The sequence below is a fragment of the Stenotrophomonas chelatiphaga genome, from assembly GCF_032054965.1.
GTDB classification, from domain to species: Bacteria; Pseudomonadota; Gammaproteobacteria; order Xanthomonadales; family Xanthomonadaceae; genus Stenotrophomonas; species Stenotrophomonas chelatiphaga.
This window is the reverse complement of sequence record NZ_DAMBRS010000009.1, coordinates 50,272-96,018: the sequence shown is the minus strand read 5'-3', so window position 1 is coordinate 96,018 and position 45,747 is coordinate 50,272. Positions and strand designations below refer to the sequence as shown.

Genomic DNA, 45,747 nt, shown 5'->3' with positions numbered 1-45,747 from the left:
CCGTTGCCGTTGCCGTTGCCGTTGCCGTTGCCGTTGCCGTTGCCGTTGCCGTTGCCGTTGCTTTCGCCTCTGCCTGCGCGGCACGCGCATCCAATCCCCATAACGAAAAAAGCGACCCCGTTTCCGGAGTCGCTTGTTCGTCTTGGTAGCGGGGGCAGGATTTGAACCTGCGACCTTCGGGTTATGAGCCCGACGAGCTGCCAGACTGCTCCACCCCGCATCAGAAGTGGTTGAATTGCTGCCTCTCGGGGGAGGCCTCTTGCAACGATGTTCTGGCAGAACCGCTGCAGTCACAACTCAGGAAACGAATATTACACTAATTGCGCAGCTTTGTATCGTTTTTCAGGAAATATGTGCAAATGCCTGCTGGCACCACACCATGATCGGGTTCCACGCCAGGCCCAGCGCCAGCAGCGCCAGCGCATTCACGCCCAGCACCACACCCAGCACGCGGTCGTTGTTGCGCGGCAGAGGCTCGCCCACCGGCTCATCGAAGTACATGACCTTGATCACGCGCAGGTAGTAGAACGCGCCGATCACCGCGCACAGCACGCCCAGGATCGCCAGCCACAGCATGCCGCCGTTGACCGCCGCGCCCAGCACGGCCAGCTTGGTCCAGAAGCCCAGGAACGGCGGAATGCCCGCCATCGACGCCATGATGCACAGGATCAGCGCCGCCATCCACGGATTACGCGCGTTCAGGCCCTTGTAGTCGTTGATGTTCTCGGCTTCGAAGCCATTGCGCGACATCGCGATGATCGCGCCGAAGCCGGCGGTCGACATGATCGCGTAGCTCAGCGCGTAGAACAGCGCAGCCGAATAGCCCTGCTGACCACCACCGGCGATGCCCATCAGCAGGAAGCCGATGTGCGAAACCGTGGAGAAGGCCAGCATGCGCTTCAGGTTGTGCTGGGCGATCGCCATCAGGTTGCCGATCACCAGCGACAGCGCGGCCAGGCCACCGATCAGGATCTTCCACTCATCTGACAGCGGACCCACGCCGACTTCCAGCAGGCGGTAGGCCATGCCGAACGCGGCCAGCTTCGGGGCCGAGCTGATGAACAGCGCAACCGGTGCCGGTGCGCCCTGGTACACGTCCGGCAGCCACATGTGGAACGGGGCAGCACCGAGTTTGAAGGCCACGCCGGCAATCATGAACACCGCGCCGGTCAGCAGCAGCATGCGCTCTTCCGACTGCGGGATGGCCGCGTTGATCACGTCCAGGTGCAGCGAACCGGTCGCGCCGTAGATCAGCGACATGCCATACAGCAGCAGGCCGGAGGCCAGCGAACCCAGCACGATGTACTTCATTGCCGCTTCCGACGCCAGGCCGTTGTCACGGTTGCTGGCGACCAGGGCGTAGGAGCACAGCGCCAGCAGTTCCAGGCCCAGGTAGACCATCAGCAGGCTGCCGGCGGACACCAGGATCATCATGCCGGCGGTGGCGAACAGCACCAGCACCGGGATCTCGCCCTGGAACAGGTCGCGTTCGCGCAGGTAGCTCCAGCCGTACACCAGGCTCAGCCCGCTGCACAGCACGATCACCACCTTCATCACGTCGGCAGCGGTGTCACGCACGAACATGCCGTGGAAGACCTCCCCCTGCCCGCCCGTGCCGGTGGCCAGCATGACCAGCACCACCGCCAGCGCGGCGAGCGAGAACAGATGGGTGATCAGCTTGTTCTGCTTGCTGACGAACAGATCGAGGATCATCAGGGCGAAGGCGCTCGCGACCAGCACCAGCTCGGGAGCGAGCGGGGGCAGGTCAGCAGCGGTCAGTGGCAGCAACGGCGAGGTGGTCATTATCAAATCCTGGAATCAGTTCGCTCGGCAGGCCGATCAGAGCAATTTGCTGGAAGCAATCTGCATCGCCAGCTTGGCGATCGACGGCTCCATCAGGTCGGTCAGCGGCTTGGGGTAGATGCCCAGGGCCAGTACGCCAATGGCGAACACGCCCAGCACCAGCCACTCGCGGCCGTTGATGTCCTTCAGTTCGGCGACGTGGGCATTGGCCACTTCACCGAAGAAGATGCGCTTGTACAGCCACAGCGTGTAGGCGGCGCCGATGATCAGGGTGGTGGCAGCGCCCAGTGCGATCCACGGATTACGCTGGAAGGCGGCCATGATGACCATGAACTCGCCTGCGAAACCGGAGGTACCCGGCAGGCCGGCGTTGGCCATGAAGAACAGCATCGCGAAGGTGGCGAACCACGGCATCACGTTGACCACGCCGCCGTAATCGGCGATGCGGCGGCTGTGCATGCGGTCGTACAGCACGCCCACGCAGGAGAACATCGCACCGGACACGAAGCCGTGCGAGATCATCTGCACCATCGCACCCTGCAGGCCCAGGCGGGCGGCGTCGGCATTGCCGGCCTCACGCACCAGCCACAGGGCAATGAAGGTACCCAGGGTGACGAAGCCCATGTGTGCGATCGACGAATAGGCGATCAGCTTCTTCATGTCGTCCTGCACCAGCGCGACCAGGCCGACGTAGATCACCGCGATCAGCGACAGCGCGATCACCAGCCATGCCCATTCCTGCGACGCGTCCGGGACGATCGGCAGGTTGAAGCGCAGGAAGCCGTAGCCACCGATCTTCAGGGCGATGGCGGCCAGGATCACCGAACCGGCGGTCGGGGCTTCCACGTGGGCGTCCGGCAGCCAGGTGTGCACCGGGAACATCGGCACCTTGACCGCGAAGGCGATCAGGAAGGCGAAGAAGATCCAGGTCTGCTCGGTGGCGGTCAGCTGCAGCGCGTACAGGTCGGCCAGCTGGAAGCTGCCGCCCTTCAGGTACAGGTAGACCAGGGCCACCAGCATCAGCACCGAGCCGAGGAAGGTGTACAGGAAGAACTTCAGCGCGGCGTAGATGCGGCGCGGGCCGCCCCAGACACCGATGATCAGGAACATCGGGATCAGCATCGCTTCGAAGAACACGTAGAACAGCATCGCGTCGGTGGCAGCGAAGATGCCGACGGTGACGCCTTCCAGGATCAGGAAGGCCGCCACGTACTGGTTCACGCGCTTGTCGATGGCGCTCCAGGCGCCGATAAGCGCGAGCACGCTGACCAGCGTGGTCAGGGCGATCAGCGCGATGGCGATGCCGTCCACGCCCAGGTTGTAACCGATGTCGTAGGCCGGGATCCAGGCGCGGGTTTCGACGAACTGCAGCGCGTCGATGCCCGGGTCGTAACCGGTGAGCAGCGGGATGCTCAGGGCGAAGGTCAGCAGCGCGACACCCAGCGACGCCCAGCGGGCGGTCTGCGCATCACGGATGGCAAGGACCAGGGCGCCACCGATGATCGGCAGCCAGATGAGGACACTAAGTAGGGGCCAGTTCGACACGTTTTCTTATTCCGTACAGGTCATCAACGCAGGTAATGCATCAGCAGGCCCAGAAGGGCAATCAGGCCGATGATCATCGCGAAGGCGTAGTGATAGAGGAAACCGGATTGGGTACGACGCAGCACATTGGCTGCCACGTCCGCCCCACGTGCGACCAGGTTGACGGTGCCGTCGACGATGTTCGTGTCGAGCCAGCGTGCCACCCTGCCCAGCTTGACGCTGCCGCCGGCGAAGCCGTCGATCCACAGCTTGTCCATGCCGTACTTGTTTTCCAGCACCGAAACGACCGGCGCGAAGGTCCTGCGTGCGCGGCCCGACAGGTCCGGCTTCCACAGGTAGAAGATCACCGCGAGCAGGAAGCCGGCCACGGTCAGGAAGAACGGCGGCAGGGTCATGCCGTGCAGCGCGAACTGCACCGGACCATGGAAGTGCTCGCTCAGGAAGCCCACGGTGTTCTTGGCCGGATCGTAGAAGTCCACGATGCCGGTGAAGAAGTTGGTGGCCTGGCCCTTGACGCCTTCATGCGCGTGATGACCTGCCCAGTCGGTGCCATGCAGCATCGGACCGATGCTGAAGAAACCGATGATGATCGACGGGATCGCCAGCAGGATCAGCGGCAGCGTCACCACCCACGGAGTTTCATGCGGCTCGTGCGGACCATGGCCGTGGCCGTGGTCGTCGTGGCCGGCATGCGCATCGGCATGGTGCGCATCGGCGGCATGGGCATGGTCGTCATGCGCATGCGCATCGTGGCCATGGCCGTGGTCGTCATGCGCCACGTCACGGAAGCGTTCCTTGCCGTGGAAGGTCATGAACAGCAGGCGGAAGCTGTAGAAGCTGGTCACCAGCACGCCACCGAGCACGGCCCAGTAGGCATAGGTCGCGACCCAGCTGCTGGACATGTGCGCGTGGATCTCGGCCGCCTCGATGATGGTGTCCTTCGAGTAGAAGCCGGAGAAGAACGGGGTGCCGACCAGGGCCAGCGTACCGATCCACATGGTGATGAAGGTGATCGGCATGTACTTGCGCAGGCCGCCCATCTTGCGCATGTCCTGCTCGTGGTGCATGGCGATGATCACCGAGCCCGCGCCGAGGAACAGCAGCGCCTTGAAGAAGGCGTGGGTCATCAGGTGGAACACCGCGGCCGAATACGCCGAGACGCCCAGCGCGACGGTCATGTAGCCCAGCTGGGACAGCGTGGAGTACGCGACGACGCGCTTGATGTCGTTCTGCACGATACCGATCAGGCCGGTGAAGAACGCGGTGGTGGCACCGATGAACAGCACGAAGTTCAGCGCGGTCGGCGACAGCTCGAACAGCGGCGACATGCGGGTCACCATGAAGATGCCGGCGGTGACCATGGTCGCGGCGTGGATCAGCGCCGAGATCGGGGTCGGGCCTTCCATCGAGTCCGGCAGCCAGACGTGCAGCGGCACCTGGGCGGACTTGCCCATCGCACCGATGAACAGGCAGATGCAGATCACCGTGGCGCTGGCCCAGACCACCGGCTGTTCCAGCACGCCGATGTGCAGGCCGAACAGGTTGATCGAACCGGACCACACCTGGATGGCGCCGTTGGCCAGTTCCGGGTCCATGATCTTCGCGAACACGGTGGCGTAGTCCAGGGTGCCGAACACCCACAACACGCCGCCGATACCGAGCAGGAAGCCGAAGTCACCGACACGGTTGACCAGGAAGGCCTTCATGTTGGCGAAGATCGCGGTCGGGCGCTTGAACCAGAAACCGATCAGCAGGTAGGACACCAGGCCCACCGCTTCCCAGCCGAAGAACAGCTGCAGGAAGTTGTTGCTCATCACCAGCGTGAGCATGGAGAAGGTGAACAGCGAGATGTAGCTGAAGAAGCGCTGGTAACCCGGGTCTTCTTCCATGTAACCGATGGTGTAGACGTGCACCAGCAGCGACACGAAGGTCACCACCACCATCATCATCGCGGTCAGTTTGTCGACCATGAAGCCGACGTGCGCCGAGTACTGGCCCACTTCGAAGAAGGTGTACAGGTTTTCGTTGAACGGCTGCGCGCCGCCCCACAGCAGCTGGTAGAACGTGTACATCGACAGGGCGCAGCTGACTGCCACGCCGAGGATGGTGATGGTCTGCGCGCCGAGGCGCCCGACCTGACGACCGAACAGGCCGGCGATGATGCTGCCGAACAGCGGTGCAAGCACCACTGCGATCAACAGACTCTTGGCGAGTGTGATTTCCATCTGTTAATCAGCCCTTCAACGAATCGACTTCGCCGACATTGATCGTTCGACGTGTACGGAACAGGGTCACCAGGATCGCCAGGCCGATGGCGGCCTCGGCAGCGGCGACGGTCAGGATGAAGAACACGAACAGCTGTCCGGCCGTGTCACCCAGTTCGCGCGAGAACCCGACGAAATTGATGTTCACCGACAGCAGCATCAGTTCGATGGACATCAGCAGGACGATGACGTTCTTCCGGTTGAGGAAGATACCGGCCAGGCTGATGCAGAACAGCACCGCGCCCAGCGCCAGGATGTGGCCCAACGTGATCATGGCTTGGTCTCCTCGCCGGCGGCCGGCACATCGACGGCGGCCTTGGTGTTGCTGTGCACGAACGGCTGTTCGGCGTTCATCTTGACCACCGTCAGGCGGTCACGCGACTTGACCATGGTCTGCTCGCCCGGGTTCTGCGTCTTCAGGCCGGTACGGTGACGCAGGGTCAGCATGACTGCAGCGACCACCGCGACGGTCAGGATGACCGCGGCGAATTCGAACGGCAGCAGGTATTCGGTGAACAGGCTGCGCGCCAGCCAGGTGATGTTGGAGGTGTCGGCAGCCAGCGCGGCGGCGTTGTCGGCCGGGAACGGGTTGACCGCCCTGCCCCGCACGCCGATCAGGGTGACGATCTGCACCAGCATCACCACCGCGACCACCAGCCCGACCGGCAGGTAACGCACCCAGCCTTCGCGCAGGTTGTCGGTGTCGATGTCCAGCATCATCACCACGAACAGGAACAGCACCATCACCGCGCCGACATACACCAGCACCAGGGCCACGCCGAGGAACTCAGCGCCGACCAGGATCCAGATGCAGGCCACGGAGAAGAAGGTCAGCACCAGGCAGAGCACGGCGTTGACCGGGCTGCGCGCACTGATCACCGCCGCGGCCGAAACACCGGCTGCGATGGCGAAAACCCAGAAAGCGATATTTACCCAATCCATGTCTCGACCTCAGCGGTAAGCGGCGTCGGCGGCACGGCGCTCGGCGATTTCGGTTTCAAGCCGATCACCCAGGGCCAGCAGCTGCGGCTTGGTAACGATGTTTTCGCCACGATTCTCGAAGTGGTACTCGAGGATGTGGGTCTCGACGATCGAGTCCACCGGGCAGCTTTCTTCGCAGAAGCCACAGAAGATGCACTTGAACAGATCGATGTCGTAACGCGTGGTGCGGCGGGTGCCGTCCTCGCGCTTGGCCGAATCGATGGTGATGGCCAGTGCCGGGCAGACCGCCTCGCACAGCTTGCAGGCGATGCAGCGCTCTTCACCGTTGGGGTAACGGCGCAGGGCGTGCAGGCCGCGGAAGCGCGGGGACTGCGGGAACTTTTCCATCGGGTACATCATGGTGTACTTCGGCTTGAAGCTGTACTTCAGCGTCAGCCACAGACCGGCCAACAGCTCCAGCAGCAACAGGCTCTTGAAGTAATGGGTAATCCTGTTCATTACGTTAGACACCCTTTTGAATCACGCCGAAGAACACCATCACGGCGGTAACCGCGATCCAGAAGATGGTGAGCGGGATGAAGACCTTCCAGCCCAGTCGCATGATCTGGTCATAGCGGAAGCGCGGGAAGCTGGCACGGAACCAGATGTAGGCGCTGGCGAAGAAGAAGACCTTGACGAACAGCCACGGCCAGCCACCGTTCCAGATCCAGTCGATGAACGGCGAGATCTCGCCCGGATTCACCCAGCCCTGGATCGGGCTCAACCAGCCACCGAGGAAGAAGATCGAGATCAGGAAGCTGATCAGGATCATGTTCGCGTATTCGGCCAGGAAGAACAGCGCGAAGGCACCGCCGGAGTATTCCACCATGTGGCCGGCGACGATTTCCGATTCGCCTTCCACCACGTCGAACGGCGCGCGGTTGGTTTCGGCCACGCCGGACACCCAGTACACGACGAACAGCGGGAACAGCGGCAGCAGGAACCAGTCGAAGAAGCCGGAGTTGCCCGCCTGCGCCATCACGATGCCGGTCAGGTTCAGGCTGCCCGAGGCGATCATCACACCGACCAGGGCAAAGCCCATCGCGATTTCGTAGCTGATCATCTGCGCCGAGGCGCGCATCGCACCCAGGAAGGCGTACTTCGAGTTGGATGCCCAGCCGGCCAGGATGATGCCGTACACACCCAGCGAGGTCATCGCCAGCAGGTACAACAGGCCGGCATTGGCGTTGGACAGCACCAGCTGGGCGTCGAAGGGCACCACCGACCAGGCCGCGAAGGCCGGTGCCAGGGTGATCAACGGCGCCAGCAGGAACAGCACCTTGTGTGCGTTGGCCGGCTGCAGTACTTCCTTGAACAGCAGCTTGAAGACGTCGGCGAAGGCCTGGAAGATGCCCATGCCCACGTACATCGGGCCGTGGCGCACGTGCATCCAGCCGATCAGCTTGCGCTCCCAGACCACGTAGAAGGCCACCGAGATGATCACCGGCATGGTGATCACCAGGATCTTCAGGATGATCCACAGCAGGGCGCCGATTTCACCAAGGCCAAGCAGCCACTGGTGCAGCGGGTCCACTGCGTTCAACAGCAATTCGTTCATGCAGCCACCACCGTTACGCGTGCGGCGCCCAGCGGTGCGGTTGCACCGTGGCCCGATTCAATCCAGACCGAACCCGCGGCGACGCGGGCGTCGACCACCACCGGCAGCGTGGCGCGACCGGCGTCGGTGCCGACCTTGGCCATCTGGCCTTCCTGCAGCTGCAGGCGGGCGGCGTCTTCGGCATTGAGCACGATGCGCGGGGCCGTGTTGAGCGGATGCGACTGCAGCGCCGGTGCACGGCGGACCACCGCGTCGGTGCGGTAGATCGCAGCGGTCGAAGCCACTTCCAGGCCTTCGCTGGCAACGGCAGCGGCCGCCGAGGCAGCAACGGTCACGCTCACCGGCGCCAGACTGGCGCGCAGGCCGGCCAGGTCGGTGAACTCGAAACCGGCCAGCGCCATTTCACCACCCAGGGCACGCAGCACGCGCCAGCCCTCGCGGGCCTCACCCGGCAGCTTGCCGCCGGCACGGGCCGACTGCGAGCGACCATCGAGATTGGTCAGCGTGGCATCGATTTCCGGCAGCGCGCCGATCGGCAGGATCACGTCGGCGACATCGCGGGTCGATGCGCAGGCGAACTGGCTGAAGGCCACCACCTGGGCACCGGCCAGCGCCTTGCGGGCGGCGGGGGCGTCGGCGAAATCCAGGCCCGGCTCCAGGCCGTAGACCACGTAGGCCTGGCGCGGCTGGGCCAGCATGCCGGCCACGTCCTTGCCGGCCGGCAGCACGCCGGCGCGGGTCAGGCCGATGGCATTGGCGCCCTGCGGAATGCGGCACAGCTTGGCACCGGTTGCAGCGGCGAAGTCACGCGCAGCGGCGCGGATCGCGGCGGCCTGCGGGTGGTTTTCGGCGATGCCACCGACGATCAGCACGGTGTTGCGACCGCCCTGCACCGCCGAACGCAGGTCTGCGTTTTCCAGCGCGCCGGCGAAGGTCGACGGAGCGACGATCTGCTTGCTGGCGATGCTGAAGGCGAAGTCGAAGTCGACCGGGTTGACCACGTGGATCTTCGCGCCGTTGCTGGTCTGCGCCTTGCGCAGGCGGGCATGCAGCAGCGGAAGTTCATGGCGGATGTTGCTGCCCAGCACCACGATCTGGTCGGCGCCTTCGATTTCGGCCAGCGGCAGCCCGAACACTTCGGCGGTCGCCGCGTCGGAGAAGTCGCGGTTGTTGATGCGGTGGTCGATGTGGGTCGAACCCAGGCCCGACGCCAGGCGGGCCAGCAGTGCGCCCTCCTCGTTCGAGGTCGACGGGTGCACCAGCACGCCCAGCGCGTCGCCCTGGTTGGCCTTGAGGATGTCGGCGGCAGCGGCCAGGCCTTCGGCCCAGCTCACTTCCTTCCACTCGCCATTGACCTTGCGCAGCGGCTTGACCGCACGGTCTTCGCTGTACAGGCCCTGGTGCGAGTAGCGGTCACGATCGGACAGCCAGCATTCGTTGACCAGCTCGTTGTCGCGCGGCACGGTGCGCAGCACTTCGCCGCGACGCACGTGCAGGAACAGGTTCGAGCCCATCGCATCGTGGTAACCCAGCGATTCGCGCGCGGTCAGTTCCCACGGACGGGCGCGGAACTGGAACACCTTGTTGGTCAGCGCGCCGACCGGGCAGACATCGACCACGTTGCCGGACAGTTCGGTGGTCAACGGCTTGCCGTCGTAGGTACCGATCTGCAGGTTCTCGCCGCGGTACATGCCACCCAGTTCATAGGTACCGGCCACGTCGGCGGTGAAGCGGACACAGCGGGTGCACTGGATGCAGCGGGTCATTTCGGTGGCCACCAGCGGCCCCATGTCCTCGTCCACCACCACGCGCTTGCGCTCGTTGAAGCGGCTGACCGAACGGCCATAGCCGAGCGACACGTCCTGCAGTTCGCACTCGCCGCCCTGGTCGCAGACCGGGCAGTCCAGCGGATGGTTGATGAGCAGGAACTCCATCACCGAACGCTGGAACTTGAGTGCCTTTTCGCTGCGGGTGGCGACCTTCATGCCATCCATCACCGGGGTCGCGCAGGCAGGCGCCGGCTTCGGCGACTTCTCCACGTCCACCAGGCACATGCGGCAGTTGGCGGCGATCGGCAGCTTCTCGTGGTAGCAGAAGCGCGGGATCGGGATGCCGGCCTTGTCGGCGGCCTGGATGATCATCGAGCCCTTCGGCACGACCAGCGACTGGCCGTCGATTTCGACGGTGACGTGGTCCGGTGGCACGTTGGGACTTACGGGTTGCGCGCTCATGCGGCAGCAGCCTCCACCTTCTTGCCGTCAACCATCGAATGACCGTTGACGATGTAGTACTCGAATTCGTCCCAGAACTGGCGCAGGAACCCCTGGATGGGCCATGCCGCCGCTTCACCGAACGCACAGATGGTGTGGCCTTCGATCTGGCCGGCCACGGCCTTCAACTGGTGCAGGTCTTCCATCGTGGCCTTGCCGGCGACGATGCGCTCCAGCACCCGGTGCATCCAGCCGGTACCTTCACGGCACGGCGTGCACTGGCCACAGGATTCCTTGTGGAAGAACTGGCTGATGCGGCAGGCGAACTTGACGCAGCACACGCTGTCGTCCAGCACCACGATGGCGCCCGACCCCAGCCCGGTGCCCAGGGCACGCAGGGTGTCGTAGTCCATCTGCAGGCCCTTCAGCTCTTCGGCCTTCAGCACCGGCATCGACACGCCGCCCGGGACGGCGCCCTTCAGCGTGCGGCCCGGCTTCAGGCCACCGGCCATTTCCAGCAGCTCATCGAAGGTGGTTCCCAGCGGCACTTCGAAGTTGCCGCCCTGCTGCACGCAGCCGGACACCGAGAAGATCTTCGGACCGCCGTTCTTGGTCAGCGACAGGCCCTGGAACCATTCCGGTCCATTGCGGATGATCGCCGGCACCGAGGCATAGGTCTCGGTGTTGTTGATGGTGCTGGGCTTGCCGTACAGACCGAAGTTCGCCGGGAACGGCGGCTTGTAGCGCGGCTGGCCCTTCTTGCCTTCCAGCGATTCCATCAGCGCGGTTTCTTCGCCGCAGATGTAGGCGCCGGCGCCCAGCGCACCGTAGATGTCGATGTCCACGCCGCTGCCGAGGATGTCCTTGCCCAGCCAGCCGTTGGCGTACGCGTCGGCCAGGGCCTGTTCGAAATTCTCGAACGGCTCGTGGTGGAACTCGCCGCGCAGGTAGTTGTAGCCCACGGTGCTGCCGGTGGCGTAGCAGGCGATCGCCATGCCTTCCACCACCGAATGCGGGTTGTAACGCAGGATGTCGCGGTCCTTGCAGGTGCCCGGCTCGGATTCATCCGAATTGCACAGGATGTACTTCTGCATCGTGCCCTTGGGCATGAAGGACCACTTCAGGCCGGTCGGGAAACCGGCGCCGCCACGGCCGCGCAGGTTGGACTGCTTGACCATCTCGATGACCTGCTCCGGCGAGATCTTCTCTTCGAGGATCTTGCGCAGGGCGGCGTAGCCACCGGTCTTGAGGTAGCTTTCATACGACCACGGAGTGTCGTAATGCAGGGTGGTGTAGACCACCTGGTGCGGCAACGGTGCGGGACCGACCGGACCACTGGGTGCGTGATGATGTGCCATGGCTTACTCCAACCCGTCCAGCAGCTCGTCGACTTTCTCGACGGTCAGGCGCTCGTGGTAATGGCCGTTGATGACCATCATCGGTGCACCGGCGCAACCGGCCAGGCACTCTTCTTCGCGCTTGAGGTAGATACGACCGTCCGCGGTGGACTGGCCGGTGCGGCAACCGAGCTTCTTCTCGGCGTGCGCGACCAGGTCTTCGGCACCGTTCAACCAGCAGCTGATGTTGGTGCAGAACGCCACGTTGTGGCGGCCGACCTTTTCCAGCTCGAACATCGAGTAGAAGCTGGCGACCTCGTAGGCCCACACCGGCGGCAGGTCCAGGTACTTGGCCACGCCGGCGATCAGCTCGTCGGTCAGCCAGCCTGCGTTCTGTTCCTGCGCAGCGTGCAGGCCCTGCAGCACGGCCGAGCGCTTGCGGTCCGGCGGGAACTTGGACAGCCAGTGATCGATGTGAGCACGGGTCTTGTCGCTCAGCACCACCATCGGATCGACGTCGCGCGCCGCCTCGAAATTACCTGTCGCCTTCATCGGCCGACCTCAGCGAAATGCATGTCTTGGAATTCCATATGCTGCGGCGCCGGCTTGCGCCGGCTGCCTGCAGGAAAGAGGGTCAGGTCGGCCGGATTCACCGGTCGACCTCGCCGAACACCAGGTCGTAGGTACCGATCATCGCCACCACGTCGGCCAGCATGTGGCCGCGCACGATCGAATCGATCGAGGACAGGTGGGCGAAGCCCGGCGCACGCAGGTGCACGCGGAACGGCTTGTTGGCACCGTCGGACATCAGGTAGCAGCCAAACTCACCCTTCGGCGCTTCGACGGCGGCGTAGGTTTCACCGGCCGGCACGCAGTAGCCTTCACTGAACAGCTTGAAGTGGTGGATCAGCGCTTCCATGTCGTCCTTCATCGCCTCGCGGCTCGGCGGCGCGACCTTGAAGTTGTTGACGATCACCGGGCCCGGGTTGGCCTTCAGCCACGCCACGCACTGCTTGATGATGCGGTTGGACTCGCGCATTTCGGCCACGCGGCACAGGTAGCGGTCGTAGCAGTCGCCTTCCTTGCCCAGCGGGATGTCGAAATCGACCGCATCGTACTTGGCGTACGGGCGCTTCTTGCGCAGGTCCCAGGCAACGCCGGAGCCGCGCAGCATCACGCCGGTCATGCCCCACTGGTGGGCCAGTTCCGGCGTCACCACGCCGATGCCGACGGTACGCTGCTTCCAGATGCGGTTGTCGGTGAGCAGGGTTTCGTACTCGTCGACGCGACCGGGGAATTCGTTGGTGAAATTCTCGATGAAATCGAGCAGCGAGCCTTCGCGCGATGCATTCAGCTGCTTGAGGGCATTGCCCTTGTGCCAGCGCGATTCCTTGTACTTCGGCATGTGGTCCGGCAGGTCGCGGTAGACGCCGCCCGGACGGTAGTACGCCGCGTGCATGCGAGCGCCGGACACTGCCTCGTAGCAGTCCATCAGCTCTTCGCGTTCACGGAAGGCGTACAGCATCACCGCCATCGCGCCCAGGTCGAGCGCGTTGGAACCCAGCCACATCAGGTGGTTCAGGATGCGGGTGATTTCGTCGAACATGGTGCGGATGTACTGCGCACGCTCCGGCGCTTCGATCCCCATCAGGGTCTCGATGGCGCGCACGTAAGCGTGCTCGTTGCACATCATCGACACGTAATCCAGGCGGTCCATGTAACCGATGGACTGGTTGAACGGCTTGGACTCGGCGAGCTTTTCGGTACCACGGTGCAGCAGGCCGACATGCGGGTCGGCACGCATGATGGTTTCGCCGTCCATTTCCAGGATCAGGCGCAGCACACCGTGCGCGGCCGGATGCTGCGGGCCGAAATTCATCGTGTAGTTGCGGATTTCCTGCCGGCTTTCGGCGGCATTGCTGGCGAAGGCGGAATGCGCCTGTTCGACCGGCTTGATCACTTCAGCACTCACTTCATTGCCTCCTGCGAACGCTCACCGGCTGCGGTCTGCAGGCGGGCGTCGTCACGGATCACGCGCGGCACGCCGACGCGCGGCTCCACCGAGGTGACCGGCTCATAGACCACGCGCTTCTTCTCTTCGTCGTAACGCACTTCGACGTTGCCGATCAGCGGGAAGTCCTTGCGGAACGGGTGGCCGACGAATCCGTAGTCGGTCAGGATGCGGCGCAGGTCCGGGTGGCCTTCGAAGATCACGCCGAACAGATCGAACGCTTCGCGCTCGAACCAGTTCAGGCCCGGCCACACGTCGGTCAGCGAACGCACGACCGGCAGGCCTTCGTTCGGGGCGAAACAGCGCAGGTGCAGCATCAGGTTGTGCTGGTAGGAACGCAGCTGCGCGACCACAGCGAAACGCTGGGTCGGCATGTGCTGCGGCTGGGCGCCACCGGCATCTTCTTCGCTGGGGAACTCGCCCCACGCGAAGCGGCCGGCGCCTTTGCCTTCGACACCGCGGCTGAAGCCCTGCGAGGACACGTCAGCAGTGTCCCATTCGTCAGAGCCGTAACCGAGATAATCGACGCCGCACAGGTCGACGGATTGCTCGAAACCGAATTCGTCACGCAACGCGAGCGCGGTGGCGTGCCAATCGGAGGCAGGCACTTCCAGCGTCACTTCGCCGCGGGGTTCGACCACGATGACCTTGCCGCTGGTGAAGCGGGCGGAAAGTCGGTCGATGAAGGATGCTTGCTCTGCCATGGGGGCTTGGCGCGCTCTTGTAGTGTGGAAGGGTCAGCGGGCGATGGTCTGCGTACGCCAGATCTTCTTCTGCAGCTGCAGGATCCCGTACACCAGCGCTTCGGCGGTCGGCGGGCAGCCCGGGACATAGATGTCCACCGGCACCACGCGGTCGCAACCGCGGACGACCGAATAGGAATAATGGTAGTAGCCGCCACCGTTGGCGCAGCTGCCCATCGAGATGACCCACTTCGGGTCCGGCATCTGGTCGTAGACCTTGCGCAGCGCCGGGGCCATCTTGTTGACCAGCGTACCGGCCACGATCATCACGTCGGACTGGCGCGGCGACGGACGGAACACCACGCCGTAACGGTCCAGGTCCAGGCGCGCGGCACCGGCATGCATCATTTCAACGGCACAGCAGGCCAGGCCGAAGGTCATCGGCCACATCGAACCGGTACGGGCCCAGTTCAACAGGGCATCGACGCTGGTGGTGACATAACCCTTGTCCAGCAGCGGATTATCGCCAGCCGGTCGCAGGATGTCGTCAACCCGCCCTTCCGGGCTCGGGTTGTTCATCAGGCCGTCGAGAGTTTGGATCACTCCCATTCCAGCGCTCCCTTCTTCCAGACGTAAATGAAGCCGAGGAACAGCATGCCCACGAACAGGCCCATGGTGACCAGCGAACGCGCGCCGAGCTCCATGAAGACCTGGGTCCAGGGCACGATGAAGATGATTTCCAGATCGAAGACGATGAACTGGATCGCGATCAGGTAATAGCGCACGTCGAACTTCATGCGTGCGTCTTCAAAAGCCTCGAAGCCGCATTCGTACGGCGAGAGCTTCTGCAGATCGGGACGGCGTGGGCCGAGGAATCGTCCAATCAGCATCAGCGTGATGCCGATACCGGTAGCGACGATCAGAAACAGCAGAGACGGCAAATATTCGGCCAGCACAGCGATTCTCTCTTGCCTCTGCCGCCGCGCCTGCAGGCGCTTTGGCATGGGGGAGTGGACGGGACAACGCTACCCGGCGCAGAGCGCGCCGGACGTACCCGCTTTACTTACTAAATGGTGCCCAAGAGGGGACTCGAACCCCTACGACCTAAGTCGCTACCACCTCAAGGTAGTGCGTCTACCAATTCCGCCACCTGGGCTTACGATCACGCTGGACTATCTATCCAGTGCGCGGCGTATTGTAACCGTCTTCAGTCTTTCTGGGAGCCTTCCGGCTGCTTTTCTTCACCAGAATTTGAAGATTCCGCCTGAGCCGGCACAGTCGCGGCCGGAACCGGCTGCTGGGCAGGCTGCTGGACCGGCACCGGGTCTGCCGCCGGCACGCTGGCCGGACGCTCACCCGCTGGAGCCACCGGCACGCTGGCGGCTGGTGCGGCCATCAGGCCGAGGTCCTGCTGCGCGGCCGGGCGGCTGCCATGGCCGGCGTACCAGGCCATGAACAGGCTGATGCCGAAGAACACCACGGCCAGCCACTTGGTGGACTTGGACATGAAGTTGGACGCACCGCGCGCGCCGAACACGGTGCCCGAGGCGCCGGCACCAAAGCCCGAACCCGCGGCGGCACCCGAACCACGCTGCATCAGGATCAGCGCGATCATGGCCACAGCGACCAGCACGTAAACGACATTGAGGATCAACATCAGCATCTGGAATCCGTCCTCGGACTACTTCTTCATCAGGTTGCGGCCGCCGCCTGGGCGATGGCCAGAAAATCGGCGGCCACCAACGAGGCGCCGCCTACCAGCCCGCCATCGACGTCGGGCTGTGCGAACAGCTCGGCGGCATTGTCGGGCTTCACGCTGCCACCGTAAAGGATGGTCAGGGAATCGGCGATTCTAGCATCCACCTTGGCCACTTCGCCACGGATGAAGGCATGCACCTGCTGCGCCTGCTCCTTGCTGGCGGTGCGGCCGGTGCCAATGGCCCAGACCGGTTCGTAGGCCACCACGGCGTTTTCAAAGCCCTGCCCGCCCACCAAGGCCAGCACCGGGGCCAGCTGGCTGGCGATCACCGCCTCGGTCTGGCCGGCTTCGCGCTGGTCCAGGGTTTCGCCCACGCACAGCACCGGCACCAGGCCGGCGTGCAGCGCGGCGGCGAACTTGCGCGCGACCAGCTCGCTGCTTTCGTGGTGGTACTGGCGGCGTTCGGAATGCCCGACCAGGCCATAACGGGCCCCCACTTCATGCAGCATGCTGGCCGAGACTTCGCCGGTGTAGGCGCCCTTCTCGTTGCTGCTGACGTCCTGGGCGCCGAAGGAAACGGCGGTATCGGCGAAATCATCGGCGAGCTCGCCGAGGTACGGCAGCGGCGGCAGGATCACCAGCTCGACCCCCTGCTCCGGTGCGCCATTGGCGATGTCGGTGACCAGGGTGGTGGCGAACTCACGGGTTCCGTGCAGTTTCCAGTTTCCGGCGACGATCTTGCGGCGCATGGGCGATGGCTCCGTTTCGTATCAGCCGAACATGATAACGAATGAAATTATCCGCCGTTGGGCCGTAATCGGTTACATCGGGGATATGGGTCGTCGAACGGGTGATACCCCCTCGCGGCTGGCTGCTTGCACGCTGCTGCTGGGGGTGGGCCGGGCGGGGAGGCCATGCGGGGCACGCGCAAGTACGTCCATGTAGCTCTTCGCGGCTCCTGCCGCTCAAGGCCCCGCACAGCCTCCCCGCCCGACCCCCTGACAGGTTCCGAGGGCCGCCAGCCGCGTAAAAAATGAAAAAAAGCGGTAGCGCCGACCCATGGTCGGCGGAATCCATCAGACCCCATTCCCCCAACATCCGCCGACCATGGGTCGGCGCTACCGAAGATTCCATGGCCACCGCCGACCTGTCGAAGGTGGGGCGGGGTGGGTTGGCGGGGGCGTAGAGCGCCATGGATGGCGCGAATCGAGGCCCGCAGGAGCGGCTCTTGCCGTCCCCCGCCAACCCACCCCGCCCCGCCAACCCAACAGCCCTGCAGCTTTTGACGTTGCCGTTGCCCTTGCCCTTGCTTCGAAGCAAGGCCGCAGGCCGGACACCCTTTACTTCAGTTTGATCTCGCGCAGGCGCTCTTCGAGGAAGCCATGGGCGGTGATCGGCTCCGGGTACCGGCTCGGGTTTTCCGAGGTGATGCACGAGGGCAGCACGTCGATCAGGTAATCCGGGTTCGGATGCAGGAAGAACGGCACCGAATAGCGCGGCTGGCGTGCCAGCTCGCCCGGCGGATTGACCACGCGGTGGATGGTCGAGGGATACACATGGTTGGTCAGGCGCTGCAGCATGTCGCCGATGTTGACCACGATGGTGTCCGCATCCGAAGTGAACGGCACCCACTTTCCATCATGCGACTGCACTTCCAGACCCGCCGCACTGGCACCGACCAGCAGCGTGATGAAGTTGATGTCGCCATGCGCGCCCGCACGCACGTTCGGAATGTCGTCGGTGGTGATCGGCGGGTAATGGATCGGACGCAGGATCGAATTGCCGTTGTTGGTCTTGTCGGCGAAGAAATCCTCCGGCAGGCCGATGTGCAGCGCCAATGCCGACAGCACGCGCGAACCCAGGTGGTCCAACGCCTGGTACAACGCGTAACCGCGCTCACGGAACTCCGGCACTTCGCTCGGCCACAGGTTCGGCGCCATCACCTCGCGGTACTTGGAATCATCGGGAATCTCGCGCCCGATGTGCCAGAACTCCTTCAGGTCGAAATGGCTGGAGCCCTTCGCCGTTTCCACGCCGAACTGGGTATAGCCACGTGCACCGCCGCTGCCCGCCACGTGGTAGCGGCGCTTGACCTCTTCGGGAAGCGCGAAGAACGCCTTGAAGACGTCGTAGGCCGCGTCGATGTCGGCCTGCGGAATGCCATGGTTGCGGATGCCGGCGAAGCCCCACTGGCGGTAGGCGGCGCCCAGCTCGGCCACGAAGGCCTCGCGGTCGCTGTCGAAGCGGGTGATGTCGAGGGTGGGGATCTGGCTCACAACGTGTCCTGGGGTGTCGAATGAACGGTGCTGGCCGCTCACCGGCCAGGATGAACATTGTGACAGATAGCGACATGGCTGCCAGCGGCAGGCTGACACAAACCGATACAATGCGCGCCCTTTGCCGCAGCTTCGTGCTGCCGCCCCATTCCTTATTGCACGATGCCCCGACCCGACATGGATGCCACCGCTGCCTCCCCTGCCCTCGCCCGCCGTTGGCACCGTCTGGCCTGGGCCAGCCTGTTCACCGTACTCAGCGCGGTCATCGCGATCCTGGTGTCCGGCAGCAACATTCCGTGGTCGAACAATCCCGGCGGGACCCTGGGCCGCGCCTATCTGGCGGTTGCGGTGCCGGGCCACTTCCTGGCCTTCGGCACGCTGGTGATGCTGCCGGCGCTGGCGATCGGCCTGTGGCCGCGCCGGCCACGCGCCATGATCATGACCGCCGTGGCCTGCCAGGGCCTGTGGCTGTGCCTGCTGCTGGTGGATGCCAAGGTCTTTGCGCTGTATCGCTTCCACCTCAATGCGATGGTGCTGAACATGGTGTTCGGCGGCGCCATGCAGGACCAGGTCAGCCTGTCCTGGAGCAACTGGCTGCAGATCGCCGGCGTGGTCGCCGCGGTGTTCGCCGCGCAGGCGCTGCTGGCCTGGGGCTGCTGGCGGCTGCTGCCGCCGCGTCCGCGTCGCGCATGGGTGCTGGCGGGATGGACGACAGCGGCCGTGCTGATGGCTGCGGGCCAGATCGCCACGGCCTACTACGATGCACGCGGCGAGCGCGCGGTGGTCAGCCAGTGGGCCTACCTGCCGTGGGCACAGCCGATCACCGCCAAGCGGCAGATGCGTGCCATGGGCGTGCCGGTGGCCGACCGCGCCGCCCCGCTGACCGATCCGAAACTCAGTGAACTGGCCTACCCGAGCGCCCCGCTGCGCTGCCAGAGCCACCAGCGACCGAACGTGCTGGTGGTGGTGCTGGAGTCGCTGCGCGCCGATGCACTGGATCCGCGCACGATGCCCGGCACCTGGGCGCTGGCGCAGCGCTCGCAGGTGTACGACCACCACTACAGCACCGGCAACGCCACCCGCTTCGGCCTGTTCGGACTGCTGTACGGGCTGCCCGGCGGCTACTGGCAGCCGATGCTGGCCGAGCAGCGCGGTTCGGTCCTGTTCGACGTGCTCAAGCAGCAGGGCTACGCGCTTTACCTGCATGGCAGCGCGCCGCTGTACAGCCCGGAGTTCGACCGCACCGCGTTCGCCGACGTGCGCGAACTGCTGCAGACGGCGCCTGCCGCGCTGAGCGTGGCCGAACGGGATCGCCACGTGGTCGACACGCTGCGCGCGGAGATCAGCTCGACCCCTGCCGGTACGCCGTGGTTCGGCTTTGCCTTCCTCGACGCCACCCACGCTCCGTACCACCTGCCCGAAGGCTACCCGGCGCTGGATACGCCGATGGCCGCGGACATCGACTTCCTGGCGCTGGACCAGGACCACGATGCCACCCCGGAGCGCAATCGCTACCGCACCGCCGTCCACTACGCGGACAGCCTGGTCAGCCAGTTGCTGCAGTCACTGCACGAAGCCGGCGTGGAGGACAACACCATCGTGCTGGTCACGGGCGACCACGCCGAGGAATTCAACGACCTCGGGCTCAACTACTGGGGCCACAACGGCAACTTCTCCGACCACCAGCTGCAGGTGCCGTTCGTGCTGCACTGGCCGGCGATGGCCGCCTCGCGCCAGGCGCGGACCAGTTCGCACGAAGACTGGGTGCCCACGCTGATGCGGCATGGCCTGGGCTGCGAAAACCCGCTGGAAGACTTCAGTACCGGCCAGGACCTGCTGGCTCCGGCACCGCTGGCCCCGCGTTCGCTGCTGGTGGAAAGCTGGTCGCAGCGCGGCATCCGCCAGGGTCCGGACACCTATGTATTCGACAAGTTCGGCAACAGCACGGCACTGGGGCCTGACTACCTGCCGCTGCCCGTGCAACAGCCGGACACCGCCGGCCTGCGCGAAGCCTGGGACGAGCTGACCCGCTTCCGCCGGCACTGACACACATTCTGCGCACGTCCGCAGGCGCCACCGTCGACCGGCGGCGCCGCGGAACGGGATCAGGCCGCTGCGGCGGCCTTCACTGCATCGGACAGGCGATCCAGCGTTTCCTGCATCAGCGTGGCCTCGTCGGCCTCCACGGTCACCCGCACCACCGGCTCGGTGCCGGACGGGCGCAGGAACGCGCGGCCGCGGCCGGCCACCGCCTGCTGGGCCTGCACGAGCGCCTGCTGCACGCTCGCGGCCTGCACGGTGGCCTTGGCCGACACGTTGCCGAGCCGCACATTGACCGTCTTCTGCGGCACCCGGGACAGCGGCTGCAGGGCCTCGCGCAGGCTCTGCCCGCTGCGGCGCAGTTCAACCAGCACCTGCAGCGCACTGACAATGGCATCGCCGGTAGTGGCGCGATCCAGGCACAGCAGATGGCCGGACGCTTCACCGCCGAGCACGCCGCCGCCTTCCACCAGCGCCTGGTGCACGTAGCGGTCGCCGACGTTGCTGCGCACGAACGGAATCTGCAGTTTTTCCAGCGCCTGCTCCAGGCCGAAGTTGGTCATCAGCGTTCCGACCACGGGGCCGCGCAGGCGGCCATTGGCCTGCCAGGCGCGGGCCAGGATGAACAGCAGGTCATCGCCGTCCACCGGGTTGCCCTGGTCGTCGGCCATCAGCACCCGGTCGCCGTCACCGTCGAAGGCGATGCCCAGGTCGGCACCGGTCTCGCGCACCTTGGCGGCGAGGTTGTCGATGTGGGTCGAGCCGACGCCGGCGTTGATGTTGACGCCGTCCGGCGCCGCGCCGATGGCGATCACGTCCGCCCCCAGTTCGCGGAACAGCAGCGGTGCGATGTGGTACGTGGCGCCATGCGCGCAATCCAGCACCAGCCGCATGCCGCGCAGGTCGAAGTTGCGCGGCACGCTGGCCTTGCAGAACTCGATGTAGCGACCGATCGCCTCGCGCGCGCGCATCGCCTTGCCCAGCTTTTCCGATTCGGCAGTGGTGAACGGCTCGTCGATGCCCGCTTCCAGCGCCAGTTCGGTGGCATCGTCCAGCTTCTCGCCTTGGGCGGAAAAGAACTTGATGCCGTTGTCGTAGTGCGGGTTGTGCGAGGCGCTGATCACGATGCCGGCGTCCGCGCCCAGCGTACGGGTCAGGAACGCGACCGCCGGCGTAGGCATCGGGCCGAGCAGCTGCACGTCGACCCCTGCGGCGACCAGCCCGGCCTCCAGCGCGGCTTCGAACATGTAGCCGGAAATGCGCGTGTCCTTGCCGATCACCACGATCGGGCGGCGGCCTGCCGCGGCCTGCTGGGCAACCAGCACGCGGCCGAATGCATTGCCCAGCCGCAGCACGAAATCAGCCGAGATCACGCCCTGGCCGACCCGCCCGCGGATGCCGTCGGTACCGAAATACCTGCGTGCACCCATCAGAGCACCTCCGGTGCAGGTTCGCGACGCATCATCGCCAACAGGTCCGAGAGCCGGTCACGCAGTTCGCGACGGTCACAGATCTGGTCGATGGCGCCGTGTTCGAGCAGGAACTCCGAGCGCTGGAAGCCTTCCGGCAGCTTCTCGCGCACGGTCTGTTCGATCACGCGGGGACCGGCGAAGCCGATCAGCGCCTGCGGCTCGGCGATGTTGATGTCACCGAGCATCGCGAACGATGCCGACACGCCACCGGTAGTGGGATGGGTCAGCACCGAAATGTACGGCAGCCCGGCGGCACGCAGCTTGCCCAGCGCCGCGGAGGTCTTGGCCATCTGCATCAGCGAGAACAGGCCTTCCTGCATGCGCGCCCCGCCGCTGGCGGAGAAGCAGACATAGGGTGCACCGATTTCCAGCGCGGTTTCCGCAGCCAGCGCGAAGCGCTCGCCGACCACCGAGCCCATCGAGCCACCCATGAAGGCGAAGTCGAACGACGACGCCACCAGAGGACGGCCCTTGAGCAGGCCGCGCATGGCGATCAGCGCGTCGTACTCGCCGGTGTTCTTCTGCGCGATCTTGATACGCTCGGCGTACTTCTTCTGGTCCTTGAACTTCAGCAGGTCGTTCGGACCCAGCCGCGCGGCGATCTCGGTCATGCTGTCGGCGTCGAACAGCGAAGCCAGCCGCGCACGCGCGCGGATCGCCATGTGGTGCCCGCAGTTGGGGCAGACTTCCAGGTTCTTTTCCAGCTCCGGGCCGTAGAGCGCGCTGCCGCAGCTGCTGCACTTCTCCCACAGGCCTTCGGGGACGCTGCGCTTCTTGTTGGGGACGTTGTCGGTGCGGATGCCCGACGGCATCAACTTGCTGAGCCAACTCATGCGGGTTGCTACTTCCGTTCAGGGCGGCCCGAAGGCCGCAAAGGCCGACAGTCTAGCTCAGCCCCTCCCCACCCGTGCACCCCCACAAAACCGTGCCCCAGCGTACGTTTGCAGCGAAGCCGCCGGCCATGGCGGGTGTGCCGGTCGTCCTGACCCGCACCCTGCGGGCCGTCGCAAGCTCGGCGCTACCGAGGTCACCATGAACCTGTCGAAGGTGGGGCGGGGTGGGTTGGCGGGGGCGTTGAGCGCCATGGATGGCGCGAAACGAGGCCCGCAGGAGCGGCTCTTGCCGTCCCCCGCCAACCCACCCCGCCCCGCCAGCCAACAGACCCGCCAGCCAGCAAACCAACAGCCCAACAGCCGCCTCAGGCATCCAGCGCCTGCCGCAGCGGCGCCAGGAACGCCCCGGCCGCCTGCACGGCATCCTCCAGCGTGGTCGCCTGCGCCAGCACCGACACCAACGCACTGCCCACCACCACGCCATCCGCCTGGCGCGCCATCGCCGCCGCACTGGCAGCATCCTTGATCCCGAACCCGGCCACCACCGGCACGCTGGCGCGAGCCCGCAGCGCCTGCAGCCGTGCACCCGCCGCATCATGGTCGAGCAGGTCCGACGCACCGGTCACGCCGGCGAAACTCACGTAGTACAGATAGCCGCGCGCCAGGCCCAGCAACGTATCGGCACGCGCATCGCTGGTGGTCGGAGAGGCCAGCAGCACCAGCGCCAGGCCCGCCGCATCGAAGGCCTCGTTGGCCTCGTGCGCTTCTTCCGGCGGCAGGTCCACCAGCAGGATCCCGTCCACCCCGGCCGCCACCGCTTCGGTGGCGAACCGCGCATAACCGTGGATTTCCACCGGATTCAGATAACCCATCAGGACCACCGGCGTATCGCTGTCGCGACTGCGGAATTCCGCGACCGCCTGCAGCACGTAACGCAGCCCTGCCCCGCGCGCCAGCGCACGTTCGGAACTGCGCTGGATGGTGGGGCCATCGGCCATCGGATCGGAAAACGGCACGCCCAGTTCCAGCACGTCGGCGCCGGCCTCGACCAGCGCATGCATCACCGGCACGGTCGCCTCCAGCGACGGATCACCGGCGGTGATGAAGGGGATCAGCGCCTTGCGCTGCGCATCACGCAGTCGCTGGAAACGGGCATCAAGTCGGGATACAGGCATTTCAGGCACGTCCTTCAATCAATACAGTGGCGGCAGACATCACAGGATCAGGCCTTCGCGCGCAGCGATGGTGTGCACGTCCTTGTCACCGCGGCCGGACAGGTTGCACAGCACCAGCTGGTCGCGCGGGCGCTCACGGGCCAGCTTGATCGCCTGCGCCAGCGCGTGGCTGGACTCCAGCGCGGCCAGGATGCCCTCGGTGCGCGACAGCAGGTGGAAGGCCTGCAGGGCCTCCTCGTCGGTGATGCCCAGGTAGGTCGCGCGGCCACTGTCGGCCAGGAACGCGTGCTCCGGCCCGACGCCCGGATAATCCAGGCCGGCGGACACCGAATGCGTTTCGATGATCTGGCCATCGTCGTCGCACAGCACATAGGTGCGGTTGCCGTGCAGCACGCCCGGGCGGCCTGCCGCGATGGAGGCGGCATGGCGGCCGGTCTCGATGCCATCACCGGCCGCTTCGGCGCCGAAGATCTGCACCTCACGGTCGTTCAGGAACGCATGGAACAGGCCGATGGCATTGCTGCCACCGCCCACGCAGGCGGTGATCGCATCGGGCAGGCGGCCATACTCAAGCAGCATCTGTTCGCGTGCTTCACGGCCGACGATGGCATTGAAATCACGCACCATGCGCGGATACGGATCCGGGCCGGCCACGGTGCCGATGATGTAGAAGGTGTCCTGCACGTTGGTGACCCAGTCGCGCATCGCTTCGTTGAGGGCATCCTTCAGCGTGGCCGAACCGGAGGTCACCGGCACCACCGTGGCGCCCAGCAGTTTCATCCGGTAGACGTTGATCTTCTGCCGTTCGATGTCGGTGGCGCCCATGTACACCACGCATTCCAGGCCCAGCCGTGCGGCCACCGTCGCGCTGGCCACGCCATGCTGGCCGGCGCCGGTTTCGGCAATGATGCGCTTCTTGCCCATGCGCGAGGCCAACAGCGCCTGGCCGATGGTGTTGTTGATCTTGTGCGCGCCGGTGTGGTTCAGGTCTTCCCGCTTGAGCAGGATCTGCGCGCCGCCGACGTGGTCGCTGAGCCGCCGCGCATGGTAGATCGGGCTCGGACGACCCACGTAATGGGCCAGATCGTGGTCGTATTCGGCGATGAAGGCCGGATCCTTGCGGGCCTGGTCGTAGGCCGCGGCGAGCTCCTGCAGCGGCCCGACCAGGGTCTCGGCGACGAAGCTGCCGCCGTAGCGCCCGAAGTGCCCCTTGGCATCGGGATAAGCATGGAAGTCAGGAATCGGGGGGAGCGACATGAGGGCAACCGGGTCGAACTGGTGGACCGCCACTCTAGCGCACGGGTTATTACGGGAATATCGATATTTCTGCCACATCATGTCAGTATTTCTCACATGACAACGCGCCCGCTGCCGCCCCTCAATGCCCTGCGCGCCTTCGAAGCAACGGCCCGGCTCGGCGGCGTGGGGCGTGCGGCGCAGGCACTGCATGTCACCCATGGCGCGATCAGCCGGCAGATCAAGCTGCTCGAGGCCGATCTCGGCCTGGCGCTGTTCGAGCGCGACGGGCGCGGCCTGCGCCTGACCGCCAGCGGCCAGACCCTGCAGGCCGCCTGCAAGGACGCCTTTGAACGCCTGCACGCCGCAGTGGACCAGCTGCATCGCCCGGCCCTGCGCGATGCGCTGGTGCTGGGCTGCAGCAGCAGCGTGCTGGCACGCTGGATGATCCCGCGCCTGCCGCGGCTGCAGTCCGCCCTGCCCGCGCTCAGCGTGCACTGGTCGGCGCTGGATGGCAGCTTCAGCGACGCGCAGGCCCGGCTGGATGCCGTGCTGCTGCTGGCGGAACCGCCGTGGCCGAGCGGCTGGCAGGTGATCGAACTGGCACCGGAGCGGGTCGGCGCGGTGCTCTCGCCACAGCATCCGGCGGCGGCCCGCCTGCAGGGTCGGCCGGCGTCCGCCTTGCTGCCGGAGGAACTGCTGCATACCACCTCGCGGCCGCAGGCATGGCCGGCCTGGGCGGCTGCGCATGCGCTGGACGCGCGCGCGCTACGGCCGGGCCAGGGCTTCGAACACCTGTATTACCTGCTGGAAGCGGCCGTGGCAGGGCTCGGGGTCGCGATCGCGCCGGAACCGCTGGTCGCCGATGACATCGCCGGCGGGCGACTGATCGCACCCTGGGGATTCACCGCCACCGCCGGGGCGTGGGTGCTGGCGCGGCATGCAGCGCGTGCGGATCCGCGTGTCGATGCGCTGGTGGCCTGGCTGAAGGCCGAACTTGCCGATCAATGAGCCGGCAACAGGCGTAGCTGCTCAGTCGAGGGTGGCGCAGTCCGCGCGGCGGACCTCTTCGACGAACTTGCGCATCAGGTAACCGTCCTTGATGCCCGGCCCGGACTCGATTCCGCTGGACACATCCACGCCCCACGGCAGGGTCGCCACGGCCGCATCGAAGATGTTTTCCGGGGTCAGCCCGCCTGCCAGCAGGAACGGTCGGTGCAGGCCGCTGGGAATCCGCGTCCAGTCGAAGGCAACGCCGGTCCCGCCGCCGCCGCCCGGCGCGTGGCTGTCGAACAGGAAGCCGGCCGCACTGGGGTAACGCAGTTGCAGGGTGCGCGCATTGACCTCTTCGCGGCCGCCCATCGCAATGGCCTTCAGGTAAGGCATGTTGAAGCCGCGGCAGAAACCCTCGTCTTCATCGCCATGGAACTGCAGCAGCGTCGGACGCACGGTGCGCAGCACTTCGCGCACTTCCTCGCGCGTGTTGTCACGGAACAGGGCCACTACATCGACCATCGGCGCGATCGCCTGGCGCATCGCGCGTGCTTCGGCCGGCGCCACGCGGCGCTTGCTCTCGCGGGCGAAGATGAAGCCCACCGCATCCACGCCGAGCTCGCCGGCCAGGCGGACATCGCCGGCCCGGGTCATGCCACAGAACTTGATGCGGGTACGGTAATAGGAGCGGCTCATAGAGTGACCTCGGCAGGCAGTTGCCAGTTGTCGGGGTACAACGGGCCCAGGAACACCAGCCCCTGAGGAGGTGCAGTGGGCCCGGCGACAGTACGGTCCCGGCCGGCCAGCAGCTCGCCGATCCACTCGACCGGACGCTCCCCGCTGCCGACCAGGATCAGCGAACCCACGATATTGCGAACCATGTGATGAAGGAATGCATTGGCGCGCACCGACACTTCGATCACGTCCTCGTTGCGCAGCACGCTGACCGACTGCATGTCGCGCCGCGCGTGCAGCGCTTCGCACTGGATGCTGCGGAAGGCACTGAAATCATTCTCGCCCAGCAGTGCCTGTCCGGCCTGGTGCATCAAGCTGGCATCCAGCGGGCGCCGTTCCCAGCTCAGCGTCTGCCGCTGCAGCGCCGGGCGTATCGAACGGTTCAACAGGCGATAGCGGTAGCGCCGCGCGCGTGCGGAAAAGCGCGCATGAAAATCATCGGCGACCGGCATGCACCAGCGCACCGCGATCGACCTCGGCAGTCGCGCAGTGGTGCCCAGGGTCCAGCCGCGCGGATCCCGCACGGCGTCGGTGTCGAAATGCACGACCTGGCACTGGCCGTGAACGCCTGCGTCGGTACGGCCCGCGCAGACCACGCGCACCGGCGAATCAGCAACCGACGACAGCGCCTTTTCCAGGCTGGCCTGCACGCTCGGGCCGGCTTCGCCCAGGTTCTGCCAGCCCTTGTAATCGCTGCCGTCGTACTCAACGCCCAAGGCGTAACGCATGCTGCTACCTCTGAATCTGTGAAAAGACGCCAACCCGGCCGCCGGTGCCGGCGTCAGCCGGCTGGATCGCGCTCGGACCAGACCGCCAGCGCGTTGCCACCGGGCTCGCGGAAGTGGAACCGGCTGCCTCCCGGAAACGAAAACACCGGCTTGAGCAGCTCGCCGCCCGCGGCGAGGATCGCATCGATCACCGGCTGCAGCTGGTCGGCATACAACACCACCAGGGGCGCGCCTGCGGTGTCGGTTGCCACTGGCGCGGCACGATAGAAGCCGCCCTGCAGCCGCCCGTCATCGAAGGCGGTGTAATCCGGACCGTAATCCTGGAACTGCCAACCGAACACGGCCTGGAAGAACGCGCGACTCTGCGCCGGATCCTGCGAAGCGAATTCGATGTAGTCGATGCGATGGTCGCGTTGCATGCTCGATACTCCGTTCAGCGTAGGGCTCAGCCGAGGCGCGCCAACAGTTCGCGCGCCTGCGCCTGCAGATGCGGATCATCGCTGCGCGCCACCTCTTCCAGCAGCGAGCGCGCGGTCTGCGCATCGCCCAGGTCCAGGTACGCGATGGCCAGTTCAAGGCGGTCATGGCCACCGGCATGCGCGGACGTGGCAGCGGCCGCATCCGGCGCTTGCCCCGCTGCCTCTTCCGACAGTTCCGATGCCACCGGTACGTCGCTGGCGGGAAGCTCGAAGACGCCGCGGAAGGCGTCCTGCTGCTCGGCATGGCGGGCGTAGGCGGGCACCGGATCAACCACCGGTTCGGGTTCGGGTTCGGGTTCGAAGAACGGTTCCACGGCAGGCGGCGCCGCCGTCGAAACGCTTGCCGGGGGTTCCAGGTCGAAATGCACGGGCGTTCCGCCGGCAATGCCGGTCTCGGTGTCGGTGCGTGCATCCGGCAGCACGTCGATCACCGCGTCAGCGTCGGCGTCTGCCTCGGCCTGCTCCCGGGGATCGTGCTCCCAAGCCGCGCGCTCGGCCAGCACGTCCAGCCCGGCACCGGCCGGCACGGCGACCGACAGCGCGCTGTCGTCGTGGTCGTCGCGGCGCAGCGGCGGCAGGGGCGAAGGCTTGCGGCGACGCGACAGCCACCAGCCCACGGCCACCAGCAGCAGCAACGGCAGCACCAGCCAGAACCAGGGACCGCTGGACGCCTGCTGCGGGGCCTCTGCCAGGCGCGCCTGTGCGGCCGCGATCTCGGTGTCCTTCAGGCTGACCAGCGCCTGCTGCTGCGCCTTCAGCTTTTCCAGATCCGCGACGCGTTGCTTGAGTTCATCGATCTCGGCATCGCGCGTGGCGACGTCTTCCCTTGCCTGACGCAGTTGTTCGTTGCCGAGCATGTCACCCTCGTTGCCATCACCGGTGCCGGTGGTTGAGCCAGCCGTGGCGGCCGCAGCCGCCACCGCCGGAGCGATTTCAAGACGCGCGCCGGAACCGCGGGCCGCCGGTGCGGCGGCGGCTGGCGTGGCCGCTGCAACGCTGGAATCGGCTGCTGCAGGCTGCGGAAGGGTGCGCGACTGCCGCCACTGCGCGGCGTGCTCCCTCACCATCGCCGCCGCTTCGCTGCCATCGACGGCGGCCAGCGAGGCAGCATCGGGCACCCGCAGTACCGCCCCCTGCTTGAGCAGGTTGATGTTGCCGCGGATGAAGGCCTCTGGATTGGCCCGCAGCAGGGCGATCATCGCCCGTTCGCGGCTGATCTGTTGGCTGCCGGCGAGGGTCTGGGCGATCTGCGACAGGGTCTGCCCCGGTCGCACCGCGATATCACCGGAAGCCCCCGCGGCAACGGGAGCCGACGCGTGGGATGGCGCCGCGCTGGCGGTCCGCGTTGCAGGTGCAGCGTCCGCAGGCAACGTTGCGGGGGGCGTCTGCGCCGGCACGGCCTGCGGCTCACGGATGATCGCATTGGACAGTGCGCCGGCGGGCGCTTCGATCTCCGGCTCGCTCAGTGCAACCGCGCTGGTCGGTGCATCCATCAGCGCCGAATACTCACGCACCAGCCTGCCCTGGCCCCAGTCGGCCTCGATCAGGAAGGCCAGCGCAGGGGTTTCCACCGGCGAAGCCGAGGTGACGCGCACCACCGCCCGTCCCTGTGCGGTACGGGTGAGTTCGAACTGCAGTTCACTGACCAGGCCGGTCGGGCGCTGCAGGCCCACCCGCTCGAAGGTCACCGGCGAAGCCAGCCCGACCCGCAGGTTCTGCAGTTCGGACGGATCGGCGGAAATCACCGGAATTTCAGCGACCAGCGGCTGCCCGGGCCGGGACAGCACGCGGATGTCACCCAGCCCCAACGCCATCGCCGAGCTGCTGGCGAGCGCCAGCAGCAGGATGGAAAGATACTTGAGCGGTCGCATGACGCCGCGGGCCCCTTTGTTCATGGCGGCCAATATAACGGCTGGCCGCCACAAAGTGGGGGGTCGCGACCGGCACGCCCCCCTCCCTCCTCAGCGTGCTTCGGCAGCGACCAGCTCGGCCAACTGCACCGCATTGAGCGCTGCGCCCTTGCGGATGTTGTCCGACACGATCCACAGGTTCAGGCCGCGCGGGTGCGAAAGGTCTTCGCGGATACGGCCGACGTACACTGCATCGGTGCCCGACGCGTGGGTGACCGGGGTCGGGTAGCCGCCGGCTTCGTGACGATCCACCACTTCCACGCCCGGCGACTGCGAAAGCAGTTCACGCGCCTGCGCGGCAGTGACCTTGTCGCGGGTTTCGATCGCCACGGCTTCGGAGTGGCCATAGAACACCGGCACGCGCACCGCCGTGGGGTTCACCAGGATGCTGCTGTCGCCGAGGATCTTCTGGGTTTCCCAGACCAGCTTCATTTCTTCCTTGGTGAAGCCGTTGTCGAGGAAGTCGTCGATGTGCGGGATCAGGTTGAAGGCGATCTGCACCGGGAAGCGCTGCGGATCGATTTCCTGGAAGCTGAGCAGCTGGCCGGTCTGCTTGCCCAGCTCTTCCAGCGCCGAACGCCCGCCGCCGGACACCGACTGGTAGGTCGCCACGTTGATCCGCTCGATGCCGTAACGGCGATGCAGCGGCGCCAGTGCCACCAGCATCTGCATGGTGGAGCAGTTGGGGTTGGCGATGATGCCGCGCGGACGGTTGGCGACCTGGTCCGGATTGACCTCCGACACCACCAGCGGCACGTCGTCGTCGTAGCGGAAGGCCGACGAGTTGTCGATCACCACCGCACCGGCGGCAGCGAACTTCGGCGCATAGTCCTTGGACACGCTGCCACCGGCGGAGAACAACGCGATGTCCACGCCGGTCGGATCGAAGTCGGCGAGGTCCTTGATGATGTGCTTCTGGCCGTTGAATTCGACTTCGCCGCCGGCCGAGCGCGACGAGGCGAGCAGGGTCAGCGTGCCGACCGGGAAGTCACGCTCGGCCAGGATGGACAGCATGGTTTCGCCGACCGCACCGGTGGCGCCGACGACGGCGACATGGAAGGAACGTTGTTCGGTACTCATGGGGCATTCTCAAAAAAAGGAGGGGGATTCACGCAATGCGGCCGGGTTCGGGGAACCTCCTCGTGCAGGCGCGGAGGCTCCCTATCGTTTTTTGCTTCTATCGCCCGAAGCAGCGCGCGCGGCCAAGGCCGCGTCGGCATTGATCGCGCTTGGCATGCGCGTCGCTTCACCGGCCACGCCCAGCGCGGCCAGCAGGTTGTCCACCGCCAGCTGCACCATGGCCTTGCGGGTGCCCAGCGAGGCGCTGCCGATATGCGGGGTCAGCACCACGTTGCGCAGCGCCAGCAGCTCCGGACGGACCTGCGGCTCGCCTTCGTAGACATCCAGCCCGGCCGCCGCCAGCCGGCCGTGGGCCAGAGCATCGGCCAGCGCCAGCTCATCGACGATACCGCCGCGGGCGATGTTCACCAGCGTCGCGGTAGGCTTCATCTTCGCCAGCGCGGCCGCGTTGATCAGGTGGTGCGAGGCTGCCGTATACGGCAGCACCAGCACCAGGTGGTCACTCTGCGCCAGCAGGGCATCCAGCTCGGCATACTGCGCGCCGACCTCCGCTTCGGTCGCAGCCGGAAGCCGCGAGCGGTTGTGGTACAGCACGCGCATGCCGAAGCCGTGCGCACCGCGGCGGGCGATGCCCTGCCCGATGCGGCCCATGCCCAGGATGCCCAGCGTGCTGCCATGGATGTCCGCGCCCAGCATGGTCTGGAACGACCACTGGCCCCACTGGCCATCGCGCAGCCACCGTTCGGATTCGGTGATCCGGCGCGCGGCGGCCATCAACAGGGCAAAGCCCAGGTCTGCGGTGGTCTCGGTCAATACGTCCGGGGTGTTGCTGGCCAGGACGCCGGCCGCGCTCAGCGCATCGACATCCAGGTTGTTGTAGCCCACCCCGACATTGGCGATCACCTGCAGGCGATCGGCACCGGCCAGCTGGGCCGCGCCGATACGCTCGTTGAGGGTGATGATGGCCCCGTCGACGTCCCGCAGCCGTTCCGCCAGTTGCTCCTGCGTCCACGCGGTCACCGCGTCGGTGGTGATCAGCTCGACCTGCTCACGCAGCGGCTCGATCACCGCATCGATGAGCGGCTGGCTGACCCAGACGACGGGGCGCGCATCAGCCATCGATGTGGCCCGGGATGCGCGGGGTGATGCTGCCGACATCGCCACACTGCGCGCGATGGCGCAGCGCCTGGTCCATCAGCACCAGCGCCATCATCGCTTCTGCGATCGGCGCCGCGCGGATGCCCACGCAGGGGTCATGGCGGCCGGTGGTCACCACTTCGATCACATTGCCTTCGCTGTCCAGCGAAGCACCGGGCAGGCGCAGGCTGGACGTGGGCTTGAGCACGATCGACGCCGTCACCGGCTGCCCGGTTGAAATACCGCCCAGGATGCCGCCGGCATGGTTGCTGGCGAACCCCTGCGGGGTCAGCAGGTCGCGATGCTCGGTGCCCTTCTGCGCGGCACTGGCGAAGCCGTCGCCGATCTCCACGCCCTTCACCGCGTTGATGCTCATCAGCGCCGAGGCCAGTTCACCATCCAGCTTGCCGTAGATCGGTTCGCCCCAGCCCGGCGGCACGTTGTCGGCCACCACGTCCACGCGCGCGCCGACGGAATCACCGGATCTGCGCAGCGCATCCATGTAGGTTTCCAGCTCCGGCACCTGCGCGGCGTCGGGCCAGAAGAACGGATTGTCTTCCACCGCCGACCAGTCGAACGCACGCGGCGTGATCTCGCCCAGCTGCGACAGGTAACCGCGCACGGTCACCCCGAAGCGCTCGGCCAGCCACTTCTTGGCGACCACGCCGGCCGCCACGCGCATGGTGGTTTCGCGTGCCGACGAGCGGCCGCCGCCGCGCGGATCGCGGATGCCGTACTTGTGCCAGTAGCTGTAGTCGGCATGTCCCGGGCGGAACTGCTGGCCGATGTTGGCGTAGTCCTTGCTGCGCTGGTCGGTGTTGCGGATCAGCAGGGCGATCGGGGTGCCGGTGGTCAGCCCCTCGTACACGCCCGACAGGATCTCGACCTCATCGGCCTCGCGGCGCGCCGACGTATGCCGGCTCTTGCCGGTGGCGCGCCGCTGCAGGTCGTGGGCGAATTCGGCCGCATCCAGCGCCAGCCCCGGCGGGCAGCCGTCGATCACGCAGCCGATGGCCGGACCGTGCGACTCGCCGAAGGTGGTGACGGTGAACAGCTTGCCGAACGAATTGGAACTCACGGCCGCTGTGCCGCCAGTTCGGTGATGCGGGCACTGTGGGCGATCAGCTCACGGCATTCCACCGCGAAGATGCCCATCTGGCCGACCTTGAACTCGACCCAGGCGAAGTCCACTTCCGGCAGCAGCTTGACCAGGTGCTGTTCGGACTCGCCCACTTCACAGATCAGCAGGCCGTCTTCGCTGAGGTGCAGCGGCGCATCGCGCAGGATCTTCAACACCAGGTCCAGGCCATCGTCGCCCGCGCGCAGGCCCATTTCAGGCTCGTAGGAATACTCCTGCGGCAGCGCGTCGGTTTCGTCATTGGTGACGTACGGCGGGTTGGTGACGATCAGGTCGTAATGGCGCCCGGCCAGGCCGGTGAACAGGTCCGACTTCAGCAGGGTCACGTTGTGCGCCTGCAGGCGGTCCTTGTTCTCATGCGCCAGCGACAGCGCGTCATCGCTCAGGTCCACGCCGTCCACTTCCCAGTTCGGGTAGTAGTGGCCCATGGCGATGGCGATGCAGCCCGAACCGGTGCACAGGTCCAGCGCGCGGTCCACGTGGCGGCCAGCCAGCCACGGTTCGAACCCGGTTTCGATCAATTCGGCGATCGGCGAGCGCGGCACCAGCGCGCGGCTGTCGCTCTTGAAGCTCAGCCCGGCAAACCAGGCCTCGCCGGTCAGGTAGGCGGCCGGCACGCGTTCGTCGATGCGGCGCTGGAACAGTGCCAGCACGTCTTGCTTTTCAGACTGCAGCAGGCGCGCCTGCCCGTAGGCCGGACCGAGGTCGTGCGGCAGGTGCAGGCTGTGCAGCACCAGCTGGGTCGCTTCATCCAGCGCATTGTCGTAGCTGTGCCCGAAGGTCAGGCCCGCCGCGTTGAAACGGCTGGTGCCGTAGCGGATCAGGTCGATGATCGTGTGGAGTTCGGCGGCCGGTTCGGCGGTCATGGCGGTACGACGGGTAGATTGGCCCCCGATTATAGGGTCTGGCGCCTGCCTCGGCATCCGTTGCAGGGGAAACCGCCACCGCGCTGCCGTTATGATGGGGGCCGATCCCTCGGCAGCGCAGGCCCTCATGTTCAATCGCAACGTCGGCATCATCCTGCTGATCGCCCTGGCCGCGGGCCTGGGCCTGCTGGCCGCGCAGAAGGTATTCGCGCCGAAGGCACCCAGCGGCCAGCCCGCTACCGAAGCGATCACCTTCTATCCCCAGCCGCGACCCCTGCCGGACTTCAACCTGGCCCAGTCCGACGGCACCCGGCTCATTCCCGGCGAGCTGAAGGGCCACTGGACCCTGGTGTTCCTGGGCTTCACGTTCTGCCCGGATGTCTGCCCCACCACCCTGCTGGACCTGGCCCAGGCGCAGAAGCAATGGGAGGCGGTGCCTGAAACGCTGCGCCCACGCGTGTTGTTCGTGTCGGTCGACCCGGAGCGCGACAGCGCCACCCGGCTCGGCGAATACGTCCACGCCTTCCACAAGGACACCCTGGCCGCCACTGGCGACGTGCCGTCGCTGGAAAAATTCGCGACCTCGCTGGGCCTGGTGTTCCAGAAGGTGCCCGGCAAGACCTTCGACGAAAACCCCGAGGACTACACGATGGAACACTCGGCCACGCTGGCCGTGCTGGATGCCGAAGGCCGGCTGGCCGGCATCATCCGTCCCCCGTTCAATGCGCCGGCCATCGCCCGCGACCTGCAGAAGCTGACCGAGAAATCCGCCCCATGAGCTTGATGACCACCCTGAGCTACGCCCTGCCCCACCGACTGCTGTCTTCGATGGCGCGTGCGCTGGCGTACTCGGACAACCCGCGCGTAGCGCAGTGGTTGATCGACACCGTCACCGCGAAATTCGGCGTGAACCTTGGCGAAGCGGCCAATCCGGATCCGCGCAGCTACACGACGTTCAACCAGTTCTTCACCCGGGCGTTGAAACCCGGTGCGCGCGTGGCCGATGCCGATCCGCGTACCCTGGTGATGCCGGCGGACGGCCGCATCAGCCAGCTCGGCCGCATCGAAGGCGGCAGCATCTTCCAGGCCAAGGGACAGTCGTTCACCGCCGCCGAACTGCTGGGCAGTGTCGAAGATGCCACACCGTTCAACGAAGGCCTGTTCGCCACGGTGTATCTGTCACCGAAGGACTACCACCGCGTGCACATGCCGTGGACCGGCACCCTGCGCGAGACCGTGCACGTGCCCGGGCGGTTGTTCAGCGTGGGCCCGGCGGCGGTCAACAAGGTACCCGGCCTGTTCGCCCGCAACGAGCGGCTGGTCTGCCATTTCGACACCAGCTTCGGTCCGATGGTCAGCGTGATGGTCGGTGCGCTGCTGGTATCCGGCGTGGAGACGGTCTGGAGTGGCGAGGAGATCCCGCACTACGGTGACCGCATCACCCGCAAGGATTACCGTGGCCAGGGCATCACGCTGGAGCGCTTCGCCGAAATGGCGCGTTTCAACTATGGCTCCACGGTGATCGTGCTGCTGCCGCCGGGCGTGGCCGATTTCGCCCCGCACCTGGATGCCGAACACGCAGTGCAGCTGGGGCAGGCGCTGGCCACGCTGCGCTGATCGGCTGCCAGCGGCCGTTACGAATGCAGGGCAGATGCGGCAACACCGCATCCCACCGGCATCCCTCGGTAATACAGGGCGACGGGATAGAATGCGGTCATGACTGAATTCATCCCACCCGGCACGCTGTTCCACGCCCTCCCCTCCCCGTTCCCGTTCAAGCGCGGCGGCGCGCTGAGCGCTGGACGGGTGGCGTATGAAACCTGGGGCACGCTGGATGCCGATGCCGGCAATGCGATCCTGATCGTCACCGGGCTCTCGCCCGACGCGCACGCCGCGAGCAACGCCGCCAATCCGGCTACGGGCTGGTGGGAAGGCATGGTCGGACCGGGCAAGCCGATCGATACCGATCGCTGGTTCGTGATCTGCGTGAACTCACTGGGCAGCTGCAAGGGCTCCACCGGGCCGGCGAGCATCGACGCTGCCACCGGCAAGCCGTATCGCCTGAGCTTCCCCGAGCTATCGGTGGAAGACGGCGCACGCGCCTCTGTCGAGGTGGTGCGTGCGCTGGGCATCACGCAGCTGGCGTGCCTGATCGGCAACTCGATGGGCGGCATGACCGCGCTGGCCCTGCTGCTGCTGCACCCGGGCATCGCGCGCAGCCACATCAACATTTCCGGCAGTGCGCAGGCCCTGCCGTTCTCGATTGCCATCCGCTCGCTGCAGCGCGAAGCGATCCGGCTGGACCCGCAATGGAATGGCGGCCAGTACGACGATGCCAACTACCCGGAATCGGGGATGCGCATGGCACGCAAGCTCGGCGTGATCACCTACCGTTCGGCCTTGGAATGGGATGGTCGTTTCGGTCGCGTGCGGCTGGATTCGGACCAGGCCGATGACGATCCGTTCGGCCTGGAATTCCAGGTGGAAAGCTACCTGGAAGGCCACGCAAGACGCTTCGTGCGCTTCTTCGACCCCAACTGCTATCTGTATCTCAGCCGCTCGATGGACTGGTTCGACCTGGCCGAGCATGGCAATGGCGACGTAATGGCCGGACTGGCGACCATCAAGGTGGAAAAAGCCTTGGCCATCGGCGCCAATACGGACATCCTGTTCCCGGTACAGCAGCAGCAGCAGATCGCCGACGGCCTGCGCGCGGGCGGGGCCGAAGCGCACTTCATCGGCCTGGATTCCCCGCAGGGACACGATGCGTTCCTGGTTGATTTCGAGCGCTTCGGTCCTGCGGTACGCGGTTTTCTCGGCGAACTGTGAGTCGCCGCGCCACGCCACGCAAGCGCGCAAAGCCCGCGGCCGATGCACCCGCGCTGAGCCCGCGGACCGCGCTGGCGCTGCTGGTGGCCGGCATGCTGCTGGGCTGCACGGTGGCCGGCTGGCTGCCGGCGTGGTTGGCCAGCTGGCTGCTGCTGGTCAGCCTGTGGACCTTCGGCGCCTACTGGCGGGACAAGCGCGCCGCGATCCGCGCCCAGCCACGGGTATCCGAACGCAGGCTGCAGGTGCTGGCGCTGCTGGGGGGCTGGCCGGGTGCCCTGTTTGCCCAATCGCTGCTGCATCACAAGAACCGCAAGGTGAGTTTCCAGCAGGTGTTCTGGGTCTGCGCGGCGGCAAACGCAGCGTGCACCCTGGCACTGCTGCGCGCCTTTTCCGCTGCTGCCTGAAGCCGATCAGGGCACGATGTCCCCGGCTTCAGGTCATGGCATGCCGGCAAGCCGGTCCAGCGCCGCCCTCAGGTTGGGCAGGGGGCCGATGTGACCATTGTTGCCGACCTGCGGCGTGCCGGTTTCCACCAGCAGGCTGCGCATCTGCAACGGGGTGAGCGAGGTCCCGCGCGCCTTGGCGGCGCCGGACACCGCAGCGACCGCCGAAGCCACGATCGGTCCCGCGCTGGAGGTACCGTTGAAGCGCTGCGTGTAGCTCGCGTTGGGCCCCCCGCTGTACAGGTCGCGGCCTCCGGTGGTGGCCACGCAGCCGCCCCACCCCTGCAGGTTTACCCGGCGTCCGTAGGTGGAGAAACCCAGTTTGGAGCGGGGCACCACGCTGTCCCTGCACCACTGCGTGGCCGCCGCACCGCCCGCCCCCGCCAGGATGGCGCCGGAGTCAGGCCGCCCGCGCGGAAAACCGGGACCGAAGCAGCCAGCGTCCAGATTGACGTTGCCGTTGCCTGCGGTCTCCACCACGTGGATGCCACGCCTGACCGCGGACACCACCGCGTCGTAGATCGATGGGATCCATTCGGGTGCCACGTAGCCGTTGCACGGTGCCGGGCCGGGGAACTGCTGTTCGATCAGGATCACATCGCCCGGCGCGAGCTTCGCCGCTGCCAGCGCCACTGCATTGGCCGCGTTGTAGCCGGTCTGTGGACTGGTGACGTTGACGTAGTGCGGCGTGGCACCACTGACCAGCCCGCGCACCCCGAAGCCGTTGTCATCGGCGATCATCTCGCCAAGCACCGATGTGCCGTGGTTGTTGTCGTTGAACGGATCGCTGATGCTGGCCCCCTGCTTGATCCAGGTTCCCGGCACGCGCAGTTTGGTCAGGTCCTCGTGCTGCCAGTTCCAGCTGTATTCAATGTCGACCACGCGTATGCCCTTTCCATCGCCCCCCGGCACCGTGCGTGCGTGGATGGCATCGATACCGGTCGGGGCAGCCAGCGCGTACCCCTGCCGCTCGACGAACAGCGGTGACGCCCACTGCACGGTGGCAGGCGCCGGAGCGACCGATGGCGGTGGCGCGGGCAGCGGTGCGGCGTAGGCGATTTCCACCGCATCCATGCCGTTCAGCAGGTCGATGACGGCTGCCGCGTCCTGTCCCGCTTTCAGCTGCATGCGATACCACTGGCCCAGTGCGGGCAGGTCCACGCGATGCGATGTGTCGTGCACGACATCGGCGGAAAACAGCGGGGTGACCCGCAGCACCGGTCCATCCGCTGCAGTCAACGCGTCAAGCCGGGGCAATGCGCCGCTGCGCCGGGAGGTCCAGCCGGCCGTGCCGGGCGCCGTGCGGTCGGCATTGCGGAACTTCACTTCGATGAGGTCCTGCGAGTAGCCAGGGCCGATCCGGGTCTGCCGGGGTTTTTCGATGGACCACGCCGCATCATCGTTGCCGGCCTGCGCGCCGGCGATGGCGGGCGACAGCAGCAGGGAGCAGGCAGCACTGGCGAACAGGGCCTGGGACAAGGTCAGGCGCATGGAGATTCCTCCTGGAGACAGTGGCGCGGGTCGAAGCCCGCACGCGCCACGGTGTGGCGCATCTCCAGTGTGCTGAACGCCCGGATTGCTTCCATCGGACAACGCTGCGGCGCCAGCTCCGGGAATCACCTGACGCTGGCGGGCTCAGCCAGGCTCCGCCACGTGCAGCCGTCCGGCCTGCAGCCGGTACACCTGGTCCACCACGCCTTCGGGCAGTGGATCATGGGTGATGATCAGCAGGCTGCGACCTTCGAGCAGCACCGGCAGGTCAGCCAGCAGTGCATGGGCGGCATCCACGTCCAACCCTTCGGTAGGTTCGTCCAGTACCAGCACAGGTGCGCCGCGGAGCAACGCGCGCGCCAGCGCCAGGCGCCGCGCCTGCCCCGCCGACAGCGTGGCGCCGTTCTCGCCGACCCAGCCCTGCAGGCCACCGACCGCGCGCGCCCAGTCGCCCAGCCGCACCCGCTCCAGCATCGCCCACAACACGGCGTCGCTGGCGTCGGGATCACCAAGACGCAGGTTGTCGGACACGCTGCCGGCGAACACCGGTGCGTGCTGCGGCAGCCACGCCAGCTGCCGGTGCCAGTCATCCTGCGCGTAATGGCGGATGTCGATCCCGCCATGGGTGATGCGTCCGCCGGTCGGGTCATACAGGCGCAGCAGCAGGCTGGACAGGGTGGTCTTGCCGCTGCCGCTGTCGCCGCCGATGGCGATGCGCCGGCCCGGCTCCAACGTCAGGTCCACGCTGTCGAGCACGCTGCGCCCGCCCTCCGTCCAGGCGAACGAAACGCCTTCCCAGCACACTGCCGCCGGGCCCGTCGGCAGGGGTCGCGGCGATGCAGGCTCACTGACCATCGGCGACTGGTCGACGATGGACTGCAGCCGGGACACCGACACCTGGCCGGACTGCAATGCCTGCCAGGCCAGCCCCAGCCCCGCCCACAGTTCGATCATGGCCACGCTGAGGAACACCAGCCCGGCGGCCATCGGTGCATCCAGGCGCCCGGTTTCATGGGCTGACAACGCCAGCACCAGCATGGCCAACAGGCCGCCGCCGGTCACCACGCCGTGCAACGTCGTGCCGGCCAGCAGGCGCCAGCGCCGCCGACGATCACGCGCGCGAAGCTGGCGCGCGGCCACGTCCACCCTGCCCTGCCAATGGTCCAGCGCATCCAGCGCCGCCAGGTCGGCGGCACCCTCGATGCCCTCCAGGGACAGCGTGCGCAGCTGCGTGCGGTGCGCTGCGCGGTCGCCTTCTTCGCCGGCGCGTCCGCGCACCCCCAGCCACGGGACGCCCACGCCGACCAGCACGGCCATGGCCGCCAGCAGCGCCGCGGCCTGGGGCAGGATCAGCCACGCCGATCCGATGGCCACCAGGCTCAGCGCGGCCAGCGCGCACAGCGGACCCAGCGCGCGCACGAACAGGCCATCCACCTCGGCGATGTCGCCCAGCAACCGGGCCAGCAGTTCGCCGGTACGCGTGCTGCCCAGCCGCGCCGGTGCCAGCGGCAAGGCGCGGCGGAAGAACCATACCCGTGCATCGCGCGCGATGCGCAGGGTCACATCGTGGCCGACCAGCTTTTCGAAGTAGCGCGATACGATCCGCGCCATGGTCAGGCCGCGGATGCCCGCCGAGGGCGAGAAGAAGTTGAACCCGCTGCCAAGGCCGGCAGCACCGGCCAGCGCGGCCGCGGTCAGGAAGCCGCCGGACAGGCCGAGCAGCGCCGTCCCGGCCAGCATCGTGGTCCACAACAACAGGACCGTCAGCAGCAGGCGGGGCGTGTGGCGGGCGAACACCCCGCGCAGCGGATCGCGTTGCGCGGCGCTCATGCGCGCACCTGCCGCGGGTCGTGGTGCAGCAGGCCGTCGGGCAGCCGCAACGTGCTGTCGGCCCAGGCGATGGCCGTGGGGCTGTGGGTAGCGATGATCACACTGCGACCGCGCGCATGGATTGCCAGCGCCTGCAGCAGGGCCGCTTCGGTACGCGGATCCAGGAACGCGGTGGGTTCGTCCAGCAGCAGGATGCCGGGATTGCGCAGCAACAGCCGGGCCAGGCCGATGCGCCGCGCTTCACCGCCGGACAAGCCGAAGCCGCGCTCGCCGATCACCGTATCCAGTCCGTCGGGCAGGCGGTCGGCGAAGGCCAGCACCTGCGCGGCCCCGGCCGCCTGGCGCAGGGTGGCCAGGCTGGCGGTTGGATCGGCAAGCCGCAGGTTGTCGGCGATGCTGCCGTGGAACAGATAGGGGCGCTGGCCGGCATAACCGACTTCCAGTCCCGGACGCACGATGATGCTGCCCTCGCGTGGCGGCAGCCAGCCGGCCAAGGCTTCAAGCAGGGTGCTCTTGCCGCTGCCGCTGGGCCCTACAACCGCCAGTCGCTGGTTCGGTTCCAGCTGGAAACCGAGGTCCTGCAGCACATCGTGGCCTGCCCCCAGCGGGCGCAGCACCAGCCCACGCGCCTGCAGCACGGGCGCGTGCACCTGCACCGGCTCTGCAGGCACGCTGACCGGCGCCCGCCGCGGGGCAGGTCCCACCGCAGGCCCGGGCAGCTCGCCGAGCAGGCGTTCGATCTCCGCGGCAGCGGCCAGCGCGTTGGCACGATCATGGTAGTGCGCGGCGAGGCGACGAAGCGGCGCATAGAATTCCGGTGCCAGCAGCAGGCAGAACAGGCCCGCCCCCAGCGTGGGCACCTGCGCATGCAGGGACATCATGCCGAGGTAACTCAGGCCCAGGTACAGCGCCACCATCGCCACGCTGACCGATGCGAAGAACTCCAGCACGGTGGAGGAAAGGAACGCGATCCGCAGCACTTTCATCGTGCGCTGGCGCACGCCATCGGCGGCCGCGGCCACGCCCTCCAGTTCGGCCTGGCCGCGGCCGTACAGGCGCAGCAGGCCCAGTCCCTTGATACGGTCGGCGAAGTGCCCGCTCATCCGTGCCAGCTCACCCAACTGGGCGCGCCCGGCCGCTTCTGCGCCCCAGCCCACCAGCATCATGAAGAACGGCACCAGCGGCGCGGTGGCGATGAAGATGATCGCCACCACCCAGTCCACCCAGGCCACTGCCACGGCGATGATCAGCGGCACCACCACCACCTCGATGCGCACCGGCTGGAAGCCGCTGTAGTAGTTTTCGATGGCATCGGCATGGGCCAGCATCACTTCGCCAAGCTCGCCGCTGCGCTGTTGCCGCAGCCACAGTGGCCCCTTGCCCAGCACGCTGGCATAGGCACGTTCGCGCAGCGCCAGCCGTGCTGCATCGGCCACATCGCCGGCGCACGCCTGGGTCGCGCTGCCCAGCAGGGTACGCAGCAGCAGCACCACGCCCAGCCCCGCCAGCACCCACGCGCCGTCGGCCAGCGGTGCGCGTTCGAACAGCACATGCTGGACCAGCCAGGCAATGGCCCCGGCCTGGGCCACCAGCAGCACCCCGGAAACGCTGATCGCCGTGGCGGCCAGCCGGCGGCGTCCGCTTGCTGCTGCTCCCAGCGTGTCCAACCAGTGCTGGCGCGCCTTGCGCTGCAGCGCTTCGTGGCGCTGGGCTTGGATCAACTGGGTTTCGATGTCCTGGCTCACGGTGGCTCGGCTGGAACGGTCTGGGGGCATTGTAGGCGCAGCTCCCTGCACCCCTGCGGCGCCCGGTCGCACCGACGCTGCGGTTGGCATACGATTGCGCCGGGGATCCCTTCATACATTGATCTGAATCAAGGCTGTTCGAAGTAGTCGGTCACATCATCGCTCCACGTAGACCACCCTTCCCGCAACCCCAACGGCACTATCCCACGAGGTAGCCAGGCCATGATTGATTCGACAGTCGTAGAACTGTCGCGGCTGCAGTTCGCCCTGACCGCGATGTACCACTTCCTCTTCGTACCGCTCACCCTTGGCCTGTCCTTCCTGGTGGCCATCATGGAAAGCGTGTACGTCATGACCCGCAAGCCGGTCTGGCGCCAGATGACCCTGTTCTGGGGCACGCTGTTCGGCATCAACTTCGCCATCGGCGTGGCCACCGGCCTGGTGATGGAGTTCCAGTTCGGCATGAACTGGTCCTACTACAGCCATTACGTCGGTGACATCTTCGGTGCGCCGCTGGCGATCGAAGGACTGATGGCGTTCTTCCTCGAAGCCACCCTGATCGGGCTGTTCTTCTTCGGATGGAAGCGGCTGACCCCGGTCAAGCACCTGGCCGTGACCTGGTTCATGGCGCTGGGTACCAACCTGTCGGCGGTATGGATCCTGATCGCCAACGGCTGGATGCAGAACCCCACCGGCGCGGTGTTCAACCCGGAAACGATGCGCATGGAGGTGGTCGACTTCGCCGCGGTGCTGCTGAACCCGGTGGCCCAGGCCAAGTTCGTGCACACCGTCAGCGCCGGCTACGTGACCGGTGCGATCTTCGTGATGTCCATCAGCGCGTTCTACCTGCTGCGCAACAAGCACCGTGAAATGGCGCGCCGCTCCTTCGCGGTGGCGGCCGCCTTCGGCCTGCTGTCCTCGCTGTCGGTGGTGGTGCTGGGTGACGAAAGCGGTTATGCCGCCAGTGAACACCAGAAGATGAAGCTGGCTGCGATCGAAGCGATGTGGGAGACCGAGCGGGCACCGGCGGACTTCACCGCCTTCGGCATCCCCAACCAGGCGACCCAGCAGAACGACTTCGCGATCAAGATCCCCTACCTGATGGGGCTGATCGCCACCCGTTCGGTGGACCAGCCGATTCCCGGCATCCTGGAACTGGTGGAACGGGCCGAGCACCGCATCCGCGGCGGTCAGATCGCCTACGGCGCGCTGCAGCGGGTGCGGGCGGACAAGAACGATCTGCAGGCGCGCGAGATGTTCGACCGCCACTGGCAGGACCTCGGCCATGGCCTGCTGCTGAAGCGCTACCGCGACGACATCGGCAACGCCACGCCGGAAGAAATCAGCAAGGCGGCGATGGACACCGTACCGCGGGTCGCTCCGCTGTTCTGGACCTTCCGCATCATGGCCGGGCTGGGCTTCTACCTGATCGCCTTCTTCGCACTGGCGTTCTATTACTCCTGCCGCAACAACTTCCAGGACAAGCGCTGGTTCCTGACCCTGGCCCTGTGGTCGCTGCCGGCGCCGTGGATCGCCATCGAATGCGGTTGGTTCGTTGCCGAATACGGTCGCCAGCCGTGGGCCGTGGATGGCGTGCTGCCCACCTTCTACGCTGCCTCCGGCCTGGCCCTGCATGAAATCCTGACCACCCTGGCGGTGTTCACGCTGTTGTACACGGTGCTGCTGGTGATCGAAGTCAAGCTGATGCTGAAGGCCATCCGCACTGGTCCCGACGAGATCCTGCCGTCCCTGCAGGCGCCGCGCGCGTCCGTTTCCCACAATGCCGCCCCGGCCCCAGGCCAGGCGTAAGGCAGGAGAACCCCGATGGAATTCCTTGGACTCGATTACACCACCCTGCGCATCATCTGGTGGCTGCTGCTGGGCATCCTGCTGATCGGCTGGGCGGTGATGGATGGCTTCGACCTCGGTGTCGGCACGCTGCTGCCGTTCGTGGCGAAGACCGACGACGAACGCCGGCTGGTGATCAACACCATCGGCCCGGTGTGGGAAGGCAACCAGGTCTGGCTGGTACTGGGCGGCGGTGCGATCTTCGCCGCCTGGCCGCCGCTGTACGCGGTCAGCTTCTCCGGCTTCTACCTGGCCATCTTCGCCATGCTGTTCGGCCTGATCCTGCGCCCGGTGGGCTTCAAGTACCGCAGCAAGATGCCCGGCAAGCGCTGGCGCGACAACTGGGACCGGGTGCTGTTCGTCGGCGGCCTGCTGCCCGGCCTGATCGCCGGCGTGGCGGTGGGCAACGTGCTGCTGGGCGTGCCGTTCCACTTCGATGACAGCATGCGGATCTTCTACACCGGCTCGTTCTTCGGCCTGCTCACCCCGTTCGCACTGATCGCCGGAGGGGTCAGCGTGGCGATGCTGGTGTCGCACGGGGCGGCCATGCTGGTGTTGAAGACCGACGGCCCGGTGGCCGAACGCTCGGCCCGCTATGGCAGCGTGGCGGCGCTGCTCAGCTTCGTGCTGTTCGCCCTGGCCGGCGCCTGGGTGGCCTTCGGCCTGCCGGGTTATGAAATCACCTCGCGGGTGGTCACCGATGGCCCGACCAATCCCTTGCTGAAAACCGCCGCCGAGGGCGCCGCGGCCGGCGGCTGGCTGCGCAACTACAGCAGCATGCCGGCCACCCTGCTGGCCCCGATCGTCGGCCTGCTCGGTGCGCTGGCCAGTGCGGTGCTGCTGCGTGCCCGGCGTGGCGGCCTGGCGTTCCTGGCCTCGGGGGCGTCGATCACCGGCATCATCCTGACCGTCGGTTTCGCGATCTTCCCGTTCCTGCTGCCCTCCTCCAGCCAGCCCGGTTCCAGCCTGACCGTATGGGATGCCTCCTCCAGCCACCTCACGCTGTTCATCATGCTGGTGGCCACGGTGATCTTCCTGCCGATCGTGCTGGCCTACACCACCTGGGTCTACCGCGTGTTGAAGGGCAAGACCACGGCCGAAGACATGTCAGACAACCCCAACGCGTATTGACCCCCACGTGCCGGCCAACCGCCGGCACCTCTCGAAGGAGCACACCATGTGGTATTTCGCCTGGATCCTCGGCACCGGCCTGGCCTCGGTCGTGGCCATCCTCAACGGCATGTGGTTCGAAGCCCGCGAGTCGGGCAGCATCGACGGCCGCGACGGCAAATGATGCAACAAAAGTGTTGCCGCCTTGGCCTTCACACGGTATCTTAGGCGGCTCCTTCGGGGTGTAGCTCAGTCTGGTAGA

Annotated in this window: 41 protein-coding genes and 3 tRNA genes (1 of these 44 only partly in view); 10 read left to right on the top strand and 34 right to left on the bottom strand. The window is 66.5% G+C overall.

Annotation, left to right across the window (positions count from 1 at the left end):
* Window positions 1–143 precede the first annotated feature (143 nt).
* From RTX79_RS12490 to RTX79_RS12400, 19 genes are all read right to left on the bottom strand, one after another.
* A tRNA-Met gene (locus tag RTX79_RS12490) sits at window positions 144–220 on the bottom strand.
* A gap of 122 nt (window positions 221–342) precedes the next feature.
* Window positions 343–1,803 carry an NADH-quinone oxidoreductase subunit NuoN gene (gene nuoN, locus RTX79_RS12485; protein WP_057508458.1) on the bottom strand — a complete coding sequence of 487 codons (1,461 nt, stop codon included), beginning with the start codon at window positions 1,801–1,803 and terminating at the stop codon, window positions 343–345.
* Window positions 1,804–1,839: 36 nt separating this feature from the next.
* On the bottom strand, window positions 1,840–3,348 hold the full coding sequence (locus RTX79_RS12480; protein ID WP_057508457.1) for an NADH-quinone oxidoreductase subunit M: 1,509 nt from the start codon (window positions 3,346–3,348) through the stop codon (window positions 1,840–1,842).
* A gap of 23 nt (window positions 3,349–3,371) precedes the next feature.
* Window positions 3,372–5,573, bottom strand: coding sequence for an NADH-quinone oxidoreductase subunit L (gene nuoL / locus RTX79_RS12475; protein ID WP_312684039.1), 2,202 nt, complete (start codon window positions 5,571–5,573; stop codon window positions 3,372–3,374).
* A gap of 7 nt (window positions 5,574–5,580) precedes the next feature.
* Window positions 5,581–5,886, bottom strand: a complete 306-nt coding sequence (gene nuoK, locus RTX79_RS12470) for an NADH-quinone oxidoreductase subunit NuoK (protein WP_042614969.1) — start codon at window positions 5,884–5,886, stop codon at window positions 5,581–5,583.
* Window positions 5,883–6,554, bottom strand: coding sequence for an NADH-quinone oxidoreductase subunit J (locus RTX79_RS12465; RefSeq protein WP_057508455.1), 672 nt, complete (start codon window positions 6,552–6,554; stop codon window positions 5,883–5,885). Before RTX79_RS12465 ends, nuoK begins: the two co-directional genes overlap by 4 nt.
* Window positions 6,555–6,563: 9 nt before the next feature.
* Window positions 6,564–7,052: an NADH-quinone oxidoreductase subunit NuoI gene (nuoI, locus tag RTX79_RS12460; protein WP_042614967.1), complete on the bottom strand. Its 489-nt coding sequence runs from the start codon at window positions 7,050–7,052 to the stop codon at window positions 6,564–6,566.
* Window positions 7,053–7,056: 4 nt separating this feature from the next.
* Complete coding sequence (gene nuoH / locus RTX79_RS12455) at window positions 7,057–8,151, bottom strand: NADH-quinone oxidoreductase subunit NuoH (RefSeq protein ID WP_123699667.1); 1,095 nt, start codon at window positions 8,149–8,151, stop codon at window positions 7,057–7,059.
* Window positions 8,148–10,382: an NADH-quinone oxidoreductase subunit NuoG gene (gene nuoG / locus RTX79_RS12450; RefSeq protein ID WP_312684035.1), complete on the bottom strand. Its 2,235-nt coding sequence runs from the start codon at window positions 10,380–10,382 to the stop codon at window positions 8,148–8,150. The genes nuoH and nuoG overlap by 4 nt, the downstream gene beginning before the upstream one ends.
* Window positions 10,379–11,719, bottom strand: coding sequence for an NADH-quinone oxidoreductase subunit NuoF (gene nuoF, locus RTX79_RS12445; protein ID WP_312684033.1), 1,341 nt, complete (start codon window positions 11,717–11,719; stop codon window positions 10,379–10,381). The genes nuoG and nuoF overlap by 4 nt, the downstream gene beginning before the upstream one ends.
* 3 nt (window positions 11,720–11,722) lie before the next feature.
* Window positions 11,723–12,250: an NADH-quinone oxidoreductase subunit NuoE gene (gene nuoE / locus RTX79_RS12440; RefSeq protein WP_042614963.1), complete on the bottom strand. Its 528-nt coding sequence runs from the start codon at window positions 12,248–12,250 to the stop codon at window positions 11,723–11,725.
* Window positions 12,251–12,347: 97 nt separating this feature from the next.
* Complete coding sequence (locus tag RTX79_RS12435) at window positions 12,348–13,655, bottom strand: NADH-quinone oxidoreductase subunit D (RefSeq protein ID WP_123699837.1); 1,308 nt, start codon at window positions 13,653–13,655, stop codon at window positions 12,348–12,350.
* Between the two features lie 11 nt (window positions 13,656–13,666).
* A complete protein-coding gene (locus RTX79_RS12430; protein WP_057508451.1) occupies window positions 13,667–14,413 on the bottom strand; it encodes an NADH-quinone oxidoreductase subunit C in 747 nt (248 codons plus the stop codon).
* A gap of 33 nt (window positions 14,414–14,446) precedes the next feature.
* The gene (locus RTX79_RS12425) at window positions 14,447–15,001 is read right to left on the bottom strand and encodes a NuoB/complex I 20 kDa subunit family protein (protein ID WP_057508450.1); all 555 of its coding nucleotides are present in this window, start codon (window positions 14,999–15,001) and stop codon (window positions 14,447–14,449) included.
* Window positions 14,992–15,348 (bottom strand): NADH-quinone oxidoreductase subunit A, encoded by a 357-nt coding sequence (locus tag RTX79_RS12420; RefSeq protein ID WP_042614960.1) that lies wholly within the window; start codon window positions 15,346–15,348, stop codon window positions 14,992–14,994. Before RTX79_RS12420 ends, RTX79_RS12425 begins: the two co-directional genes overlap by 10 nt.
* A gap of 115 nt (window positions 15,349–15,463) precedes the next feature.
* Window positions 15,464–15,548: transfer RNA gene (locus tag RTX79_RS12415), tRNA-Leu, on the bottom strand.
* 51 nt (window positions 15,549–15,599) lie between these two features.
* Entirely contained in the window at window positions 15,600–16,055 is a 456-nt protein-coding gene (secG, locus tag RTX79_RS12410; RefSeq protein WP_057508449.1) for a preprotein translocase subunit SecG, read from the bottom strand.
* 29 nt (window positions 16,056–16,084) lie between these two features.
* Window positions 16,085–16,840: a triose-phosphate isomerase gene (gene tpiA, locus RTX79_RS12405; RefSeq protein WP_312684029.1), complete on the bottom strand. Its 756-nt coding sequence runs from the start codon at window positions 16,838–16,840 to the stop codon at window positions 16,085–16,087.
* A 591-nt stretch (window positions 16,841–17,431) separates the two neighbouring features.
* Window positions 17,432–18,367: an isopenicillin N synthase family dioxygenase gene (locus tag RTX79_RS12400; RefSeq protein ID WP_312684028.1), complete on the bottom strand. Its 936-nt coding sequence runs from the start codon at window positions 18,365–18,367 to the stop codon at window positions 17,432–17,434.
* Between the two features lie 177 nt (window positions 18,368–18,544).
* Between RTX79_RS12400 and RTX79_RS12395 the strand changes: the two genes are divergently transcribed.
* Window positions 18,545–20,413, top strand: a complete 1,869-nt coding sequence (locus RTX79_RS12395; protein ID WP_312684026.1) for a DUF3413 domain-containing protein — start codon at window positions 18,545–18,547, stop codon at window positions 20,411–20,413.
* Window positions 20,414–20,472: 59 nt separating this feature from the next.
* On the opposite strand, the gene glmM is transcribed toward RTX79_RS12395, so the two are convergent.
* From glmM to trpB, 4 genes are all read right to left on the bottom strand, one after another.
* On the bottom strand, window positions 20,473–21,837 hold the full coding sequence (gene glmM / locus RTX79_RS12390) for a phosphoglucosamine mutase (RefSeq protein ID WP_312684025.1): 1,365 nt from the start codon (window positions 21,835–21,837) through the stop codon (window positions 20,473–20,475).
* Window positions 21,837–22,712: an acetyl-CoA carboxylase, carboxyltransferase subunit beta gene (accD, locus tag RTX79_RS12385; protein ID WP_309684808.1), complete on the bottom strand. Its 876-nt coding sequence runs from the start codon at window positions 22,710–22,712 to the stop codon at window positions 21,837–21,839. Before accD ends, glmM begins: the two co-directional genes overlap by 1 nt.
* A gap of 365 nt (window positions 22,713–23,077) precedes the next feature.
* Complete coding sequence (gene trpA / locus RTX79_RS12380) at window positions 23,078–23,887, bottom strand: tryptophan synthase subunit alpha (protein ID WP_312684023.1); 810 nt, start codon at window positions 23,885–23,887, stop codon at window positions 23,078–23,080.
* A gap of 39 nt (window positions 23,888–23,926) precedes the next feature.
* Window positions 23,927–25,144 carry a tryptophan synthase subunit beta gene (trpB, locus tag RTX79_RS12375; RefSeq protein WP_309684803.1) on the bottom strand — a complete coding sequence of 406 codons (1,218 nt, stop codon included), beginning with the start codon at window positions 25,142–25,144 and terminating at the stop codon, window positions 23,927–23,929.
* A gap of 96 nt (window positions 25,145–25,240) precedes the next feature.
* On the opposite strand from trpB, the gene RTX79_RS12370 reads away from it, so the two are divergent.
* On the top strand, window positions 25,241–26,134 hold the full coding sequence (locus RTX79_RS12370) for a LysR family transcriptional regulator (RefSeq protein WP_312684022.1): 894 nt from the start codon (window positions 25,241–25,243) through the stop codon (window positions 26,132–26,134).
* A gap of 21 nt (window positions 26,135–26,155) precedes the next feature.
* On the opposite strand, the gene RTX79_RS12365 is transcribed toward RTX79_RS12370, so the two are convergent.
* The 8 genes from RTX79_RS12365 to prmB form a co-directional block, all read right to left on the bottom strand.
* The gene (locus tag RTX79_RS12365) at window positions 26,156–26,812 is read right to left on the bottom strand and encodes a phosphoribosylanthranilate isomerase (protein ID WP_312684021.1); all 657 of its coding nucleotides are present in this window, start codon (window positions 26,810–26,812) and stop codon (window positions 26,156–26,158) included.
* The gene (gene truA / locus RTX79_RS12360; RefSeq protein ID WP_057687225.1) at window positions 26,809–27,579 is read right to left on the bottom strand and encodes a tRNA pseudouridine(38-40) synthase TruA; all 771 of its coding nucleotides are present in this window, start codon (window positions 27,577–27,579) and stop codon (window positions 26,809–26,811) included. The genes RTX79_RS12365 and truA overlap by 4 nt, the downstream gene beginning before the upstream one ends.
* A 53-nt stretch (window positions 27,580–27,632) precedes the next feature.
* Window positions 27,633–27,998: a VOC family protein gene (locus RTX79_RS12355; RefSeq protein WP_312684019.1), complete on the bottom strand. Its 366-nt coding sequence runs from the start codon at window positions 27,996–27,998 to the stop codon at window positions 27,633–27,635.
* 26 nt (window positions 27,999–28,024) lie between these two features.
* Window positions 28,025–29,953: a type IV pilus assembly protein FimV gene (locus tag RTX79_RS12350; protein ID WP_312684018.1), complete on the bottom strand. Its 1,929-nt coding sequence runs from the start codon at window positions 29,951–29,953 to the stop codon at window positions 28,025–28,027.
* Window positions 29,954–30,019: 66 nt separating this feature from the next.
* Complete coding sequence (locus RTX79_RS12345; protein WP_309684789.1) at window positions 30,020–31,048, bottom strand: aspartate-semialdehyde dehydrogenase; 1,029 nt, start codon at window positions 31,046–31,048, stop codon at window positions 30,020–30,022.
* 81 nt (window positions 31,049–31,129) lie between these two features.
* Complete coding sequence (locus RTX79_RS12340; protein ID WP_312684016.1) at window positions 31,130–32,167, bottom strand: 2-hydroxyacid dehydrogenase; 1,038 nt, start codon at window positions 32,165–32,167, stop codon at window positions 31,130–31,132.
* The gene (gene aroC, locus RTX79_RS12335; RefSeq protein ID WP_057687230.1) at window positions 32,160–33,263 is read right to left on the bottom strand and encodes a chorismate synthase; all 1,104 of its coding nucleotides are present in this window, start codon (window positions 33,261–33,263) and stop codon (window positions 32,160–32,162) included. The genes RTX79_RS12340 and aroC overlap by 8 nt, the downstream gene beginning before the upstream one ends.
* Window positions 33,260–34,189: a 50S ribosomal protein L3 N(5)-glutamine methyltransferase gene (gene prmB / locus RTX79_RS12330; RefSeq protein ID WP_057687231.1), complete on the bottom strand. Its 930-nt coding sequence runs from the start codon at window positions 34,187–34,189 to the stop codon at window positions 33,260–33,262. Before prmB ends, aroC begins: the two co-directional genes overlap by 4 nt.
* 127 nt (window positions 34,190–34,316) lie before the next feature.
* Between prmB and RTX79_RS12325 the strand changes: the two genes are divergently transcribed.
* From RTX79_RS12325 to RTX79_RS12310, 4 genes are all read left to right on the top strand, one after another.
* A complete protein-coding gene (locus RTX79_RS12325; RefSeq protein WP_057687232.1) occupies window positions 34,317–34,967 on the top strand; it encodes an SCO family protein in 651 nt (216 codons plus the stop codon).
* The gene (asd, locus tag RTX79_RS12320; RefSeq protein WP_312684014.1) at window positions 34,964–35,806 is read left to right on the top strand and encodes an archaetidylserine decarboxylase; all 843 of its coding nucleotides are present in this window, start codon (window positions 34,964–34,966) and stop codon (window positions 35,804–35,806) included. The genes RTX79_RS12325 and asd overlap by 4 nt, the downstream gene beginning before the upstream one ends.
* Before the next feature lie 99 nt (window positions 35,807–35,905).
* Window positions 35,906–37,018 (top strand): homoserine O-acetyltransferase MetX, encoded by a 1,113-nt coding sequence (gene metX, locus RTX79_RS12315; protein ID WP_312684013.1) that lies wholly within the window; start codon window positions 35,906–35,908, stop codon window positions 37,016–37,018.
* The gene (locus tag RTX79_RS12310; protein ID WP_312684012.1) at window positions 37,015–37,422 is read left to right on the top strand and encodes a DUF1294 domain-containing protein; all 408 of its coding nucleotides are present in this window, start codon (window positions 37,015–37,017) and stop codon (window positions 37,420–37,422) included. Before metX ends, RTX79_RS12310 begins: the two co-directional genes overlap by 4 nt.
* 33 nt (window positions 37,423–37,455) lie before the next feature.
* On the opposite strand, the gene RTX79_RS12305 is transcribed toward RTX79_RS12310, so the two are convergent.
* The 3 genes from RTX79_RS12305 to cydD form a co-directional block, all read right to left on the bottom strand.
* Entirely contained in the window at window positions 37,456–38,952 is a 1,497-nt protein-coding gene (locus tag RTX79_RS12305) for a S8 family serine peptidase (RefSeq protein ID WP_312684011.1), read from the bottom strand.
* 144 nt (window positions 38,953–39,096) lie between these two features.
* A complete protein-coding gene (gene cydC / locus RTX79_RS12300; RefSeq protein ID WP_312684010.1) occupies window positions 39,097–40,782 on the bottom strand; it encodes a thiol reductant ABC exporter subunit CydC in 1,686 nt (561 codons plus the stop codon).
* Window positions 40,779–42,557: a thiol reductant ABC exporter subunit CydD gene (gene cydD, locus RTX79_RS12295; protein ID WP_428696003.1), complete on the bottom strand. Its 1,779-nt coding sequence runs from the start codon at window positions 42,555–42,557 to the stop codon at window positions 40,779–40,781. The genes cydC and cydD overlap by 4 nt, the downstream gene beginning before the upstream one ends.
* Before the next feature lie 192 nt (window positions 42,558–42,749).
* Between cydD and RTX79_RS12290 the strand changes: the two genes are divergently transcribed.
* The 4 genes from RTX79_RS12290 to RTX79_RS12275 all read left to right on the top strand — a co-directional run.
* Window positions 42,750–44,336 (top strand): cytochrome ubiquinol oxidase subunit I, encoded by a 1,587-nt coding sequence (locus RTX79_RS12290; protein WP_309684761.1) that lies wholly within the window; start codon window positions 42,750–42,752, stop codon window positions 44,334–44,336.
* Window positions 44,337–44,351: 15 nt separating this feature from the next.
* Window positions 44,352–45,506, top strand: coding sequence for a cytochrome d ubiquinol oxidase subunit II (gene cydB / locus RTX79_RS12285; RefSeq protein WP_312684006.1), 1,155 nt, complete (start codon window positions 44,352–44,354; stop codon window positions 45,504–45,506).
* A gap of 46 nt (window positions 45,507–45,552) precedes the next feature.
* Window positions 45,553–45,669 (top strand): cytochrome bd-I oxidase subunit CydX, encoded by a 117-nt coding sequence (cydX, locus tag RTX79_RS12280; RefSeq protein ID WP_042614095.1) that lies wholly within the window; start codon window positions 45,553–45,555, stop codon window positions 45,667–45,669.
* A 54-nt stretch (window positions 45,670–45,723) separates the two neighbouring features.
* Window positions 45,724–45,747: transfer RNA gene (locus RTX79_RS12275), tRNA-Pro, on the top strand (it continues 153 nt past the right edge of the window).

Excerpts from the sequence above, each read along its gene's own strand:
- RTX79_RS12395 (WP_312684026.1), top strand. The coding sequence starts at position 18,545 with ATGGATGCCACCGCTGCCTCCCCTGCCCTCGCCCGCCGTTGGCACCGT.
- RTX79_RS12425 (WP_057508450.1), bottom strand. The coding sequence starts at position 15,001 with ATGGGAGTGATCCAAACTCTCGACGGCCTGATGAACAACCCGAGCCCG.
- cydB (WP_312684006.1), top strand. The coding sequence starts at position 44,352 with ATGGAATTCCTTGGACTCGATTACACCACCCTGCGCATCATCTGGTGG.
- nuoN (WP_057508458.1), bottom strand. The coding sequence starts at position 1,803 with ATGACCACCTCGCCGTTGCTGCCACTGACCGCTGCTGACCTGCCCCCG.
- trpA (WP_312684023.1), bottom strand. The coding sequence starts at position 23,887 with ATGCCTGTATCCCGACTTGATGCCCGTTTCCAGCGACTGCGTGATGCG.
- nuoK (WP_042614969.1), bottom strand. The coding sequence starts at position 5,886 with ATGATCACGTTGGGCCACATCCTGGCGCTGGGCGCGGTGCTGTTCTGC.
- RTX79_RS12370 (WP_312684022.1), top strand. The coding sequence starts at position 25,241 with ATGACAACGCGCCCGCTGCCGCCCCTCAATGCCCTGCGCGCCTTCGAA.
- RTX79_RS12290 (WP_309684761.1), top strand. The coding sequence starts at position 42,750 with ATGATTGATTCGACAGTCGTAGAACTGTCGCGGCTGCAGTTCGCCCTG.
- RTX79_RS12305 (WP_312684011.1), bottom strand. The coding sequence starts at position 38,952 with ATGCGCCTGACCTTGTCCCAGGCCCTGTTCGCCAGTGCTGCCTGCTCC.
- nuoI (WP_042614967.1), bottom strand. The coding sequence starts at position 7,052 with ATGAACAGGATTACCCATTACTTCAAGAGCCTGTTGCTGCTGGAGCTG.
- trpB (WP_309684803.1), bottom strand. The coding sequence starts at position 25,144 with ATGTCGCTCCCCCCGATTCCTGACTTCCATGCTTATCCCGATGCCAAG.
- nuoH (WP_123699667.1), bottom strand. The coding sequence starts at position 8,151 with ATGAACGAATTGCTGTTGAACGCAGTGGACCCGCTGCACCAGTGGCTG.
- metX (WP_312684013.1), top strand. The coding sequence starts at position 35,906 with ATGACTGAATTCATCCCACCCGGCACGCTGTTCCACGCCCTCCCCTCC.
- prmB (WP_057687231.1), bottom strand. The coding sequence starts at position 34,189 with ATGACCGCCGAACCGGCCGCCGAACTCCACACGATCATCGACCTGATC.
- nuoF (WP_312684033.1), bottom strand. The coding sequence starts at position 11,719 with ATGGCACATCATCACGCACCCAGTGGTCCGGTCGGTCCCGCACCGTTG.
- RTX79_RS12355 (WP_312684019.1), bottom strand. The coding sequence starts at position 27,998 with ATGCAACGCGACCATCGCATCGACTACATCGAATTCGCTTCGCAGGAT.
- asd (WP_312684014.1), top strand. The coding sequence starts at position 34,964 with ATGAGCTTGATGACCACCCTGAGCTACGCCCTGCCCCACCGACTGCTG.
- nuoG (WP_312684035.1), bottom strand. The coding sequence starts at position 10,382 with ATGAGCGCGCAACCCGTAAGTCCCAACGTGCCACCGGACCACGTCACC.
- cydD (WP_428696003.1), bottom strand. The coding sequence starts at position 42,557 with ATGCCCCCAGACCGTTCCAGCCGAGCCACCGTGAGCCAGGACATCGAA.
- RTX79_RS12345 (WP_309684789.1), bottom strand. The coding sequence starts at position 31,048 with ATGAGTACCGAACAACGTTCCTTCCATGTCGCCGTCGTCGGCGCCACC.
- truA (WP_057687225.1), bottom strand. The coding sequence starts at position 27,579 with ATGCGTTACGCCTTGGGCGTTGAGTACGACGGCAGCGATTACAAGGGC.
- RTX79_RS12465 (WP_057508455.1), bottom strand. The coding sequence starts at position 6,554 with ATGGATTGGGTAAATATCGCTTTCTGGGTTTTCGCCATCGCAGCCGGT.
- cydX (WP_042614095.1), top strand. The coding sequence starts at position 45,553 with ATGTGGTATTTCGCCTGGATCCTCGGCACCGGCCTGGCCTCGGTCGTG.
- accD (WP_309684808.1), bottom strand. The coding sequence starts at position 22,712 with ATGAGTTGGCTCAGCAAGTTGATGCCGTCGGGCATCCGCACCGACAAC.
- nuoL (WP_312684039.1), bottom strand. The coding sequence starts at position 5,573 with ATGGAAATCACACTCGCCAAGAGTCTGTTGATCGCAGTGGTGCTTGCA.
- glmM (WP_312684025.1), bottom strand. The coding sequence starts at position 21,837 with ATGGGTGCACGCAGGTATTTCGGTACCGACGGCATCCGCGGGCGGGTC.
- cydC (WP_312684010.1), bottom strand. The coding sequence starts at position 40,782 with ATGAGCGCCGCGCAACGCGATCCGCTGCGCGGGGTGTTCGCCCGCCAC.
- RTX79_RS12365 (WP_312684021.1), bottom strand. The coding sequence starts at position 26,812 with ATGAGCCGCTCCTATTACCGTACCCGCATCAAGTTCTGTGGCATGACC.
- RTX79_RS12325 (WP_057687232.1), top strand. The coding sequence starts at position 34,317 with ATGTTCAATCGCAACGTCGGCATCATCCTGCTGATCGCCCTGGCCGCG.
- nuoE (WP_042614963.1), bottom strand. The coding sequence starts at position 12,250 with ATGAAGGCGACAGGTAATTTCGAGGCGGCGCGCGACGTCGATCCGATG.
- tpiA (WP_312684029.1), bottom strand. The coding sequence starts at position 16,840 with ATGCGCCGCAAGATCGTCGCCGGAAACTGGAAACTGCACGGAACCCGT.
- RTX79_RS12430 (WP_057508451.1), bottom strand. The coding sequence starts at position 14,413 with ATGGCAGAGCAAGCATCCTTCATCGACCGACTTTCCGCCCGCTTCACC.
- secG (WP_057508449.1), bottom strand. The coding sequence starts at position 16,055 with ATGCTGATGTTGATCCTCAATGTCGTTTACGTGCTGGTCGCTGTGGCC.
- RTX79_RS12340 (WP_312684016.1), bottom strand. The coding sequence starts at position 32,167 with ATGGCTGATGCGCGCCCCGTCGTCTGGGTCAGCCAGCCGCTCATCGAT.
- RTX79_RS12350 (WP_312684018.1), bottom strand. The coding sequence starts at position 29,953 with ATGAACAAAGGGGCCCGCGGCGTCATGCGACCGCTCAAGTATCTTTCC.